General features: G+C 46.8%; 59 protein-coding genes (1 of these 59 running past the window's edge). 22 read left to right on the top strand and 37 right to left on the bottom strand.

What is annotated here, in order from left to right; translation table 11 throughout:
* The first annotated feature begins 11 nt into the window (after window positions 1-11).
* The 4 genes from KIO97_RS18080 to KIO97_RS18065 are packed head-to-tail and all read left to right on the top strand — an operon-like array spanning window position 12 to window position 2455.
* Window positions 12-362: an ArsC family reductase gene (locus tag KIO97_RS18080; RefSeq protein WP_005433033.1), complete on the top strand. Its 351-nt coding sequence runs from the start codon at window positions 12-14 to the stop codon at window positions 360-362.
* A gap of 18 nt (window positions 363-380) precedes the next feature.
* Window positions 381-1517: a succinyl-diaminopimelate desuccinylase gene (gene dapE / locus KIO97_RS18075; RefSeq protein ID WP_285383584.1), complete on the top strand. Its 1137-nt coding sequence runs from the start codon at window positions 381-383 to the stop codon at window positions 1515-1517.
* A gap of 39 nt (window positions 1518-1556) precedes the next feature.
* On the top strand, window positions 1557-2255 hold the full coding sequence (locus tag KIO97_RS18070; RefSeq protein WP_285383583.1) for a M15 family metallopeptidase: 699 nt from the start codon (window positions 1557-1559) through the stop codon (window positions 2253-2255).
* Window positions 2252-2455 (top strand): DUF2897 family protein, encoded by a 204-nt coding sequence (locus KIO97_RS18065; RefSeq protein ID WP_005433031.1) that lies wholly within the window; start codon window positions 2252-2254, stop codon window positions 2453-2455. The genes KIO97_RS18070 and KIO97_RS18065 overlap by 4 nt, the downstream gene beginning before the upstream one ends.
* Window positions 2456-2597: 142 nt before the next feature.
* On the opposite strand, the gene bamC is transcribed toward KIO97_RS18065, so the two are convergent.
* Window positions 2598-3617, bottom strand: coding sequence for an outer membrane protein assembly factor BamC (gene bamC / locus KIO97_RS18060; RefSeq protein WP_081233436.1), 1020 nt, complete (start codon window positions 3615-3617; stop codon window positions 2598-2600).
* Window positions 3618-3683: 66 nt separating this feature from the next.
* On the bottom strand, window positions 3684-4562 hold the full coding sequence (gene dapA / locus KIO97_RS18055) for a 4-hydroxy-tetrahydrodipicolinate synthase (RefSeq protein WP_005433063.1): 879 nt from the start codon (window positions 4560-4562) through the stop codon (window positions 3684-3686).
* Between the two features lie 409 nt (window positions 4563-4971).
* Here dapA and KIO97_RS18050 point away from each other — a divergent pair, with 409 nt between their 5' ends.
* Together KIO97_RS18050 and bcp are read left to right on the top strand one after the other, a co-directional pair.
* Entirely contained in the window at window positions 4972-5514 is a 543-nt protein-coding gene (locus KIO97_RS18050) for a glycine cleavage system protein R (protein ID WP_005433038.1), read from the top strand.
* Between the two features lie 15 nt (window positions 5515-5529).
* Entirely contained in the window at window positions 5530-6000 is a 471-nt protein-coding gene (bcp, locus tag KIO97_RS18045; RefSeq protein ID WP_005433058.1) for a thioredoxin-dependent thiol peroxidase, read from the top strand.
* A gap of 65 nt (window positions 6001-6065) precedes the next feature.
* Here the strand turns inward: bcp and KIO97_RS18040 are convergent, their stop codons facing one another.
* Both KIO97_RS18040 and KIO97_RS18035 read right to left on the bottom strand, forming a co-directional pair.
* Complete coding sequence (locus tag KIO97_RS18040; protein WP_045369541.1) at window positions 6066-7136, bottom strand: AI-2E family transporter; 1071 nt, start codon at window positions 7134-7136, stop codon at window positions 6066-6068.
* 1 nt (window position 7137) lies between these two features.
* Window positions 7138-7374 (bottom strand): sulfurtransferase TusA family protein, encoded by a 237-nt coding sequence (locus KIO97_RS18035; protein ID WP_005433029.1) that lies wholly within the window; start codon window positions 7372-7374, stop codon window positions 7138-7140.
* Between the two features lie 269 nt (window positions 7375-7643).
* Between KIO97_RS18035 and KIO97_RS18030 the strand changes: the two genes are divergently transcribed.
* The 4 genes from KIO97_RS18030 to KIO97_RS18015 are packed head-to-tail and all read left to right on the top strand — an operon-like array spanning window position 7644 to window position 10499.
* Window positions 7644-9098: a M48 family metallopeptidase gene (locus tag KIO97_RS18030; RefSeq protein WP_005433075.1), complete on the top strand. Its 1455-nt coding sequence runs from the start codon at window positions 7644-7646 to the stop codon at window positions 9096-9098.
* A gap of 16 nt (window positions 9099-9114) precedes the next feature.
* Entirely contained in the window at window positions 9115-9465 is a 351-nt protein-coding gene (arsC, locus tag KIO97_RS18025; RefSeq protein ID WP_005533970.1) for an arsenate reductase (glutaredoxin), read from the top strand.
* On the top strand, window positions 9466-10038 hold the full coding sequence (wrbA, locus tag KIO97_RS18020; RefSeq protein WP_050905832.1) for an NAD(P)H:quinone oxidoreductase: 573 nt from the start codon (window positions 9466-9468) through the stop codon (window positions 10036-10038). It begins immediately after the preceding gene.
* Between the two features lie 20 nt (window positions 10039-10058).
* Window positions 10059-10499, top strand: a complete 441-nt coding sequence (locus tag KIO97_RS18015; RefSeq protein ID WP_005432995.1) for a DUF2069 domain-containing protein — start codon at window positions 10059-10061, stop codon at window positions 10497-10499.
* Window positions 10500-10658: 159 nt separating this feature from the next.
* Here the strand turns inward: KIO97_RS18015 and KIO97_RS18010 are convergent, their stop codons facing one another.
* Window positions 10659-11939, bottom strand: coding sequence for a DUF2066 domain-containing protein (locus tag KIO97_RS18010; protein ID WP_285383582.1), 1281 nt, complete (start codon window positions 11937-11939; stop codon window positions 10659-10661).
* A gap of 236 nt (window positions 11940-12175) precedes the next feature.
* Here KIO97_RS18010 and KIO97_RS18005 point away from each other — a divergent pair, with 236 nt between their 5' ends.
* A complete protein-coding gene (locus tag KIO97_RS18005; protein WP_285383581.1) occupies window positions 12176-13429 on the top strand; it encodes a uracil-xanthine permease family protein in 1254 nt (417 codons plus the stop codon).
* 134 nt (window positions 13430-13563) lie between these two features.
* On the opposite strand, the gene upp is transcribed toward KIO97_RS18005, so the two are convergent.
* Entirely contained in the window at window positions 13564-14190 is a 627-nt protein-coding gene (upp, locus tag KIO97_RS18000) for a uracil phosphoribosyltransferase (protein WP_005533963.1), read from the bottom strand.
* Window positions 14191-14369: 179 nt separating this feature from the next.
* Here upp and purM point away from each other — a divergent pair, with 179 nt between their 5' ends.
* Window positions 14370-15410 carry a phosphoribosylformylglycinamidine cyclo-ligase gene (gene purM / locus KIO97_RS17995; protein ID WP_285383580.1) on the top strand — a complete coding sequence of 347 codons (1041 nt, stop codon included), beginning with the start codon at window positions 14370-14372 and terminating at the stop codon, window positions 15408-15410.
* Between the two features lie 143 nt (window positions 15411-15553).
* Complete coding sequence (gene purN / locus KIO97_RS17990; RefSeq protein WP_171373413.1) at window positions 15554-16192, top strand: phosphoribosylglycinamide formyltransferase; 639 nt, start codon at window positions 15554-15556, stop codon at window positions 16190-16192.
* An 87-nt stretch (window positions 16193-16279) separates the two neighbouring features.
* Here the strand turns inward: purN and KIO97_RS17985 are convergent, their stop codons facing one another.
* A complete protein-coding gene (locus tag KIO97_RS17985) occupies window positions 16280-17125 on the bottom strand; it encodes a class II glutamine amidotransferase (protein ID WP_285383579.1) in 846 nt (281 codons plus the stop codon).
* Between the two features lie 61 nt (window positions 17126-17186).
* Window positions 17187-17762: a D-sedoheptulose 7-phosphate isomerase gene (gene lpcA / locus KIO97_RS17980; RefSeq protein WP_005436835.1), complete on the bottom strand. Its 576-nt coding sequence runs from the start codon at window positions 17760-17762 to the stop codon at window positions 17187-17189.
* A gap of 358 nt (window positions 17763-18120) precedes the next feature.
* Between lpcA and fadE the strand changes: the two genes are divergently transcribed.
* Window positions 18121-20565 carry an acyl-CoA dehydrogenase FadE gene (gene fadE / locus KIO97_RS17975; protein ID WP_105066636.1) on the top strand — a complete coding sequence of 815 codons (2445 nt, stop codon included), beginning with the start codon at window positions 18121-18123 and terminating at the stop codon, window positions 20563-20565.
* A gap of 105 nt (window positions 20566-20670) precedes the next feature.
* On the opposite strand, the gene KIO97_RS17970 is transcribed toward fadE, so the two are convergent.
* From KIO97_RS17970 to dnaQ, 5 genes are all read right to left on the bottom strand, one after another.
* Window positions 20671-20934: a hypothetical protein gene (locus KIO97_RS17970; protein ID WP_012128674.1), complete on the bottom strand. Its 264-nt coding sequence runs from the start codon at window positions 20932-20934 to the stop codon at window positions 20671-20673.
* A gap of 260 nt (window positions 20935-21194) precedes the next feature.
* A complete protein-coding gene (locus KIO97_RS17965; RefSeq protein WP_285383578.1) occupies window positions 21195-21605 on the bottom strand; it encodes a GNAT family N-acetyltransferase in 411 nt (136 codons plus the stop codon).
* 81 nt (window positions 21606-21686) lie between these two features.
* The gene (locus tag KIO97_RS17960; protein ID WP_012128676.1) at window positions 21687-22079 is read right to left on the bottom strand and encodes a DUF1353 domain-containing protein; all 393 of its coding nucleotides are present in this window, start codon (window positions 22077-22079) and stop codon (window positions 21687-21689) included.
* 214 nt (window positions 22080-22293) lie between these two features.
* Complete coding sequence (locus KIO97_RS17955; protein ID WP_005433189.1) at window positions 22294-23544, bottom strand: TIGR03503 family protein; 1251 nt, start codon at window positions 23542-23544, stop codon at window positions 22294-22296.
* A 15-nt stretch (window positions 23545-23559) separates the two neighbouring features.
* A complete protein-coding gene (gene dnaQ / locus KIO97_RS17950) occupies window positions 23560-24276 on the bottom strand; it encodes a DNA polymerase III subunit epsilon (protein ID WP_005433192.1) in 717 nt (238 codons plus the stop codon).
* A 58-nt stretch (window positions 24277-24334) separates the two neighbouring features.
* Here dnaQ and rnhA point away from each other — a divergent pair, with 58 nt between their 5' ends.
* Window positions 24335-24799, top strand: coding sequence for a ribonuclease HI (gene rnhA, locus KIO97_RS17945; RefSeq protein ID WP_285383577.1), 465 nt, complete (start codon window positions 24335-24337; stop codon window positions 24797-24799).
* Here rnhA and KIO97_RS17940 read toward each other — a convergent pair.
* A complete protein-coding gene (locus KIO97_RS17940) occupies window positions 24796-25551 on the bottom strand; it encodes a class I SAM-dependent methyltransferase (RefSeq protein ID WP_012128679.1) in 756 nt (251 codons plus the stop codon). The genes rnhA and KIO97_RS17940 overlap by 4 nt on opposite strands.
* Window positions 25552-25590: 39 nt before the next feature.
* Between KIO97_RS17940 and gloB the strand changes: the two genes are divergently transcribed.
* The 3 genes from gloB (at window position 25591) to KIO97_RS17925 (ending at window position 28871) form a co-directional block, all read left to right on the top strand.
* On the top strand, window positions 25591-26349 hold the full coding sequence (gene gloB, locus KIO97_RS17935; RefSeq protein ID WP_012128680.1) for a hydroxyacylglutathione hydrolase: 759 nt from the start codon (window positions 25591-25593) through the stop codon (window positions 26347-26349).
* Window positions 26350-26601: 252 nt separating this feature from the next.
* A complete protein-coding gene (locus KIO97_RS17930; protein WP_045453771.1) occupies window positions 26602-28188 on the top strand; it encodes a LysM peptidoglycan-binding domain-containing protein in 1587 nt (528 codons plus the stop codon).
* A complete protein-coding gene (locus KIO97_RS17925; protein ID WP_005430220.1) occupies window positions 28185-28871 on the top strand; it encodes a YIP1 family protein in 687 nt (228 codons plus the stop codon). The genes KIO97_RS17930 and KIO97_RS17925 overlap by 4 nt, the downstream gene beginning before the upstream one ends.
* Before the next feature lie 27 nt (window positions 28872-28898).
* Here KIO97_RS17925 and KIO97_RS17920 read toward each other — a convergent pair whose 3' ends face one another.
* The 21 genes from KIO97_RS17920 to rpsB all read right to left on the bottom strand — a co-directional run bounded on the left by KIO97_RS17920 (window position 28899) and on the right by rpsB (window position 51808).
* Window positions 28899-29747, bottom strand: a complete 849-nt coding sequence (locus KIO97_RS17920) for an endonuclease/exonuclease/phosphatase family protein (protein ID WP_012128684.1) — start codon at window positions 29745-29747, stop codon at window positions 28899-28901.
* Window positions 29748-29859: 112 nt separating this feature from the next.
* Window positions 29860-30198 (bottom strand): nitrogen regulatory protein P-II, encoded by a 339-nt coding sequence (gene glnB / locus KIO97_RS17915; protein WP_005380372.1) that lies wholly within the window; start codon window positions 30196-30198, stop codon window positions 29860-29862.
* Window positions 30199-30425: 227 nt separating this feature from the next.
* Window positions 30426-30740 carry a cytochrome c gene (locus tag KIO97_RS17910; RefSeq protein ID WP_285383576.1) on the bottom strand — a complete coding sequence of 105 codons (315 nt, stop codon included), beginning with the start codon at window positions 30738-30740 and terminating at the stop codon, window positions 30426-30428.
* 64 nt (window positions 30741-30804) lie between these two features.
* The gene (gene tilS, locus KIO97_RS17905) at window positions 30805-32151 is read right to left on the bottom strand and encodes a tRNA lysidine(34) synthetase TilS (protein WP_285383575.1); all 1347 of its coding nucleotides are present in this window, start codon (window positions 32149-32151) and stop codon (window positions 30805-30807) included.
* A 103-nt stretch (window positions 32152-32254) separates the two neighbouring features.
* Entirely contained in the window at window positions 32255-33214 is a 960-nt protein-coding gene (gene accA / locus KIO97_RS17900) for an acetyl-CoA carboxylase carboxyl transferase subunit alpha (RefSeq protein WP_010650042.1), read from the bottom strand.
* A 47-nt stretch (window positions 33215-33261) separates the two neighbouring features.
* Window positions 33262-36741 (bottom strand): DNA polymerase III subunit alpha, encoded by a 3480-nt coding sequence (gene dnaE, locus KIO97_RS17895; protein ID WP_081233443.1) that lies wholly within the window; start codon window positions 36739-36741, stop codon window positions 33262-33264.
* A 92-nt stretch (window positions 36742-36833) separates the two neighbouring features.
* Window positions 36834-37472, bottom strand: coding sequence for a ribonuclease HII (gene rnhB / locus KIO97_RS17890; protein ID WP_285383574.1), 639 nt, complete (start codon window positions 37470-37472; stop codon window positions 36834-36836).
* 9 nt (window positions 37473-37481) lie between these two features.
* Window positions 37482-38621 (bottom strand): lipid-A-disaccharide synthase, encoded by a 1140-nt coding sequence (lpxB, locus tag KIO97_RS17885; RefSeq protein WP_285383573.1) that lies wholly within the window; start codon window positions 38619-38621, stop codon window positions 37482-37484.
* Window positions 38622-38805: 184 nt separating this feature from the next.
* Window positions 38806-39594, bottom strand: a complete 789-nt coding sequence (lpxA, locus tag KIO97_RS17880; RefSeq protein WP_005430231.1) for an acyl-ACP--UDP-N-acetylglucosamine O-acyltransferase — start codon at window positions 39592-39594, stop codon at window positions 38806-38808.
* A gap of 1 nt (window position 39595) precedes the next feature.
* Window positions 39596-40048 (bottom strand): 3-hydroxyacyl-ACP dehydratase FabZ, encoded by a 453-nt coding sequence (fabZ, locus tag KIO97_RS17875; RefSeq protein WP_005430234.1) that lies wholly within the window; start codon window positions 40046-40048, stop codon window positions 39596-39598.
* Window positions 40049-40221: 173 nt separating this feature from the next.
* Window positions 40222-41253, bottom strand: coding sequence for a UDP-3-O-(3-hydroxymyristoyl)glucosamine N-acyltransferase (gene lpxD / locus KIO97_RS17870; RefSeq protein WP_005430236.1), 1032 nt, complete (start codon window positions 41251-41253; stop codon window positions 40222-40224).
* A 6-nt stretch (window positions 41254-41259) separates the two neighbouring features.
* A complete protein-coding gene (locus KIO97_RS17865; RefSeq protein WP_005430239.1) occupies window positions 41260-41769 on the bottom strand; it encodes an OmpH family outer membrane protein in 510 nt (169 codons plus the stop codon).
* Between the two features lie 13 nt (window positions 41770-41782).
* Complete coding sequence (gene bamA / locus KIO97_RS17860) at window positions 41783-44197, bottom strand: outer membrane protein assembly factor BamA (RefSeq protein ID WP_038891873.1); 2415 nt, start codon at window positions 44195-44197, stop codon at window positions 41783-41785.
* Between the two features lie 44 nt (window positions 44198-44241).
* On the bottom strand, window positions 44242-45600 hold the full coding sequence (gene rseP / locus KIO97_RS17855) for a sigma E protease regulator RseP (RefSeq protein ID WP_045369581.1): 1359 nt from the start codon (window positions 45598-45600) through the stop codon (window positions 44242-44244).
* A complete protein-coding gene (gene ispC, locus KIO97_RS17850; protein WP_005430242.1) occupies window positions 45600-46805 on the bottom strand; it encodes a 1-deoxy-D-xylulose-5-phosphate reductoisomerase in 1206 nt (401 codons plus the stop codon). The genes rseP and ispC overlap by 1 nt, the downstream gene beginning before the upstream one ends.
* A gap of 51 nt (window positions 46806-46856) precedes the next feature.
* Entirely contained in the window at window positions 46857-47699 is an 843-nt protein-coding gene (locus KIO97_RS17845; protein ID WP_285383572.1) for a phosphatidate cytidylyltransferase, read from the bottom strand.
* 12 nt (window positions 47700-47711) lie between these two features.
* Window positions 47712-48467 carry an isoprenyl transferase gene (locus KIO97_RS17840; protein ID WP_005529363.1) on the bottom strand — a complete coding sequence of 252 codons (756 nt, stop codon included), beginning with the start codon at window positions 48465-48467 and terminating at the stop codon, window positions 47712-47714.
* A gap of 96 nt (window positions 48468-48563) precedes the next feature.
* Window positions 48564-49121, bottom strand: coding sequence for a ribosome recycling factor (gene frr / locus KIO97_RS17835; protein WP_005436779.1), 558 nt, complete (start codon window positions 49119-49121; stop codon window positions 48564-48566).
* A gap of 95 nt (window positions 49122-49216) precedes the next feature.
* Window positions 49217-49948 (bottom strand): UMP kinase, encoded by a 732-nt coding sequence (gene pyrH / locus KIO97_RS17830; RefSeq protein ID WP_038891875.1) that lies wholly within the window; start codon window positions 49946-49948, stop codon window positions 49217-49219.
* Between the two features lie 154 nt (window positions 49949-50102).
* Complete coding sequence (gene tsf / locus KIO97_RS17825; protein WP_005436775.1) at window positions 50103-50948, bottom strand: translation elongation factor Ts; 846 nt, start codon at window positions 50946-50948, stop codon at window positions 50103-50105.
* A gap of 131 nt (window positions 50949-51079) precedes the next feature.
* Window positions 51080-51808, bottom strand: coding sequence for a 30S ribosomal protein S2 (gene rpsB, locus KIO97_RS17820; protein WP_045395160.1), 729 nt, complete (start codon window positions 51806-51808; stop codon window positions 51080-51082).
* Between the two features lie 396 nt (window positions 51809-52204).
* Here rpsB and map point away from each other — a divergent pair, with 396 nt between their 5' ends.
* The 3 genes from map (at window position 52205) to KIO97_RS17805 (ending at window position 56344) form a co-directional block, all read left to right on the top strand.
* Window positions 52205-53083 (top strand): type I methionyl aminopeptidase, encoded by an 879-nt coding sequence (gene map / locus KIO97_RS17815; protein WP_005431715.1) that lies wholly within the window; start codon window positions 52205-52207, stop codon window positions 53081-53083.
* 100 nt (window positions 53084-53183) lie between these two features.
* Entirely contained in the window at window positions 53184-55808 is a 2625-nt protein-coding gene (gene glnD / locus KIO97_RS17810) for a bifunctional uridylyltransferase/uridylyl-removing protein GlnD (protein WP_005529367.1), read from the top strand.
* Between the two features lie 152 nt (window positions 55809-55960).
* A complete protein-coding gene (locus tag KIO97_RS17805) occupies window positions 55961-56344 on the top strand; it encodes a DUF3461 family protein (protein WP_005431713.1) in 384 nt (127 codons plus the stop codon).
* Window positions 56345-56439: 95 nt separating this feature from the next.
* On the opposite strand, the gene truC is transcribed toward KIO97_RS17805, so the two are convergent.
* Both truC and KIO97_RS17795 read right to left on the bottom strand, forming a co-directional pair.
* Entirely contained in the window at window positions 56440-57207 is a 768-nt protein-coding gene (gene truC, locus KIO97_RS17800; protein WP_050904959.1) for a tRNA pseudouridine(65) synthase TruC, read from the bottom strand.
* Window positions 57208-57212: 5 nt separating this feature from the next.
* On the bottom strand, window positions 57213-57527 hold the full coding sequence (locus tag KIO97_RS17795) for a YqcC family protein (protein ID WP_162092970.1): 315 nt from the start codon (window positions 57525-57527) through the stop codon (window positions 57213-57215).
* Between the two features lie 76 nt (window positions 57528-57603).
* Here KIO97_RS17795 and KIO97_RS17790 point away from each other — a divergent pair, with 76 nt between their 5' ends.
* A protein-coding gene (locus KIO97_RS17790; protein WP_285383571.1) for a DUF3549 family protein crosses the window boundary here: on the top strand, window positions 57604-57671 show its 5' portion. It continues 970 nt past the right edge of the window; only the first 68 of its 1038 coding nucleotides appear in the window; the start codon lies at window positions 57604-57606; its stop codon lies off the right edge, out of view.

The raw sequence follows: 57671 nt of genomic DNA, 5'->3' as shown, positions 1-57671 counted from the left end.
AAGGAAATAATATGACGATCACCATGTTCGGCATCCCAAACTGCGACACGATTAAAAAAGCCAAGAAATGGCTAGAAGCGGAAAACGTTGCTTTTGATTTTCACGACTACCGCAAACAAGGTATCGATGCGGCAATGGTGACTGAATTTTGTAACGCACTAGGTTGGGAGCAGGTTCTGAACAAGCGTGGCACGACTTTCCGTCAGCTGACTCAAGAACAAAAAGACGCCCTTAACGAAGAAAACGCAATCGCGCTGTTAGTAGAAAACCCAGCGATGATTAAGCGCCCTATCTTGAAAGTTGAAGACCAACTTCATATTGGTTTCAAAGCAGACCAATACGCGACCATTTTTAACTCTTAATTAAAGGAACACTCAAGGATGACAGACAGTCCAGCACTGGCACTCGCTAAAGACCTGATCAGCCGCCAGTCCGTAACGCCTGAAGATGCAGGCTGTCAGGATGTAATGATCGAGCGATTAAAAGCGCTTGGTTTTGAAATCGAAGTGATGGTGTTTGAGGACACCACTAACTTCTGGGCTCGCCGTGGTACAGAAGCACCATTGTTTGCTTTTGCCGGTCACACCGATGTCGTACCAGCAGGCAAGCTAGAACAATGGGACACCCACCCATTTGAGCCGACTATTATCGATGGTTACCTTCACGGTCGTGGCGCCGCAGACATGAAGGGCTCGCTAGCGTGTATGGTCGTGGCGGTTGAGCGCTTTATTGCAGAAAACCCAGACCACAAAGGCTCGATCGGCTTTTTGATTACTTCAGACGAAGAAGGCCCTTTCATCAACGGTACGGTTCGCGTGGTTGAAACGCTAATGGATCGCGGCGAGAACATCGATATGTGTATCGTTGGCGAACCTTCAAGTACTGAAGTGGTTGGTGATGTCGTGAAGAATGGCCGCCGTGGCTCAATCACTGGCGATCTAACCGTGAAAGGCACTCAAGGCCACGTCGCTTACCCTCACCTAGCGAACAACCCAGTTCATCAGTCGCTTATGGCAATCCATGAATTAGCGACCACTGAGTGGGACCAAGGTAACGACTACTTCCCTCCGACTAGCTTCCAGATCCCGAATGTTTCGGCAGGTACTGGCGCGTCTAACGTGATTCCGGGTGAGTTTAACGTTCAATTTAACCTTCGTTTCAGTACTGAATTGAGCAATGAAGTGATTGTTCAACGCATCACTGAGACTCTGGATAAACACGAGCTAGACTACGATCTAAAGTGGACATTCAATGGCGACCCGTTCCTAACCGATACAGGTGCGCTACTTGATGCCGTCGTTGCGGCGGTTGATGAGGTGAACAGCACTAAGCCTGCACTTCTGACCACAGGTGGTACGTCTGATGGCCGCTTTATCGCACGCATGGGCGGCCAAGTGGTTGAGCTTGGTCCAGTGAACGCAACGATCCATAAAGTGAACGAGTGTGTGAAAGTCGATGACCTAGAGAAATTGACCGACATGTACGAGAACACGCTAAAGCACTTATTGGCAAAATAGCGCCTGCGAGTACAGCAAGTAGTATTTAACGAGAACACCATGACACCAGAGCAACTTACCGGAATCACCGATTCGCATCTTCAATCCACGTTAGTGGGTCAAAAGGCGTTTATGCTTCATCCAGAAGTCGTCGATGATTTGTTGAAGATGATTGAAGCCGCAATCGAAGCTGGCTTTAAGATGGAAATCGCCAGCGGCTTTCGCGATTTTCATCGCCAAAAAGCCATCTGGAACGGTAAGTTTGCTGGTGACTTAACGATCTTAGATTCCCACTCCCAACCTTTAGACAAAGCGAAGCTCAGTGATGAAGAAAAGCTGATGGCGATCCTGCGCTGGTCAGCCCTACCCGGCGGTAGCCGACATCATTGGGGTTGTGATTTTGATGTCTATGCGCGTAACTTGTTACCGCCAAGCACGCAATTACAATTGGAGCCGTGGGAATACTTAGAAGGTCATCAGCTGGCGTTCTACCAATGGTTGGAAGCCAACCTAGATAGCTTTGGTTTTTTCTTCCCTTACCGACAAGATTTGGGTGGCGTGGCGATTGAACCTTGGCACATCAGTCATAAATCGGTTGGGCAACAATGCTTAACTCATCTGACGCCCGAAGTGCTGAGAAATCAGTTAATTGAGCAAAATCAGATCGACAGCATTGCAGGGATCGACGTCATATTGAATAATTTGGATAAGGTCGTTACCAAATTCATTCACAATATCACGCCGCCGGAGGCTCTATGATCGAATTACTAACCAACCCTTGGGTCATTATCATCATAGTGCTCAGCATCGTGGTAGGTAATATCGCTGCTCTCAAGTACACCGCCAAAATGAAGTTCGGTCAGATGGATAAAGGTCGCAAGAACGATTTAGACAAACTGAACGAACTGGATAAAGAGCGCTACGATGAAAACGGAGAGAAGAAAGACGAATCTCGTTAACCTCTCTGTGAATTCAAGACAAGCTTGATACCACTTCAGGCGCTCTACCCCGTCGAGCATTCTCGTTGAAACAAACAGCAAAAAGGGACCATTGAGGTCCCTTTTGTTTGTCTGTATCTAACTACTTAGCTATAGAGAGTAATTAATCTTTCACAACAGCAGCAAGTACTGGCGCCAGTGACTTCAAGAACTCTTCTTCTACTGGCTTACCAGCAGAGTCAGTAATGTTGATAGAAGTACGGTTACCCAAGTCACCAAGTAGGAAGGTGTACTTACCAGGAGCTAGGTCGACTGGCTTCACGCCGATGTCATTCCAGAACGCGTCATCTGGTGATGCGTACTTCGCAGTCACAGTGCCTTGAGATTGGCTGCGTTCTTCAATCTTGAAGCCCATCTTAGGTAGCGTATCTGGTAGACGGTTCCAAACCACATTGTACTGAGCACGAGCAATGATCACTGGCAGACCGCTGCGGTCTTTACCCATCGTAATTGGGATGTGTTTCACGAGCTCTTGCGCTTTACGCTGGGCTTCTTCGCGGACATGTTGGTCGTAACGAGCCGTCACCAAGTTAGTCATAAACACGTTGTAACGCTCACGGTTAGTACGTGTTACTTCTTTCACTTGGTTGCCTTCACGCCAATCAATCAAGCTTACTTTAAAGCCATGGCGACCGTTCATCTCACCACGAGTAATTTCGTAGCGGCTACCGATTTCCATGTCTTCATCAGGTGAGTTCCAAGTGACCCAACCAGTCTCGATACGATTGTCCGTTTGGTTTTCTACCGGGATCTTGTTCTCTGAAACCATCTCTTGAACGGTTTGCCAAACTTTATCCAGTTCATCCTTGCGAAGCAGCCATAGTGTTACTTCACCGTCGTTGCTGCGGTCTAGGCGAGCACCAGGGATCAATTCCAATACTTGCTGAGGCGGACGAATATCAACTTCTTTACCGATACCACCCGCATAGTTTCCTTGAGGAATACGGTAGTTAGGGTAAAACTGAGGTTGAGCACCTGCCGGTACACTCCACTCTTCCAGAGCTGGTGTGTTCAAATACTCGAAGTCGTCCTTTGCTTGACGACGCTGGTTGGCACCACCTGAACAGGCAGTCAATACGAATACAGCTAGTGAACTTAACACTAACTGGCTTGAAAGCTTCATTTATACTCCTAAAACACTGAGGGCCTACTTGCCCCCAGCATGAACTTCAATCCTAGCAACTCAATCTTAATAAATACCGGCGTCTGTTAGCGCCTGTTCCACGACTGGCTGCGATTTTTCAGAAAGTGGGGTCAAAGGAAGACGCAATTCACCCTCTTCAATCAAACCAAGCTTATGTGCTGCCCATTTTACTGGGATTGGGCTTGATTCCACGAATAGGTTTTTATGCAGAGTCATCAAACGTTCGTTGATCGCTTCTGCTTCGTCGAATTTACCTTCACTTGCCAAATGGAACATGTCTGCCATGTCTTTCGCTGCGATATTGTTCGTTACCGAGATAACGCCGTGACCGCCAAGTTTAACAAATTCTAGGCCAGTCGCATCATCACCACTTAGTAAGATAAAATCTTCGCCACAAAGTTCACGGTGAAGTGCAATTCGGCTCAAATCGCCTGTCGCGTCTTTCAGTGCCACGATATTATCAAGCTTTGACAAGCGTGCCACTGTCTCAGGAGACATATCTACTGCAGTACGACCCGGTACATTGTACAAAATTAGAGGTACGTCACTCGCTTCTGCGATTGCTTTGTAGTGTAGGAACAAACCTTCTTGAGTTGGTTTGTTGTAGTAAGGTGTTACGCTCAGGAAGCCAGAGATACCAGAATCAGCCAATAATTTGCTGAATGTAACTGCTTCGTGGGTCGCATTTGCACCCGTACCAGCAATCACTGGGATACGACCATTTGCAAACTCAACGGTTTTATTTACGACCTTTACATGCTCTTCAATGGTTAGAGTCGCTGACTCACCTGTGGTGCCAACTGCGACAATACCGTCTGTACCTGCTTCAACATGGTACTCAACAAGCTTTTGTAAACTATCAAAGTCTACTTCACCATCTGCTTTTAGTGGTGTAATCAGCGCTACGATACTTCCTGAAAACATGTTTATCTCCCTCATTTTACTCTTTCTGCATGGTACTGTAATGCGATTGACAAACACAAGAGCGTAAACTCGCTTACAAAGTACAAATGAATGAATAATTATCAGTTGTTAGAGGTCTCGCAACTAAAATGTGAATTTTGTTCTCAATCCTAGCCATTCTGATAATTGTGTTTAATGGCGATACGCCGTGAGCAAGCTGAGCTCGCCACTTTAAATTAGGCGCGGAATATACTCTCTCGTCATGAGGCTCAAGTCAGCGTTGAGTGAATTAATAGAACGCCTCGCAAGCAAACTGTTCACTTAATCAACAAAGCGTTTTAACAAGTTTAAAAAAAGAACTGACTCGACATTTCTGTGCTGTATCTGTGCTACCATCTCTCTATTGAAAGAAAGGACAAGAAGCTCATTTATGAAGCAACATCTGGTACTTACAGCGGTTGGAAAGGATCGTCCGGGCATATGTAACCAAGTGGTTAAGCTCGTCACACAAGCTGGCTGTAACATTGTCGATAGCCGTATCGCTATCTTTGGTAACGAATTTACGCTTATCATGCTGCTTACTGGGAACGCCAGTAATGTCACTCGCGTCGAGACGCAATTGCCACTTCTTGGGCAAGAACACGACCTCATTACCATCATGAAACGCACGTCAGCACATGAGTTGCTCGACAACAGCTACACGATGGAAGTGTTCATTGAATCTGAAGATCGCATCGGCCTAACTGAAAAGTTCACACAGTTCTTCGCCGATAAACAGATTGGCCTACATTCTCTTAGTGCGCAAACCATCAGTAAATCAAAAATCCAATTGGATGCGGATCAGTTCCACATCGCGATCACCGCTTCAGTGAGCGCTGACTGCAATCTGATGCAACTACAAGAAGATTTCGATGAACTTTGTAACACGCTCAACGTACAAGGTTCTCTGAATTTCATTAAAAATAATCTATAAGTAAAGGACATAACCATGAATACGCTGACAGCAGGCTCGCCAGCGCCAGCCTTCTCTTTGCTCGACCAAGATGGCAACACCGTTTCTCTTGGTGACTTTAAAGGCAAGAAAGTTCTGTTTTACTTCTACCCGAAAGCAATGACGCCGGGTTGTACCACTCAGGCAAAAGGTCTGCGTGATGTAAAAGCAGAGCTAGACGCACACAACGTTGTGGTATTGGGCGTAAGCATCGACCCAGTAAAACGCCTAGGTAAATTCATCGAACGTGATGAGCTGAACTTCACACTACTTTCTGACGAAGACCATGCGGTTGCTGACCAGTTCGGCGTATGGGGCGAGAAAAAGTTCATGGGCAAGGTGTACGATGGTCTTCACCGTATCAGCTTCCTGATCAACGAGGAAGGCGTGATTGAACACGTGTTCAACAAGTTCAAAACCAAAGACCACCATGAAGTGGTTGTGAACTATTTAAAAGAAAACGCGTAAGCTTTAGTTTTCATCCGCATATCAAAAAGCCCAGCAATCGCTGGGCTTTTTATTGGAATTCATTTCTATTCTTGTATCGGCTCGTTTTCTTCGGTGCTTGGCAAGGCGTTCCATACCGCTTTCACTAGCGTTGCCAATGGAATCGCAAAGAACACGCCCCAGAAGCCCCACAATCCACCAAATACCAGCACAGCAACGATAATAGCAACAGGGTGAAGGTTTACCGCTTCTGAGAACAATACAGGTACTAATACGTTGCCATCCAATGCCTGAATAATGCCGTAAGCAACCAATAGCCAATAGAACTGTGGTGTAAGGCCCCATTGGAACAAACCGACAATCGCAACAGGCACAGTCACCGCAGCAGCTCCGATGTATGGGATCAGTACTGACAAACCCACCGCAACAGCAAGTAATGCAGAGTAGCGCAGGTCTAGAATCGCAAACGTAACGTAGCTCACACCACCTACGATAAGGATTTCTAAGACTTTACCGCGAATGTAGTTAGAGATTTGCTCGTTCATCTCATGCCACACTTTGTTCGCTAGCTTACGGTTTTTCGGCAGAATGCCACTCGCCATGCTCATCATCTCTTCTTTGTCTTTCAACAAGAAGAACACCAACAGCGGAACAAGGATCAGGTAAACCGCCAACGTAGCCAAACTAACCAAAGAAGCCAACGAGCCCTTCACAACACTCTCACCCAAGCCAATCGCTTGGTTCTTCGCATTAGTCACGACGGTTTCGACAATTTGTAAGTTTGCTAACTCAGGGTAGCGCTGTGGCAAAGTTGCAATAAACTTTTGCAGCCCCGCATACATGTTCGGGATGTCGTTGATTAAGTTTCCGACCTGAGTCCAAATGGTCGGTACTAAACCAAATACGGCAATCAGCATCAAACCAATAAAGATGAGAATGACGGTAATCACAGAGAAGGTACGAGGAATCCCCAAACGGCACATTTGTGTCACTGGCCATTCAAGTAGGTATGCAAGAACGATCGCCACCAACAATGGCGCAATCAAATGCCCGAAGAAGTAAATAGTGATAAAACCGAACAGCAAGATCGCCACTAGGCTCACTGCATGTGGGTCAGAAAAGCGTCGCTTATACCAACGACTTACCATTTCAAGCATCTTATGAAGGTTCCTTATTGAATACTGTCAAAGTGAAGTGTTCTGGCGAAGCTTGGCAATCCACCGTATAACCTTGGTGACGCAAATACTTCACGATGTCGTGTTTAGAGCTTTTGTCCACCACTTGAATGACAAGCTGATGATATTGCGGTGTTTCTCCCTGAAACACATCTGCAGCGTGACGCTTAGCAAGTAACAGCGCCATAGGGCAGCGTTGCTCACGCAAATCGAGTAACATGGATTCCATTGTATTGCTCTGCACTTGTGATAGGGTTGTATTGTAACGGCTTTTTGAGCTGGTGCTAGTGATTTAAGCGTAGACGACAATGACTTCTAAATTAACAATTTAAAGTTATGTGTATGACAATTTACGAAACCAATTCGTTTATCTTCGGTCTTATTGCTAGCATATTCATCCGACACGGATGACCATAAAGCCTGTGCTGACGTTGAAAGGAATTCATCTCTCAAGCACAGACTCGGTATTTTGGAGAATCTTTAAACCGTATGTTAAAACGCACTCGCTCGCTAGTTTGTTTATGCCTTGCTGCTGCATTGAGTACACCTGCGCCGATTTACGCCAATAGTCTCGACCTCCCTGATATTGGTACGGCAGCTGGGGGCACGCTAACAATCGATCAAGAGTTGATTTACGGCGACGCCTACATGCGTATGCTTCGATCAAGCAGCCCTATTGTTAGCGACCCTGTCATCAATGAATACATTGACACCCTCGGTCACCGTTTGGTCGCGAATGCGAATGACGTAAAAACTCCGTTTCATTTTTTCATGATTCGAGATCGCAACATCAACGCATTCGCCTTCTTTGGCGGTTATGTTGCTCTGCACTCGGGTCTGTTTTTACATGCTCGTACCGAAAGTGAACTGGCCTCTGTTGTCGCGCACGAAATCGCGCACGTCACACAGCGCCACCTCGCACGAAGCATGGAAGAGCAAGCACGTCGTTCTCCGGCAACGATGGCTGCATTAGCTGGCGCGCTGTTACTTGCCATTGCCGCCCCAGAAGCAGGCATGGCAGCCGTAACGGCAGCAACCGCGGGCAACATGCAAAGCCAAATCAACTACACCCGCTCAAACGAAAAAGAAGCCGACCGTTTTGGTATCGCGACACTGGCAAAAGCAGGCTTTGACGCACAAGCAATGCCACGTTTTTTTGGTCGCCTAGCGGATGAATATCGCTACGCCAGCAAGCCACCACCAATGCTGCTGACTCACCCATTACCAGAAGACCGTATTACCGATAGCCGAGCACGTGCCCGAGCTTATCCGCCAATGCGCATCATGCCTTCGATTGACTACCATTTGACGCGAGCTCGGATCGTTGCGCGTTACGCAGGTATCGATGGACAAGCTGCGATGGGATGGTTTAAGCGTACTCAGAAAAAAGCCTCACCAGAAATCATGCCATCGTTTGATTACGGGCGTGCGCTGGTTCACTTAGATAACAAACGCCTGAGCGAAGCAGAACCGCTGCTGAAAAAGCTGCTACAACAAGACCCTGGCAACCCATTCTACTTAGACGCAATGACAGATTTGTACATTGCGCAGAAAAAGCCACAAAAAGCGGTCGATATGCTGAGCAGCGCACTAAAACGTAATCCGCAAAACAACGTCTTAACCATCAACTATGCCAACGCATTACTTGAGGCGAAGAAAGACGAAGAAGCAGTACGTATTCTGCAGCGCTACACTCACGATAACCCGGAGGATACCAATGGTTGGCACCTGCTTTCAAAAGGCAACCACGCTCTGGGCAACAATGATGAAGAACTCGCCGCACGTGCCGAAATTTTGGCATTGCGAGCAAACTGGAACAAAGCGATCCAGTATTATAGTGAAGCAAGTAAAATTGCTGAGTTGGGCAGCTTGAAACAAGCTCGATATGATGCTCGTATCGACCAACTGATGATCCAAAGAGATCGATTCATGGCATTACAATAACGAAATGGAGAAAACCATGTCAGTCGTGATTTATCACAACCCTCGTTGCTCGAAGAGCCGTCAAACTCTAGAACTGCTTGAGCAAAATGGTGTAACACCGGAAGTGGTTAAATACCTAGATACACCGCTTAATGTTGAACAACTGAAAGCACTTTACGCTCAACTTGGTTTTTCTTCAGTACGCGAAATGATGCGTACCAAAGAAGACATTTACAAAGAGCTAGCACTTGGTGACACCTCAGTGACTGATGAGCAGCTTTTCGACGCAATGGCGCAAAACCCTAAACTGTTCGAGCGCCCTGTTGTGGTTGCAAACGGTAAAGCGAAGATCGGTCGTCCACCAGAGCAAGTGTTGGAAATTCTGTAAATGGATTGCCAGATCCTCATTTTGTATTTCAGCCGTCATGGCTCAACAAAACAGCTGGCAAGACAGATAGCAAGAGGGGTCGAATCGACTCCTCATTGCGAAGCGATTTTGCGTACAGTTGAAGAATTGTCACCTCACTCACATACCCCTTCTGATCCACTTGTTACTCTAGATGAATTGAAGAAGTGCGATGGTCTCGCGTTTGGCAGCCCAGTATGGTTTGGCAACATGGCAGCGCCGCTCAAGCACTTTTGGGATCAAACCACACCTTTGTGGGTGAATGGCGACCTTATCGATAAACCAGCCTGTGTGTTTACCTCATCGTCTTCAATGCACGGTGGTCAAGAGACGACGCTGCAGAGCATGATGACCCCACTTCTGCATCACGGCATGATGGTGTTGGGTATTCCTTACTCAGAGCCCGAACTGCACACCACAAAGTCTGGTGGTACGCCTTACGGGGCAAGCAGTGTAGGACACGAACCAAGCCTTACCGCAGAAGAGATTCGTCTCGCACAACAATTAGGAAAACGACTGGCAACCGCAGCGCAAAAGCTCAAAGGAAGTCAGTAAGCTCAAGGATAAGTAAATCGATGTCTGACATTATTGACCAACCACCTCTCAGCACACGCACCCAAACCTATCGCTATATGGCGCTATTTGGCAATTTGGCGTTATTGGCTTGGGTCGCGATTTGGCAATTAGCCCTTTCCCCTCACCCGCATCTAAGCAGCACTACGCTGGCGATTGCGTGGTGTATCCCTCTATTATTGCCGCTTCCGGGTATCCTTGCGGGCAAGCCTTACACGCACGCGTGGGCAAACTTCGTCTTAATGCTTTACTTCTTGCACGCCCTAACGATTCTGTATGTTGATGGCGGTGAGCGGTGGTTAGCCGTTGTGGAGTTAGCGCTTACCTCACTTGGCTTCGTCGGCAACATATTGTTTGCACGAGCACGAGGTAAAGAATTAGGTTTGAAGCTAAAACGCTTGTCTCAAGTTGAGAAAGAAGAGAAAGCTAAATTCAATAAGTGATAAGGAATAAGTAATAAGCTCAGAAACATCCAGCTTCAGTGTCTGCATGATATTCGTCAATGTAATGTTGGAAATGTAGCTACCTTATTTAGGACGGTACATACATAAAAAGAGTCGCACTAGGCGACTCTTTTTTGTTCGTTTTTTATTGAACACGAGTTAAGTCAGATGATCTTCAACCACGTCTGTTTCTAGCACTGGCGCGATTTCTGACTCTTCCTCTACTGGCTCAGCTTGAGTACGCACAGGCGCCTTCCACTTATAGATCAAGTCGTATTGCACTGGTGCTGGCTGAGCGATCAAAGGCTGCTCTGGCTGAGCCTGCTCGTTCGCGGCATCGAGTTCAACCACATTCGCCGTTTGACCTTCTTCTGACTCTGCTGGCAATTGTGCTGGTTGAGCAGGTTCTACCGGAAGCTGCACTGGTGTTGCTGGTTCCATACCCACCATCGGATCTTCAGTCACTTCTAACGGACGAATCGAAGACGCTTCTTGCTCAAACGCCTGCTGTGAGGCCAATAGATGAATCGTTAGCGTCACTTGGTTGCCTTGAATACGCTTGATTTCCGTACCCGCTACCGAGTTAAGCTTGGTTAGCGAATTCTCTAGCTCAAAGAAATCCATTGCTGATTCAACGTTCAGTACTTTCACATCTAAGGCTTTAGACGATTTGCTTGAAACCACCACCGCACTCTTCTTCGCGTAGTAATCAGCAATACCGCCCATCATCGCAGGAATCGCATTCGCACCTGATGCAGAACCACTGCGTGGAGACTGCTTTGATTCAGACAATTGTGCTGGTGATTGGTCGTACAGAGTCCAGCGAAGCTTATCGCCTTGAACGCGTACGATCAGTACCGCATCGACCGGGTAACGTTGGCTCGCTTGGCTAATTGGATCAACGAAATCACCCCAAAGGTCAGACACGTTCACACCCGTAACATCATCAAAATCACCCACAGGCATAGTGACCGGTAAACCACGCGCTTGTGCGGCTTCACGCAACGCAGCTGCACTTGCTGAATCTGAGTGCTCCCACGTAATCGTGCGATCGTAGCCCTGCTCTTCTACCATCCACACCAAAATGTTGGCACGGTTTGGTGACCACAATGGCAGCTGAGCTTGAGTCAGCAGTGAACGGATTTGGCCGCTGTTAAACAGCATCTTCAAGCTGTTTTGACCATCAATTTGGCCGTAACCAAGTTGAGAAATATAGCGAGAACTTGAACCCACTGCTTTCTTAATTACTGGGTTGCTAAGGGAAGATTGGCTACCTGTCGCACGCACAATCACATCTTGCATACCTTGTTGACGAGCGAGTTCTTCGCCGTCTTTTTGCTCACCGTCGATCGCCACTTCGGCACGATAGATATCCACCTGAGTTAATGCATAAACTGGCAGAGACAACCAACCTATCAATAAGAGAGCTAAATAGCGCATAGTTTTCATAATCCTCTGAACAAGAACACGCATGATAAGCAACTATCAAAACTTGAGCAAGAAGAGTACTGAGTGAATTGTCGGTATTCTGACCAAGTTAAAACCCACTATGAGAACAAACTATTCCTTTCAATTATCAATCCATCCAAAAATTTGATCTAAGTAACATTGCAATCGATTGCCGTAGTGATAATATTCCGCGAATTTGTCTGCGTATCTCTGAATAGGAAATAATTATGAAAAATGCGTTACAAGGCGCTCAGATGCTCTTTGTCGCTTTTGGTGCTCTCGTGCTGGTACCACTACTGACTGGCCTTGACCCAAACGTTGCGCTATTTGGTGCTGGTGTGGGTACCCTTCTTTTCCAACTGATTACTAAACGTTCTGTCCCAATCTTCCTTGCCTCTTCTTTTGCGTTTATTGCTCCTATTATGTTCGGTATCCAAACTTGGGGTATCGGTGCAACCATGGGTGGCTTAATGGCTGCAGGTTTGGTTTATGTGGCTCTGGGCGCAATGATCAAAGTGCGCGGTGTTGGCTTCATCCATAAGATTCTGCCACCCGTTGTGGTTGGCCCAGTTATCATGGTAATTGGCCTTGGTCTGGCACCTACGGCAGTAAACATGGCAGTAGGTAAAACTGGTGACGGCGCAGTGCAACTTATCAATGGCGATGCAGCAGTTATCATCTCAGCAGTATCACTGCTAACAACGATTGCACTGAGCGTGTTTGCGAAAGGTTTCCTAAAGCTGGTTCCTATCGTTGGCGGTATCTTGGCAGGTTACTCTGTTTCTCTATTCTACGGCGTAGTGGATTTCACTCCGGTAGCGCAAGCGGCTTGGCTAGCCATGCCAAACTTCACCACACCAGAGTTCAACATCAATGCGATCTTATTCATGATCCCAGTTGCTATCGCTCCAGCAGTAGAGCACGTGGGTGACATGCTAGCGATTTCAAACGTAACGGGTAAAAACTACCTGAAGAAACCGGGTCTGCACCGCACCATCGCAGGTGACGGGGTAGCAACAATTGCGGCTTCTATGGTTGGCGCGCCACCAAACACCACTTACAGCGAGGTAACCGGTGCGGTAATGCTAACGAAAGCATTCAACCCAGTGATCATGACATGGGCAGCTATTACAGCAATCGTCCTTGCTCTAGTCGGCAAGCTTGGCGCGATTCTTCAAACAATTCCAGTTCCAGTAATGGGCGGCATCATGATTCTACTGTTTGGCTCTATCGCAACCGTTGGTCTAAACACACTGATTAAGAACAACGTTGACCTGCACAAATCACGTAACCTAGTGATCGTAGCGGTAACGCTAGTATTTGGTATCGGCGGTATGGCTTTCGGCATTGGCGAGTTCAGCCTACAAGGTGTAAGCCTATGTGGTATCGTTGCAATCATTCTTAATCTAGTGCTACCACACGACCTTGGTGAAAACCACGTGGTAGATAATGCACAGATGGAAGAAGACAACGCGAAGTAAGTATGGTGCGGCTTGATTGATTTAAGTCGCCCTTCCTGATCTCGCATCTCGTAGCTAACTTTCAAATAGCAGAGACAAAAAAGGCTTGGTTTTCACCAAGCCTTTATTTTTGAATTCAGTAAAAACAATAATGCTTATTGAGTACCGAAGATCTTGTCACCTGCATCACCAAGACCAGGAACAATGTAACCTTTGTCGTTTAGCTTCTCATCGATTGCCGCTGTGTATAGCTCAACATCTGGGTGCGCTTTTTCTAGTGCTTCGATACCTTCAGGAGCCGCTACAAGAACAAGAATCTTGATAGCCTGACAACCTTTCTCCTTTAGAAGATCGATTGTTGCGATCATAGAACCACCCGTTGCAAGCATTGGGTCAACAACTAGAGCAATACGCTCATCGATGTTAGAAGCAAGCTTGTTGAAGTATGGTACTGGCTCAAGTGTTTCTTCATCACGGTAGATACCTACAACACTGATACGTGCGCTTGGCATGTGCTCAAGAACGCCATCCATCATACCTAGACCTGCACGCAGGATTGGCACTACTGTTACTTTCTTACCCTTGATTTGGTCAACTTCTACAGGACCATTCCAACCTTCAATGGTTACTTTCTCTGTTTCAAAGTCTGCAGTCGCTTCGTAAGTAAGTAGGCTACCGACTTCTGTCGCTAACTCACGAAAACGCTTCGTGCTGATGTCACCTTCTCGCATTAGACCGATTTTGTGTTTCACTAGAGGGTGTTTAACTTCAACAACTTTCATTTCCATCTCCGGCTTTATTGGCAATATTTAAACAAACCTTCAGATTATACATGATTTTTGCAGGGATATCAGGATAGATCACTAAAGAAAAAAACCGACGCAAACGTTTGCTATCTGTATTTAACCACTGGTAGAATAGCGCCGTTTTCATATCCAACTTAAAAACCGAGGACTTCCCTGTGAGTGGTAACAACTCTTCTCTTAGCTATAAAGACGCTGGTGTAGATATTGATGCAGGCAACGCGCTTGTAGATCGTATTAAAGGTGCGGTTAAGCGTACTCGTCGCCCTGAAGTGATGGGTGGTATCGGCGGTTTTGGCGCATTGTGTGAATTGCCGACAAAATACAAACAACCTGTACTGGTTTCTGGTACTGATGGTGTAGGTACAAAACTTCGCCTAGCGCTGGATATGAACAAGCACGACACTATCGGCGTTGACCTAGTGGCAATGTGTGTAAACGACCTAATCGTTCAAGGTGCTGAGCCTCTATTCTTCCTAGACTACTACGCAACAGGCAAACTAGACGTAGACACAGCGGCAGACGTGGTTTCTGGTATCGCTGATGGCTGTGTTCAAGCAGGCTGTGCACTTATCGGTGGCGAAACAGCTGAAATGCCGGGCATGTACGAAGGCGAAGACTACGACGTTGCTGGCTTCTGTGTTGGCGTAGTAGAAAAAGAAGACGTGATTGACGGCACGAAGGTAGCAGCAGGCGACGCACTAATCGCTGTTGGCTCAAGCGGTCCACACTCAAACGGTTACTCTCTTATCCGTAAGATCCTAGAGGTTTCTGGCGCAGATAAAAAAGAAGAGCTAGCAGGTCGCACTATCGGTGAGCACCTACTAGAACCAACGAAGATTTACATCAAATCAGCACTTAAGATGATTGAGAAGCACGACATCCACGCGATTTCTCACATTACAGGTGGTGGCTTCTGGGAAAACATCCCACGCGTACTGCCTGAAGGCACTAAAGCCGTGATCGACGGTAACAGCTGGGAATGGCCAATCATCTTCAAATGGCTACAAGAGAAAGGCAACGTTGAAACGCACGAAATGTACCGTACGTTCAACTGTGGTGTTGGTCTAATCGTAGCACTACCTAAAGACCAAGCTGAAGCGGCGGTTGCACTTCTTAAAGAAGAAGGCGAAAACGCATGGGTGATTGGTGAAATCGCTCAAGCAGAAGCCAATGAAGAGCAAGTTGAAATCCAATAACTTGCGAATCAAGCTCAAAAAATAAAAAGAATGAGGACGCGATGTCCTCATTCTGCTATCTGGAACATCGAAAACCATTCTAATAGTAGGTAATTTAGCGGATACGCACTTCAAACCTACAATAGCAAGGCAGTCTCAACATCATGAAAAACATAGTGGTCCTCATTTCGGGTAACGGCAGTAACCTTCAAGCCATCTTGGAAGCTTGCGAAGACAGTATGCCAAATGCACAAGTCGCGGCGGTGTTCTCCAACAAAGCTGATGCTTATGGTTTAGAGCGTGCAAAACAGTTTGATGTGAATGGGCATTTTGTCGATCCAAAAGCATTCGAATCACGTGAAGACTTTGATGCTGAACTGATGAAACAAATCGATGAATACCAACCGGACGTGATTGTGCTTGCAGGTTATATGCGTATTCTCAGTGGCGCGTTTGTTTCCCACTATTTGGGTAAGATGATCAACATCCACCCTTCTCTTCTACCTAAATACCCAGGGTTACACACCCACCAGCGCGCGATTGATGCGGGCGATAAAGAGCACGGCACTAGCGTACACTTTGTCACAGAAGAGTTAGACGGCGGTCCTGTGGTACTGCAAGCCAAAGTACCAGTATTTGAAGACGACGATGCCGATGCACTCGCTGCACGCGTTCAGACTCAAGAACACAAGATCTACCCAATGGTCACTAAATGGCTAGCAGATGAAAGGCTAACGATGAGAGATGGTAAAGCGTATCTTGATGGTTTTGAGCTTGGTGAACACGGCTACGCCGACGAGTAATTCTCAATTCCAAACGACAAAGACAAAAAAGGCAGCCATCACAGGCTGCCTTTTGTTTTATTCGAATGCTCTACTGCGAGAAAACCATCACTCCAACGGTTCTGTCGGTGCTTGGTTACCTGGCTTCGGCGCGGCAAACGGCACATCCGCTAACGCTTCAGCGTTATTCAGCACCAATTCACCAACATGGAACAAACCGTACTCGCCCGGCTTCATGCGATGCCATGTCTCATTACCCGTTAATGGCTGAGTCGCAATCACAGAAACCACATCGTTTGGCGTCGTCTCTTCTTGGAAGTTAATCTCAACATCTTCATCCAACAGAGCCGCCTTGCCAAATGGTGCACGACGCGTGATCCAGTACAAATGGTTGGTACAGTAAGCCATCACAAACTCACCGTCGCTAAGTAGCATGTTAAACACGCCCTTCTCTTTCAGCTTATCGCAACATTCAGCGACATAGATAAAGACCGCTTCCATATCTTGAGGAGGTTCAGGGTACTTATCTTCCATCTGTTTTAGCAGCCAGCAAAATGCCATTTCACTGTCCGTTTGCCCAACCGGACGATGACGTCCTGTGTGCAAATCCTGATAATCAGTCAGTTGACCATTGTGTGCAAACGTCCAGTAACGTCCCCAAAGCTCTCGCGTAAACGGATGGGTATTCTCGAGATTCACACCACCTCGGTTAGCTTGACGAATATGGCTCACTACAGCACGACTTTTGATCGGGTAGTTTTGCACCAATTCAGCAATCTGAGAGTCACAACTTGGGTTGGGATCTTTGAAAGTACGGAACCCCTTTCCTTCATAGAAAGTGATCCCCCAACCATCACGATGCGGGCCAGTGCGACCACCGCGCTGCATCAATCCTGTAAAGCTGAAACAAATATCTGTTGGAACATTTGCGCTCATGCCGAGCAATTCACACATGGTTTAACGAACTCCTTACCTTAAAACACAACTAAGCCAGCATTTGGCTTAGTTGTAAATCTTATTCCATCTCTTTTTCGATCAACTGAATAATGATGTGAATGATCTTAATGTGCACTTCTTGAATGCGGTCTGCGTAGCCAAAGTGTGGTACGCGGATCTCGATATCAGCAAGACCAGCCATCTTACCGCCATCTTTGCCCGTTAACGCGATCGTCTTCATGCCTTTCGCTTGTGCCGCTTCAATCGCTTTTAGGATGTTGCCTGAGTTGCCAGAAGTCGACAAACCAAACAGAACGTCACCTTTGCGGCCTACTGCTTCTACGTAACGAGAGAATACGAAATCGTAACCAAAGTCGTTACTCACACAAGAAAGGTGGCTTGGATCTGAAATAGCGATACCAGCGTAACCTGGGCGGTTTTCACGGTAACGGCCTGTTAGCTCTTCTGCAAAGTGCATAGAGTCACAGTGAGAACCACCGTTACCGCACGACAACACTTTACCATCTTGCTTGAATGAGTCAGCAATCATTTTCGCTGCCGCTTCGATTTGCGCGATGTTGTGGTCATCACTTAAAAACTTATTCAGAACTTCAGCAGCTTCGTTTAATTCACTTCTAATCAGATCTTGGTACATAAGACGTTCTCTTTATTATCTCGGCCACAGCAGTGAGGTTGAGCCTCTCGCTTGGCAAATTGTTCTGATGTGAAATTCACACCGGACAGTTCATTACTCTGAGTTTACCCACAAACGAGAATTAGTGTCGATAGCGAAGCAACAGATTTGGATTTATCACGGTAATAAACTTGTTAACTTGCTTACGAAATCATCACCCAACTCTCAACTTTAGAATTTTAACTCTACTTAGATCACTTTTTGCTCAATCTCAGAATTTACATTTATTTAATATTTTGATTACACTTACAGTACTGGTTAGACCTCTTACCAAAATACAGACGTACAACATAATTAAAGTCTGAAAAGGAAAAAACATATGGACATCTTGCTCTCAATCGTAGCGATGACAGTTGTATTAGGCATTACGCTTTACCACAGAATGTCACTCGTGAAATCCGTCAGCCTGCTAACAGCTGCCATGCTAGCACTGACAATCGCAGGCTCAGTTGGTTTTATTGGCTGGGCACTTTACGTTCTTGCCGTTGCAGTGTTTGCGGTTTCTGGCATTCGCCAATCCCTCATTAGCCGCAAAGCACTGGTGATGTTTAAGAAAGTCCTACCTGCTATGTCTCAAACCGAGAAAGAAGCACTGGACGCAGGTACAGTGTGGTGGGAAGCCGAGCTATTCAAAGGCAAACCTGAATGGCAAAAACTTCACGCAATTAAAGCGCCTAAGCTGAGCAAAGAAGAGCAAGCCTTCCTAGATGGCCCAGTAAACGAAGTGTGTGCCATGGTGAGTGATTTCCAAGTAACACACGAATTGGCCGATCTACCACCAGAAGTATGGCAATACCTGAAAGACAACAAATTCTTCGCCATGATCATCAAGAAGAAATACGGTGGCCTAGAATTCTCAGCGTACGCGCAATCTTTAGTACTGCAAAAACTGACTGGTGTTTCTGGCGTACTGTCGTCAACCGTTGGTGTACCTAACTCATTAGGCCCAGGTGAGCTACTGCAACACTACGGTACTGAAGAACAAAAAGATTACTACCTACCTCGCCTAGCAGAAGGTAAAGAGATCCCATGTTTCGCACTGACTAGCCCAGAAGCAGGTTCCGATGCGGGTTCTATCCCAGATTACGGCGTGGTATGTAAAGGCGAATGGCAAGGTGAAGAAGTCCTTGGTATGCGTCTAACTTGGAACAAGCGTTACATCACTCTAGCACCTGTCGCAACGGTACTTGGTCTTGCATTCAAACTGCGCGACCCAGAAGGCCTGCTTGGTGATCAAGAAGATCTTGGTATCACTTGTGCTCTGATCCCAACTGACCTTAAAGGCGTTGAGATTGGTAACCGTCACTTCCCGCTTAACGTACCATTCCAAAACGGTCCAACTCGCGGTAAAGACATCTTCGTACCGATGGACTTCATCATCGGTGGTGAAAAAATGGCAGGCCAAGGCTGGCGTATGCTGGTTGAGTGTCTATCGGTTGGTCGTGGTATCACGCTACCTTCAAACTCAACAGGCGGCATCAAAACAGCGGCTATGGCAACAGGCGCTTACTCACGCATTCGTCGTCAGTTCAAACAGCCTATCGGTCACATGGAAGGCGTGGAAGAGCCATTAGCGCGCCTAGGTGGTAACGCCTACGTGATGGATGCAGCGAGCAACTTAACCGTAGCGGGTATCGACCTAGGTGAAAAACCTTCAGTTATCTCAGCTATCGTGAAGTACCACTGTACGCATCGCGGTCAACAAAGCATCATCGACGCGATGGACATTGTAGGTGGTAAAGGTATCTGTATGGGTCCTTCTAACTTCCTAGCGCGTGGTTACCAAGGCGCACCAATCGCGGTAACCGTAGAAGGTGCGAACATTCTAACTCGTTCAATGATCATCTTCGGTCAGGGCGCGATTCGTTGTCACCCTTACGTTCTCGAAGAGATGAACGCAGCATATTCTGACGCGGGCGATGCGGTTGAAAAATTCGATAAAGCTCTAGCGGGTCACGTGAGCTTCACCATGAGTAACCTAGTGCGCAGTATTTGGTTTGGTCTAAGTGACGGTCTAGGTTCTTCATCACCAACCAAAGACGCGACCAAGCGTTACTACCAACAATTGAACCGCTACAGTGCAAACCTTGCTCTGTTATCGGATATCTCAATGGCGGTCCTGGGTGGTTCGTTGAAACGTAAAGAGCGTTTGTCAGCACGTCTTGGCGACATTCTAAGCCAACTATACCTTGGCTCTGCTACGCTAAAACGCTTCGAGCAAGATGGTCGTCCTGTTGAAGATTTGCCACTAGTACACTGGGGCTTGCAAGACAGCTTGAAGCAAACTGAAGCGGCAATTGATGAGTTCCTAGCGAACTTCCCGAACAAAGTGATTGGTCGTGCACTGCGCGTGTTAATCATGCCATTCGGTCGTGTACGCAAAGCGCCAAGTGATAAGCTAGACAGCAAAGTCGCTCGTATTCTACAAACGCCAAGTGCAACACGTTCACGTATTGGTCGAGGTCAGTACCTAGAGCCAACAGAACACAACGCAGCAGGTAAGATTGAGCTGGCACTGTCTGTGATTCTTCAAGCTGAGCCTGTGTTTGACAAGGTATGTAAAGCGCAAGGTAAACGCCGTCCATTCCTACGTCTGGATATGATTGCTCAAGAGGGTCTAGAGCAAGGCGTGATTACTCAAGAAGAAGCCGCTCTATTAAGAGAAGCAGAGCAGCACCGCCTAGACACCATCAACGTAGACGATTTTGAGCCAGAGCTATTGGCCGCAAAGCCGCTTTACCCTCAGATGGAAAACGTCGCTTGAGTGAATGATCGCTTAAACGATAAGTAGGAAAGCAAAACGGGAGCCGAGGCTCCCGTTTTTTATTGAATCTCTGCTAAGCACAACACGGTGTTAGCAAAGAAGCGTTTATTGTTCGTTATTGTCTTCAACGATAAACGACTGTTCAATTCTGCGCAGTTCTTCCTGCTCTTTCAGCTTAAGTTCTTCTTGAAGTGTCGCTTTGCGTTCGTTCAATGCTTTCTTCTCTGACTTGGTCAGGAACTTCACCGCTTTTTTGTTCGCCAATGCGTACGCAACGACATCTTCACCTTTTTCACGACGTTCATTCACACGTTGCGAGAAACGTTCGTTGTCACGTGCTTTACGTTCAGCTGAAGTTAATTTACTCATTTTTGTGCCTTTAATAAGAATACAGCAGCCCAATTGCTGCCCTCAGGTAAACAAATGAGAAGTCATTCATATAGCTGATGGCGTGAGTCTAGCATAGATATGTAAAGGAACAGCGAAGTGATTGTGTGTGCGTACTAGAACCTACTGCCGAGTACTCTGTAGAGGGTGAAGAAACAAACGCCCCAGCGCGCTAACAATAGATTCTTAGTCTCGCTGGAGCTCGCTAGAATGACGGTTTATTTTTAAGCATCGCGCGGCTTCTATTCGTGTGGCTTAAACTTCTTTGTCATACCCTGACTTTTTGGTGCCACTAAGCGGTATCCAAGTTTTTCATAGAAGACTGGCTCATCCGCAATCATAGAAACATAAGAACCTTCTAGCGCTGCTGACGACAGGTAGCCATCTATGTATTCCATCACTTTCCTTCCTAAGCCTTTTCCTTGATAGCTAGGATCGACCGCGACATCCACAATTTCAAAGTTACATGCGCCATCACCAACCACTCTACCCATCGCGATCAACAATTCGTCGTCTCGGATAGATACACCATAAAGCGAGTTTGGCAACCCAATCTCTGCGGCTTTTAAAGATTTTGGGGATAAGCCTGCTTTTACACGCATCTCACAATATTCTTGTGGGCTTGGGACATGTTCTTCGTATCTTAATGTCATTATGTACTACTCCTTTCGAAACACTCGAAGCATACAAAACAACACTGTATAAATGAACAGTTAATTTATAAAAAATACGTGTCAGGCAGATAAAAGATCCGGCTTAGAAAAACATCCGCCAAATACTTTAACTCCGTAATAGATGTATGTCGCTCTAAAATTCGACATGCCATGTTCAAGGCATATTTGACGAAGAAGCCTATCCGCTTGTTCTCGACTGCTTTGCGGCAATACTTCCTCCCTCATGAGCTGATACAACGCATCATGCACCAGAGAAGCCTTAAGGATGTTTTTAGTATCAATCGCTGGACCACTCGCCCCATCCCATGAATAGCCTTTCTTAATCGTCAGCAAACCTTGCTCAGATAGACTCAGAAACGGACTATCGAAAGGCTGCGCGAGGGTGATACCGGTTTCAATCTTTTCTTCGGAATGAAGGTTGTATTTGTATGCCTGACGTTTTTTGTACTTCATCAGAGACCTCCTAGTCACCTAGCCTCTTTGAGATATAGAGCTTAAAGCTTTCACACACTCAAATCGGCTTTAACCCACTTAGTGAATATCACGAATGATTTTGCAAATCGAACCGATATTAATAACCTTCACCAAGAGTGTCACAAAATTAGATGTGCCATAAAAAAGTAAAACGGAGCCAAGCGGCTCCGTTTTCAATTTAAATTCTTGCGCCCTACTTCTTAGGCACTTCCAACTGCATCTCTGGCATGGCTTGGCGTTTGGCTTTGAGCTTGCTCCAGATGATCCAGAATAGAATCACCAGAATCAGTGCGATGACGTTGCCGATTGCGATGATGATCATGCTGCGCTTACGTTCGGCTTCGCGCTCGGCGATGATGCGTTTTTCCATTTCGATGCGGTGTTGCTCGGCGATCTCTGCTTCTTTCGCTAAGCGTGCAGCTTCTAGATCCACTTCATCAACGACGCTGAATGACTGCTCTTTGATTGGGAAGACTAATGAGCGCTTGGTTGCTAGGTCTGTGGCAAAGACTTCACCATGCCATGAGTACTTACCTAACTCTGGATCGTTATCCATCTTAAGCGTGGTTTTGGTACCGTCAGCAGACACTTGACCTTGGCTGTAACTAATAAAGCCATCTGGTGCTTCTTGCTCGACGTTCACGGCAATGGATCCCGGCGTGATCATGCCTTGCTCACCACTAACCACCAGCTGGTGTGGTTGGTCTGCATGACGTGATTGAATAAAGGTGCGCGTGATTGGCGATGGGTAAACCAGTACCACTTGCTCTTGTGCTCGAAGGAATACGCCGTTGCCAGAGGTAATGCGCGCGCGGTATTTGCCCGGCTCAACGTCAATCGGCAATTGAACAGTGAAGACGCCATCCCCTGCTTTTTCATCCAAACCACGGCCATCATCGGCAAACTCACCAATCACCATAGGCACTGGGCGAGCTTCTTTGATCAGTTCGTCCTCATTCTCCACAAACTTAGTGAAGGTGACTCGCAAATTGACGCGGTCTAGGAAGTCACGCAGTACAAGCGGCTTATCGTCTGAGGTCAGACGCGCGGTGAACTTGAGTGCTTCGTTGTGGTAAAGGCGATTCGGGAACACATCGGTGCTAAGTTTGAGGTGTGAGATCAGACGGATGTTGTTTTTCGGGGTCACTTTACCTACGGCTTGCCAAGGGCCCGCCATAGGCTTGTCTACAGAGATAATGTCGAGGGAAGGTTCTTGATACCAACGCACGTTGTCGTAAGTACCCCATGCGTAATATTTTTTACCATCAGGGCGGACAAGGACGACAGGTTGAGAACTTTGTTCACGATAAACCAGAAAGGTGATTTGCTCGATGGTCGGGTCGACACGAAAGCGGTTATCTAACAAAGACATGGCGGACTCGCTCGCGGAAAACGCGAAACAACTCCAGAACGCTAAAATAGCGACTGACAAAGCCCTCAACATAGTCTCTCCTATTTACTACCAAATACTGTCGTTCACCAGTTCGAGTCTTTTCTGGTGTGCTTCTACTTCATCGGCAGTTGCACGCAAAACCTTTAGCGCTTTTCTTCCTTCAACACGACGAATGCCTTCGGCTTCGCCATCTTTTTTATTGGCATTAAATTCTAGACTTGTTTGACCACCCGTCATTAGGAGGTAAACGTCGGCTAGAATCTCCGCATCGAGCAATGCCCCGTGGAGAGTACGGTGTGAGTTATCAATACCGTAACGTTCACACAATACGTCGAGGTTGTTTCGCTTGCCCGGGAAGATTTTCTTCGCCATGGCAAGGGTATCGGTCACCTTACAGTAATCATCCGTCTTACCGATGCTTGGATTGAGCATTTCAAACTCGTAATCCATGAAGCCGGTATCGAAGGGCGCGTTGTGGGCAACCAGCTCGGCGCCTTTAATGAAGTCTAGAAACTCTTGGTGTACGGCAGAGTATTCTGGCTTATCGACCAAGAATTCATCCGTAATACCGTGGACTCCAATCGCGTCTGGTTGGATTTCACGGTCAGGCTTTAAGTAAACGTGAAAGTGACGACCAGTCAGCTTACGGTTAATGATCTCCACGGCACCAATTTCGATGATGCGGTGACCCATATAGTGCGGGCCGCCTTCTAGGTTCATACCCGTGGTTTCGGTATCGAGAACGACAATACGATTATGTTCAGAATTGCTGCTGGTATTCATAAGGTTATGTGTGTCAGACTATGCTTTATTAAATGTTTCGGCTAATAGTACCAAAAATATGACCAAACACGTTGAGATTTTCACTGACGGATCTTGTTTAGGCAATCCGGGCCCGGGTGGTTACGGCATTGTGCTGCGTTACAAGCAAACGGAAAAGACCCTAGCGAAAGGCTACACGCTGACGACCAATAACCGCATGGAAATGTTGGCTGCAGTGGTGGCATTGCAAACGCTAAAAGAGCCATGCCAAGTGACGTTAACAACGGATAGCCAGTACGTGCGCCAAGGCATTACGCAATGGATTCATAACTGGAAAAAACGTGGCTGGAAAACGGCAGATAAGAAGCCAGTGAAAAATGCCGATTTATGGCAAGCATTGGATAAAGAAACCGCTCGCCATAAAGTAGATTGGCATTGGGTTAAGGGCCACGCAGGCCATCGTGAGAATGAAATCTGTGATGAGCTAGCGCGCACAGCCGCTGAGAACCCAACCGAAGACGATACGGGTTACCAAGCATCTTAGTTTTTACTGCTTGAGACCTTTTTCACTGCACTGCCCTCTCTGTTCATCACACCCAGTGGTGTTAACTTTCTCTTCAAGCGCCAATGTGGCTTGATAGGTTTGAGAGGGTACGTTCGTTTACGAGCCACGATATAGTACAAACTCCCTGCCGGTGATGCCCAATCACCCAAACTGTTCTCTAACCACGTCCACATGGTTTTGTAGCGCGTCATCGGAAATAACGCGTAACGATCACAATGAATCACTTGATAGTTGAGTACGCCCAGCCAATCTTTGATGCGGTTGGCGGTGAACATGCGCCCACTCCAAGGCAAATTGTTTCTACGCCAAGGTAATAAACTTGCTAAGCCAGTGAAACTAATCGGGTTAAAGCCCGTAATAATAAGATAGCCATCATCCATCATGACGCGATCAACTTCGCGCAGCAGTCGATGGGGATCACTTGCATAGTCAAGCTGATGAGCAAGCACGACAACATCAAAGCTTTTTTCTAAAAAGGGTAATTCGTAACCATCTGCGATGACATTATGCAACGGGTTCTGGATATCTACGTTGACTTGGTGTTGAATGTTACAACTACAGCTGGTTAGCTCACAGCTCAAGCCGCCCAATTTCAGCATGTGGTAACCGAACAACTTCGGACACCATTCATCGAGTCGGGTTTGGATTGACTCAAGTACCCACGGCCCATTGTTCATCTCTGACCAAGTCGACGGGTGCTGTAAAGTTTTGTTGCTGAGTGCTGGTTTCATTAACCACCTGACTATTAAAAGGGTGACGGAGAACGAATCGTGTTAGAGATCAAAAGCATACCCGCATTTAATGATAATTACATCTGGCTGATACAAAATAGCGACAAGCGATGTGCCGTGGTCGATCCGGGCGATGCTAAGCCAGTGTTAGAATATTTGCAGGCTAACGAGTTAACTTTAGAAGCGATCTTAATTACACACCACCACAACGATCACATTGGCGGCGTTTCAGATTTAGTTCGTGCTTTTCCTCATGTTTCTGTCGTAGGTCCGAAAGCAGAACCTATCCCAACATTAACCAATGCCATGGAAGAAGGCGACAAACTTGAGCTTTTCGGTGAAATTTTCATGGTGCTCGGTTTACCAGGTCATACACTGGGCCACATTGGCTATGTAGGTGACGGTAAATTGTTCTGTGGCGACGTACTGTTCTCGGCTGGCTGCGGCCGTATTTTTGAAGGCACACCAGAGCAGATGTTCGAGTCACTGAGCAAAATCATGAAGCTGCCTGAAGAGACGGAGGTGTTCTGTGCACATGAATACACCGCAAGTAACGTAGCCTTTGCCCTAGCGGTTGAGCCAGACAATGAGCACTTGCGCCAGTACCGTGACGATGTAAACCGCCTGCGCGGATTAAACATTCCAACCATTCCTACCACACTACGCAAAGAAAAGTTAATCAACCCGTTCTTGCGCGCAACCAACGCAGAAGTGATTCAATCTGTCACGAACCGTATTGAAAATAGCGATCCGTGCTCGGTTTTTACAGCTCTACGTGAGTGGAAGAACGAATTTTAACCAATTTCTGCTTGTAAACTTGCACGACGCAAGTATTATCGTGAGCTGATTTTCATAGAAGCGCCTCTGGCGCTTCTATTGCGTTTGGGGCTGATATAAATCTGTTTGAATTTCACCCAAACGCATAAAGTAGCGGCAAACCCGCCTCTACCCTTAGTTAGTGTTACAAGATGTCTATTATCTTGCGACTGCCACGCACACTGTTGCGCGACAGGCAGGAGAAGATAAACAGGCCCTAGATAGGCTGAATCCATGCGTTTAAAGTACAGTTGGGCGTTGGCGTTACTACTTTCTGGCTGTCAATTGACACAGTCAGATTCAACAAACACTCCAACACCAGAAACCAATAAGTCCGAGCAAGCGGTAAAACAAGACGCGGCTCAAGCGGACTCCAAGAAAAAGCAATCGATAGCAAAGAAACCTGCTAAAGAGACGCCGAAAGCCCTTTCTCCTCAGGAACAAGAAGATGTATGGCGTCGTATCGGCATGCAACTTGAAATGGACATCCCAGACAACAAGAAAGTGGCTTACTACCGTACATGGTATCTAAAGCACCCTAATCACCTGCGCACCGTTTCTGAGCGTGCACAACCGTTTTTGTACATGATTACAAAACGCATTGAAGAACGTGGTCTTCCAATGGAGTTAGCGCTTCTACCTATCGTAGAGAGCTCATTTGACCCATTCGCATACTCACACGGCAGTGCGGCAGGTCTTTGGCAGTTCGTTCCTGGCACCGGCAAGATGATGGGCCTAGAGCAAAACTACTGGTACGACGGTCGTCGTGATGTGTACGCAGCGACAGATGCAGCACTTGATTACCTAGAGCAACAAAGCAAGCGCTTTGACGGCAACTGGGATCAAGCGATTGCCGCTTACAACAGTGGTGGCGGTCGTGTATCAAGCGCGATTCGTAAGAACAAAAAGCTAGGTAAACCAACAGACTTCTTCTCTTTGGACCTTCCAAAAGAGACCAGCAGTTACGTTCCTAAGCTACTTGCGCTTGCAGACATCATTGCGAACCAAGACAAATACGGCATCGACATTCCACCAATCCCGAACAAACCGGTTCTGGTTCAGGTTGATCCAAAAGAACAATTGGACCTAGCGATTGCTGCTGATTACGCAGGCATTGGTGTTAAAGAGCTGCAAGGTTACAACCCGGCTTACAACCAATGGTCTACAGCACCTGACGGCCCGCACCAGCTTCTTATTCCTATCGAGAAAAAGGATCAGTTCCTTGCTCAGGTGAAAAAGAACCGTGGTAAAGGCATGAAGGTCGCACGCTACAAAGTGAAGTCTGGTGACTCGCTCAGCGTATTGGCTCAGAAGTACGGTACGACAACCAAAGTTATCCAACGTGCTAACGGCCTAACCAACAACAACATTCGCGTTGGTCAGTACCTAATGATCCCAACGTCAACTAAAGACGATGCTAAGTACGCACTCACTGCGGAAAATCGCCTAAACAAAACGCAATCTAAATCTCGCGGTCAATTCAAACTGACTCACGTTGTCCAATCTGGCGAGAGTTTGTGGTCTATTGCAAAAGAGAACAAGGTTTCTCATAAGTCTCTGGCGAAATGGAACGGCATGGGACCAAAAGACACCTTGCGCATTGGCCAAAAGCTGGTGATTTGGAAGAACTCAGACAAGGGCGCCGTCATTCGCACCGTTTTCTATAACGTGCGTTCTGGCGATACCATCAGTGGCATTGCGAGCAAGTTTAAGGTGAAGAGCAACGACATCGTGAAATGGAATTCTCTTCAAAAGCAGAAGTACCTGAAACCAGGTCAGAAGCTTAAGTTGTATGTTGACGTAACTAAGGTAAGTGTATGAACCCATCGAGTAACCCGCTTGTAATGTTGTTGGATATTTTCCGTTCTCCAACATCGTGCTTCCTAGCGCTGTATCAGCGTGGAGGCTGGGGGTGGCAACCGTTCATCTTTTTGATGCTCAGCCCATTCCTATTCTGGGGTGCCTATTTCTCGAATGTGGATTTCACTTGGCTAAGTGAACAATTAACGGCTCAATTCCAACAGGTCGATCCTAAGCAGATTGAACTGTTGGAACCAAACACGCTGATGGCAAGTGCGATCATTAATGACGTGTTCAACCGCTTTGCGACTCTGCTGCTTTTGGCGTTGTGGTTCTTCCTAGCGACTAAAGCAAGCAAACAACAATACGGCTATTGGAAATGGTTTGCAGCGGCTTCTGCAATCCTGTTCCCTGCGGTTTTAGGCGACATCGCAAGCTATGCGAGCCTGTTACTGAAACACGGTCAGGTAATGACATACGCGGCGGATTTAAACAGCCTAAATGGTTTGTTGAAACTGCCTTTAACCAACGAGTGGTCGCACTTTGCTAGCTCACTACCGCTACTGCTGCCTTGGTACATTGTATTGGGCTATGGTGTGGTTCTGACTTGGACAGAGTTTGAACGCGGACAGGCTCTTGTGATTTCGAGCCTGCCTTGGATTGCGTTCTACGTAATTTGGGCGTTGTACATCGTTATTGCTTGAGCCATCTAAGCGAACTCATAAGAGCCCTTACTGGTCGTTAAGCGTAAACGACACCAATAATGGATTATGATCGGAAGCGTCGCTCTGCGGCGCTTTCGCGTTTTTGAGGGTCAGACCTCGATAAAAAACGTGATCGAGTGGCAAGCCGGTAATGAACTGAGTGCGGTTGTCTTGGCTAAACGTCACTTCCTGCAAATTGGCTTTTTGCAGTGCTTTCTTCATCGCCGTTAAGCGTTCTTCGCTCCAGCTATTAAAATCTCCTGCAAACAGAATCGGGCCTTTATGCTCCTTCAGCACCTTCTCTAATACAGACAACTGTGACGTGTATTCCTCGGTGCCCACGGTAAAGTTGATTGCATGAATGTTCACCACCGCTAAGGTTTCACCGTTACTGAGCTGATACTTACTGTACAGCGCGGATTTAGGCAAACGCAGCCACGGTTCTTTAGACGTATACGCGCAAGCTCGAATGGGTTCTTTCTGCGCAATGCTGATCACCCCCGCCCCACTGCCAAGCGCTTTGAACGCACTGACTTGGTTACTGACCCAGTGCCCATCCACCAGCCAGTTTTTGAATTCATCGGTTAAGCTTGCTTCTTGTAGTAAAAGCAGTTGTTTATTGGCAGAGAATGCATCGAGAGCTTGCTGCCAGTTGTCTCGGTTTTGTTTGTAGATGTTCCACACCAAAACATTTAACTCACCATCCTTGTCGAGCACCTGTGGCTGTTTAAACTCCATACAGCGAATATCTTGAGTAATGTTCGTTCCTGTTTGAGTAATGATTTGTGGTTGCTCTGGCACCGTGAAGATCACCTGAAAGCTGACAAATCCGGCGATAATAAGAAAAACTAACGCAAAAGCTAAACGCTGATACATAGGCCTACCTAACGACAAAAATGGCACGCATAAAATGCGCATAATAAAAAAGGAGCCATTTGCGGCTCCCTTTTAGCTTACTCAAATTTTCACCACATAATGAAGTGAAATCTTAAATCGCGTCTTCGTCTTCTTCACCAGTACGGATACGTACTACGCGCTCGATATCCGTAACAAAGATCTTACCGTCACCAATCTTACCGGTTTGTGCCGTTTCAATGATGGTTTCAACACACTTGTCTGCAACGTCTTCCGTCACTACGATTTCTAGCTTCACTTTAGGCAGGAAATCCACCATGTACTCTGCACCACGGTACAATTCTGTGTGACCTTTCTGACGACCGAAGCCTTTCACTTCAGAGACTGTCATCCCTGTAATGCCTACTTCAGCCAACGCTTCTCGAACATCATCCAATTTGAATGGCTTGATAATCGCTTCAATCTTTTTCATGTTCATCCCTTAAGCTTCAATCGTTTGCGCATATTATCGGTTAGCACCTCACAACATTCAATCCTTGTTATCATCAAGCACCTGAAAATCCTGACACTGGTGGAATTTATTTGCGGATGAATGTAACAAAGTCGCGAAGTCAGCAATCCCAAGTGCACCAAACGAAAAAGCCAGAGCGTTTGGCTCTGGCTTGATTTGAATCTTTATCTGGCTTGTACCCGGGCTTATTACTTCAAGCTTGCGTAGTACGCTGCCAAGTTTGCGATATCTTCGTCAGACAACAGATTTGCTTGTGCTTGCATCACTGGCGCTAGACCGCCCGTGCGTTGGCCCGCTTTGTAAGCCTTGATTGAACTCGCGATGTATTGCTCGTTTTGCCCTTTCAGGTTTGGGTAACCAGGAATCACCGCGATACCATCCGCGCCATGACAAGCAGCACATACGCCTGCTTTTGCTTGCCCTGCTGCAACATCACCTGCCGCCAGAGCTTGCCCACTTAACATGGTTAGCGCCACCATTGCGCCCATGATTGCTTTCTTCATTGCTTCACCTAATCGATTCTTATTTAAGGATTTTTATATTTTATAATCGACATTGTGGCATGAATTACAACGACTTGCGCCAGATAAGTTCACAATCTTGACCACTGAAGGCTTGATCAACAAACAAATTGCCGACCGCCACCACCTGATCTTGGTACATCAGAATCGGTATTTGGCGACGCAGCCAACTCGGCACATTGTATTCTTGAAACAACTTTTTCAGCTTACGACTGTGATTACGCGTAGTTGGGTGCGCAGAGAGCCCTTCTGGATTAAACGTCACTCGTAATAGCTCTGGATGAGGCGGCATAGCAATGGTGGCTTGCTCTGAGTTGGTACTCAAGGTGAGCTCTCCCAACTGCTCGGGCAACAGCAAAGCCGTATCGGTTTGAATAGCACTTTGCCACGTCGTGACATCAACCGTTTCGGTTACCCAATACAGGCGATTCTGAAAACGGCGAACTTCACCCTGCTTGAGCTGAAGCTTTGGATTGGCATCTTGCTGCGCCAGCGCGACCTCATTCCAAATCAAATTGAGCTGCACTTGCGTTGGCATATTGGCATTTAGCTTAGCCAACCACATACGAACCAATCGCGCACGAGCCAGTTCACTGTGCGTCACTAATTCTTCAATACTCAGACTCAAATCACTTTGTAGAGCACGTTCAAACACTGCGCTAAGCAACTCGTCCAGCAACTCTTCTTGCTGCGCGCACAAACTCGCACTCCGCTGCACCGCTTGATGGATGCTCGGCCAACGTTCAGAAAGTTCTGGTACGATACGGTGGCGGAGGAAATTGCGATCGTAACGTATGTCTTGGTTGCTTTCGTCTTCTACCCAATCCAGTTTTTGCTCTCTCGCTTCCGCTTCGATTTGCTCTCGCTTAACGGCCAGTAATGGACGAACTAATGTGCCACCAGCAAACGGCATGCTTTCTGCCATTGAAGATAGACCTTTCGGGCCGCTGCCGCGCTTCAACGCTAACAAGAAGGTTTCCACCTGGTCATCGGCATGTTGACCTGTCAGCAATAAATCACCGGACTGGATGTGCTTCGCCAACGCCTGATAACGCGCTTCTCGAGCCAACAGCTCGATACTTTCGCCGCTGTTAGTGTCTAGACTCACACGCTCAACAGAATAGGTAATTCCCGCTTGCTCAGCCCACACTAAACATTTATCCGCCCATTCGTCCGCGTTGGAGCTTAAACCATGATGCACGTATACGGCGTGACACTTGAATGAGTGAGAATCTGTTGATTGATTGTCTACCGAATACGCTTGCTGATAACGACTAAGCAGTTCGAGTAATAAACGCGAATCTACCCCACCACTAAACGCTAAAACAATCTTAGTGTTTGGTTGATGATAGCGTTCGAGAACTTGAACAAATTGCGAGTAAAGCGATTCCATAAATCATCCGATAGAAACAAAAAAGGGTTGGACGCATGCCCAACCCTTTCTATTTTATCTGTTATCTTGCGAGAATTCAGCTAGTGCCTAGCGGCAGCTGTAATTAGCAGTAACCGTAGTTCATTAGACGCTGGTAACGACGCTCTAGTAGCGTTTCGTGGTCTAGTTGCTCAAGGTCTTCTAGCTGGCGAAGCAGGTTTGCTTTCATGTTTGCAGCCATTTGAGCGTGGTCGCGGTGCGCACCACCTAGTGGCTCTTCGATGATTTCATCGATAAGCTCAAGCTCTTTCAGACGTGGAGCGGTTAGACCCATCGCGTCTGCTGCTTGTGGTGCTTTGTCTGAATCACGCCATAGGATTGAAGCACAACCTTCTGGAGAGATTACTGAGTACGTTGAGTACTGAAGCATGTTCACGTAGTCACCTACACCGATTGCAAGTGCACCGCCTGAACCGCCTTCACCAACAACGTTACAGATGACTGGCACTTTAAGACCAGACATCACTTTAAGGTTAGTCGCGATAGCTTCAGATTGGCCACGCTCTTCCGCGCCAACACCTGGATATGCACCTGCCGTGTCGATGAAAGTGATGATAGGCATGTTGAAACGCTCTGCCATTTCCATCAAACGTAGCGCTTTACGGTAACCTTCTGGTTTAGGCATACCAAAGTTACGTTTTACTTTTTCTTTGGTCTCACGACCTTTTTGGTGACCAATGATCATCACTGGGCGACCTTCAAGACGTGCGATACCACCAACGATCGCTTTGTCGTCAGCAAACGCGCGGTCACCCGCTAGTTCGTCAAATTCATCAAAAGCGTGCTTGATGTAATCTAGTGTGTACGGACGTAAAGGGTGACGAGCCAGTTGAGCTGTTTCCCATGCACCTAGATTGCTGAAGGTTTTCTTCTTAAGTTCTAGGCTCTTTTTCTCAAGCTGTTCGATTTCTTTATCAAGGTCAACCGCAGAATCACCGCCGTGACGAGATACGTCGCGTAGCGCTTCAATTTTTGCTTCTAGTTCTGCAATTGGCTTTTCAAATTCAAGAAAGTTTAGGCTCATCTATGAATCCTTTTTGACTCAGCGTCTTACGTATTGCGCTGAATTTTTTAGTTAAATTCGAGTTCTACTTGGCCTTTACCAAGTAACTGTTTTAAATCGTCTAGTAATGTATCTGTTGGCGTTACTCGCCATTCGGTGCCCAATGTTAACCGCGCTCTGGCGTCGGCACGCTGGTAGTATACATTGACAGGTACGGTTCCGGCTTTGTGCGGTTCTAAAATACGCGTAAATTGTTCAAAGAATTTATCGTTGATCTGGTTAGCATCAATAGATACCGACAAACCACGTGCGTATTTTTCACGTGCAGTACCCAGATCCATAACTTCACGCGCCGACATTTTAAGGCCACCGTTGAAGTCATCAAAGCTGACCTGTCCAGAAACCACCAGAATTTTATCTTTTTCGAGAAGTTCTGCATACCTATCAAGCGCATCCGAGAACAACATCACCTCCATTCGACCACTTCGATCGTCCAGAGTCATGATGCCGATTCGTGTACCGCGCTTGGTTGTCATCACCCGAGCCGCAATAACCAGACCCGCCACTGTCACGGATTGATCACGACGAGTTGGGGTTGCGTCTTTTAGTCGACAACTAACGTACTTATTTAGTTCCTTTATGTATGCGTTAACTGGGTGGCCGGTCAAATATAAACCGAGCGTCTCACGTTCACCCTCTAACCATACTTTCTCTGGCCATGCAGGCACTTGAGTATATTTGTGTTCCACCTCTTCTGGCGCATCAGTCAAAACACCGAACATATCGGTTTGACCAAAGGCTTCCGCTTGGTGGTGTTGGCTTGCTGCTTTCACCGCATCGTTGAGCGATGCCATCAATGCCGCACGGTGTGGACCGAGCCTGTCGAGTGCGCCCGCGTAAATCAGTTTTTCGATAACACGCTTGTTGACCTTTTTCAGGTCAATTCGCGCACAGAAGTCAAATAGGTCAATGAAGTGACCACCTTTGTTGCGCGCTTCTAAGATCGCATCGATTGGACCTTCACCCACACCTTTAATCGCGCCGATGCCGTAAACAATCGCGCCATTCTCATCGACGTTAAAGCGGTACAAGCCGGCATTGATGTCTGGCGGAAGCACGGTGAGCTTCATGCGGAAACATTCGTCAACTAGGCCAACCACTTTCTCAGTGTTATCCATATCGGCGGTCATTACCGCTGCCATGAATTCTGCCGGATAGTGCATCTTCAGCCATAGCGTTTGGTACGAAACCAGTGCGTAGGCTGCCGAGTGAGATTTGTTAAAGCCGTAACCCGCGAACTTCTCTACCAAGTCGAAGATCTTCATCGCCAACTCGCCATCGACGCCGTTGGCAATTGCCCCCTCTTCGAAGGTAGCACGCTGTTTCGCCATCTCTTCCGGTTTTTTCTTACCCATCGCACGACGAAGCATGTCCGCACCACCAAGGGTGTAGCCAGACAGTACCTGTGCGATCTGCATTACCTGTTCTTGATACAGGATGATGCCGTAAGTCGGATCCAGAATCTCTTTAAGCGATTCGTGTTGCCACTTTTCATCAGGATAAGAGATCGCCTCACGACCGTGCTTACGGTCGATAAAGTTATCTACCATGCCCGACTGCAACGGACCCGGACGGAACAGTGCCACCAATGCGATGATGTCTTCAAAACAGTCCGGTTGCAGACGTTTAATCAGCTCTTTCATACCGCGCGATTCAAGCTGGAATACCGCAGTGGTTTCTGAGTTTTGCAGCAAACGGAATGACGCCGCATCATCCAGTGGAATCGATTCGATGCGAACAGGATCTTTGCCTTCGCGTTCTAGACGCGGGTTAATCAGACCCAACGCCCAGTCGATGATGGTTAGGGTACGCAGACCCAAGAAGTCAAACTTAACCAGACCGGCCGTTTCAACGTCGTTCTTATCGAACTGAGTAACTGGGAAGTGACCTTCCGAGTCAGCATAAATCGGCGCGAAGTCTGTAATGGTGGTTGGTGAGATTACAACACCACCCGCGTGCTTACCGGCATTACGTGTACAACCTTCAAGGAGGCGACACATGTCGATCAGTTCTTTAACTTCTTCGTCAGCATCATACAACTCTGGCAGTGCTGGCTCAGCTTTGAACGCTTTTTCCAGCGTCATGCCCGGATCAGGCGGAACCAGTTTTGAAATACGATCAACGAAGCCAAACGGGTGGCCAAGTACACGGCCTACATCGCGGATTACCGCTTTCGCCGCCATGGTACCGAAGGTGATGATCTGAGATACCGCATCACGGCCATACATTTCCGCTACGTGATCAATTACTTGGTCACGCTTATCCATACAGAAGTCGACGTCGAAATCGGGCATGGATACACGTTCTGGGTTCAAGAAACGTTCGAATAGAAGGTCGTATTCCAATGGATCAAGGTCGGTGATCTTCAGTGCGTATGCCACCAAAGAACCAGCACCCGAACCACGACCCGGACCTACCGGAATCGCGTTGTCTTTCGACCACTGGATGAACTCCATTACGATCAAGAAGTAACCGGGGAAGCCCATTTGGTTGATTACGTCGAGTTCGATTTGCAGACGATCATCGTATTCAGGACGACGCTGCTTGCGCTCTTCCTCATCTGGAAACAGGAACTCTAGACGCTCTTCCAGACCTTCGCGAGACTTCATGACCAAGAAGTCGGTCTCTTCCATACCTTCAGTTGGGAAGGCTGGTAGGAAGTATTCACCCAAACGTACTGTCACGTTACAACGCTTGGCAATTTCAACACTGTTTTCTAACGCTTCCGGAATGTCGGCAAACAGCTCGCACATTTCCTCTTCAGTACGCAGGTATTGTTCTGGGCTGTAGTTCTTTGGACGACGCGGATCTTCTAGGGTGTAACCATCGTGGATTGCAACGCGGATTTCATGGGCGTCAAATAAGTCTTCACTGATGAAAACAACTTCGTTGGTTGCAACGACTGGCAATTCAAGCTCTTCTGCCAATTCAATCGCAAAGTGCAGGTAAGTTTCTTCATCCGGACGACCAGTACGAACCAATTCTAGATAGAAGCGATCTGGGAAATATTGGTTGTAGAACTCGACACAACTGTCGACAACTTTACGGTTGCCTTTTAGCAATGCTTTACCGATTTCACCGTTTTTCGCGCCTGATAGAACGATCAAACCTTCTGATAGTTCAGCCAACCAAGCTTTGTCGAGCACCGGTTGGTGTTGTACGTGACCACGAAGGTAAGCTTTTGAGATCAGCAACGTGAGGTTTTTATAACCTTCGTTGTTTGCCGCAAGTAACGTTAATTGCGTCAGCTCCTCGCCAAACTCATCCGATTGCATTTTGAAGTCTGCACCGATGATTGGCTTCACACCACTGCCGTGCGCAGTGCCGTAGTACTTCACCAAACCACACAGGTTAGTGAAATCGGTCAATGCCATTGCAGGCATGCCGAGTTCGGCGACTTTCTTAACGAGCGGTGGAACTTTGTTGATACCATCCACCATAGAGAAATCACTGTGAACTCTTAGGTGAATGAACTTGGGATCTGACATTAACAGGTACCGTAAAACTATATCTTATTTGAGATTCTAACCTAAAGCGGGCGTGGTTTATAACACCGATACGCCCATTCTATTACTTTGCTTTATTCTTCGATGCCAAGCGCTTTCTTCACGGGCTTGAAGCTCTTACGGTGTTCACTGATCACACCGTGTTGCTCAATCGCTTCGAAGTGCGCTTTGGTTGGGTAACCTTTGTGCTTAGCAAAGCCAAACTGTGGGTATTGTTTATCCAACTCTTCCATTTCTTGGTCGCGAACCACTTTGGCAATGATCGACGCCGCGCTGATTTCCGCCACGCGCAAGTCGCCTTTCACCACCGCTTGAGAATCCATTGGCAACTGCGGACAACGATTACCATCGATAAGCGCAAGGTCTGGCTGTACTTTTAAACCCGCAATCGCACGTTGCATGGCAACCATGGTCGCTTGCAGGATGTTGAGCTCATCAATCTCTTCAGGAGAACAGCGGCCTACCGCCCATGCCAATGCTTTCTCTTTGATTTCTGGCAGCAGTGCAAGGCGTTTTTTCTCACTCAGTTTTTTCGAATCGTTTAAGCCTTCAATTGGGTTATTTGGATCCAAAATAACCGCTGCGGTAACAACATCACCCACCAAAGGACCACGCCCTACCTCATCAACACCCGCAACCAACTGGTAGCCTTGCGGGTATTCAAACGGTGGTAGTTCAACTTTTGCTTTGGTCATTTTTGGTTTTACAGCCATGGTCAATCTCTATTTTTCAATCAGTTTTAGAACCGCGTTTGCGGCTTGTTGATCCGCATCTTTGCGAATCCAATGATGCATTTCAGTGAACTTATCCAACATTTCTCGGTTATCGCTCTCTAGTAAGCGAGACACTTCGTCGAATAAGTTGTCTGGCGTGCAATCATCTTGCAGATATTCTTTAACCAGCTCGGTATCAGCCAGAATGTTTGGCAGCGAAACATATTTCGTTTTCAGCAGGCGCTTAGCAAGGAAAGCCGTCACCGCGTTGACGCGGTAACCGACCACCATTGGGCGTTTGAGCAACATACACTCTAACGCCACGGTGCCAGACGCTAACATCACGGCATCTGAAGCGGTAATCACGTTACGCGCCGTGTCGTCCACCAGCTTGAACTCCAACTCTGGCGCATGCTCTTTCCACGCTTGCTCGAATTGTTCGCGACGTTTCTGGTTTACTAGAGCTACGACGAAGCCAAGATCGGGGAATTTCTGGTGCAATTTCTTACACGTTTCGATAAATGGCTGAGAGAGCATTTTCAACTCGCTGCCACGGCTACCCGGAAGTACCGCTAACCATTGCTTATCTTGCTCTAAACCGAGTAGCTCACGTGCAGGCGCTTTGTCTGATAGCAGTGGAATGGCATCAGCCAATGTGTGACCAATGAATTCACAAGGCACGTTGAATTTATCGTAGAACGCTTTTTCAAACGGTAAGAATGCCAGTACTAGGTTAGTCGCTGCTTCAATTTTAAAGATGCGCTTTTGACGCCACGCCCAAACCGACGGGCTTACGTAATGCACGGTTTTGATGCCAGCATTTTTCAGGTCTAGCTCAACACGTAAGTTAAAATCTGGTGCATCGATACCAACAAAGACATCCGGCGGGTTATCAGTGAAGTATTTCACGAGCTCAGCTTTGACTTTCAGCAGTCTTGGCAAGCGGCCCAGCACTTCAACCAAGCCCATTACGGCGAGCTCTTCCATGTCGAACAGAGACTCGCAGCCTTGCGCGATCATTTTAGGGCCACCAATACCAACAAACTCTGCGTCTGGGTATTGCTGTTTTACCGCTTTGATAAAGCCTTCACCTAGCGTGTCGCCAGACAGTTCTCCGGCAATGATGCCGATACGTAATGGTCTTTCCATATCTACTTCGCTATTTTTCCTGTGCGCTATGGGTAACGATTTAAGCTAAACGATTTAAACTATGTATCCACATAAATCGCGGTAGCTGCACAATCTCCAGCGTACAAACCGTTATCCATAAAACACAAAAAGACCGCAGCCCAATTTGGGCGCGATCTTTTCAATTTAACCGCTCATTCGTTAATTAACGAATAATGCCACGTTCCGTTGTTTCCAGAATATCTGAGAAACGTTTCACTGCTGGCCACTCTTGTGCCATTTCAGCTAGGATTGGTTTCACTTCTTCCAGAGTCTTACCTGAACGGTAGATTTCTTTGTACGCTTTTTGCAGCGCACGAATTTCTGGTTTTTCGAAACCGTTACGCTTCAAGCCAACCAAGTTCAAACCAAATGGTGTTGCGTGGTTACCTTGAGCCAATACGTAAGCTGGTACGTCTTGAACAACCGCAGAACAGCCGCCAACGTAAGCATAAGCACCAACCGTACAGAATGGATGAATCGCAGAAAGCGCCATCACACCTGCGTGATCATCTACCGTTACGTGACCACCAAGGATCGCATTGTTGCCAATGTGAGTATGGTTACCAACGACTACGTCATGTGCGATGTGTGCGTTTACACAAAGCAGGTTGTCGTCACCAATCACTGTTGTTGCTTTGTCTTGAACCGTACCACGGTGAACCTGAACCGCTTCACGAATCACATTACGGTCACCGATAACCACAGTTGTATCTTCGCCACCGTACTTCTTGTCTTGGTTTTCTTCACCAATCACAGCATGTGGGAAAATGCGGTTATCTTTACCAATTTTGGTGTGGCCTTTGATCACTACGTGAGACATCACTTCTGTGCCTTCACCAATCTCCACCGTAGAGGTGATGTAAGTGAAAGGACCAACGGTCACGTTAGCGCCAATTTTCGCGCCTTCTTCTACCACCGCAGCTGGGTGGATTTTAGCGGTTTCATGAATCATATTAAAACTCTCGACGAGCACACTTCAGCTCAGCTGAACATACCACTTCGCCGTCAACTTTTGCCACACCGCTGAATGCAGCAATGCCACGACGCTCTTTCAGAAATTCTACTTCAATAATCATTTGATCGCCTGGTACTACTGGTTTACGGAACTTTGCACCGTCAACACTTGCGAAGTAGTACAGTTCGTTTTCCGTCGGTGCACCAAATGATTTAAATGCAAGTAGGCCTGTCGCCTGAGCCATCGCTTCCAGGATCAATACGCCTGGGAATACTGGTAGCTGTGGAAAGTGACCTGTGAACTGAGGTTCGTTAACCGACACATTTTTAATTGCGTGAAGGTACTTCTCTTCTTGGAAGTCAATCACACGGTCGATCAATAAGAATGGGTAGCGATGAGGTAGTAGCTCTTGAATTTCAGAGATGTTCATCGTTTTCTTTTCAGTAGTCAAAGTCGTCTTCCTATATCAATTCTCAACAACCAAGATGGCAAGGCAGCGGCAAATGCCACTTATGCAGTAATCGCCTGCAAAGTGTATACCAGCTTGGTGATAAATCTACTTATAGCGCGTCATTATAGAAGAAAAAGACCCGCATTTCGCGAGTCTTTGTTCAGAATGTGGAACTAAGATTCTTCTTTCGTTTCCAGCTGTTTCTCAACAGCTTTCAGACGTTTGTTCATCTCGTCAATGCGGTGAACTCGAGTCGCCGTCTTGCGCCACTCTCGGTTGGTTTGCAGTGGAATGCCTGATGAGTACAGACCTTTCTCTTCGATACTGCGCATAACCATGCCCATACCGGTGATAGCTACGCCATCTGCAATCGTGATGTGGCCATTCAGAACCGACGCGCCGCCGATCTGACAGTACTTACCAATTTTCGTACTGCCCGCAACAATAGTACCACCTGGCATCACGGTACCATATCCGATCTGCACGTTATGAGCGATTTGAAGTTGGTTATCAAGAATTACGTTGTCTTCAATGATGGTATCTTCAAGTGCACCACGGTCAATCGTCGTACACGCACCAATCTCAACGCGGTTACCGATACGCACTGAACCCAACTGAGGGATTTTGATCCACTCACCTTTGTCATTTGCGTATCCGAAACCATCAGAGCCAATGACTGTGCCAGATTGCACTAGACAGTCATCGCCCATTGATACTTCATGATAGATAGTCACATTAGCCCAAAGCTTGGTGTTGTTACCTAGCTTTGCGTTTTTACCGATAAAGCAACCTGCGCCAATACTTACGTTGTCGCCCAGCTCTACACCCGTTTCAATCACTGCGTTTGCACCGATAGTTACGTTAGTACCCATCTTCACGTCTGCTGCGATAACGGCACTTGGTGCGATCTCGTCAGCTGGCTTCGGAGTGGTGTCCATTGCTTGTACTACTCGAGCAAAAGCAATGTAAGGGTCAGCCACAACCAATGCGTTACCCACACATTGATCTTTGTGATCGGCTTTCACCATCACAACTGTCGCTTTGCACTCAGAAAGGTGTTTTGCGTATTTTGGGTTAGACAAGAAGGTCACATCACCTTCTTGTGCTTTATCCATTGGAGCTACGCGGCTTACAACGAGAGACTCGTCACCAAATAGCTCACCCCCGGTAATTGTCGCCAACTCGGCTAATGTCAATGTCTTCATAACTTCTTATTTTAGAGCTTTAATTACGTCTTCAGAGATGTTGTATTCTGGCTTACCGTACTGAAGAGAAGAAATGTCGATTACCATGTCGTAACCTTTCTTCGTTGCTACTTTCTTCACTGCGTCTTGGATAGTCTTGAATAGCTTCGCTTTCTCTTCAGCTTCGCGACGTGCACTTGCTTTCTCTAGAGCTTGTGCTTTCACTTTGTATTCGCTGTCTAGTTTAGCGATGTCGATACGTAGTTTTTCAACTTCGTCTTGACCTAGAAGCTCGCCATCACGCTGTAGCTTTTCAATTTTAGTCTTAGCACGTGCTTGGATAGATTTCAGCTCGTCTGCTTTGCTCTTAAAGTCTTTCTGCATTTTTTGTAGAACTACTTCGCGTTGAGGAAGCGCTTGGAAAACTTGAGCAGTATTTACATAAGCAATTTTCTGAGCAGCTTCAGCCGCGTTAGCAAACATTGAAGAGCTAAGTACTAGAAGGCCTAGGCCAGCTGCTTTGATCATTTTATTCAAAATATTTTCCTCTTTAGAAGGTTCTACCGATAGTGAACGTGAAGAACTCTTCATCGTCGCCATCATATTTCTTAATTGGTTTCGCTAGCGAGAATACTAGAGGCCCCATTGGAGACATCCATTGCAACGCCGCACCGTAAGATGAGCGGTAGTTGGTTGGATCTGAGTAATCGTAGTAGTAACGGTCGCCGTATTCCGCACCTGAGCTGCGGTAGTCGAACTCTGTATCCCAAACACTTGCCATATCAAAGAAGATACTGGTACGGATTTGGTTACGAACTTCGTCCGAAGCAAATGGTGTTGGAACAATTAACTCAAGGCTTGCAAGTGCAACAGCGTTACCACCAACAGCATCATCTGTTGCTGTATCTGCACCGTTGTTCGAGCCAGAGTAATCACGATAAACCGCTTTCGGACCTACTGTGTTCGAGCCGAAACCACGTAGTGTTGTAAAACCACCCGCGTAGTAGTTTTCGTAGAATGGGAACAAGTTATCGTTGCCATCCGTTTGACCATAACCGTTACCATAACCTAGACGACCACGGAACAAGAGTGTGAACTCGTGTTTCTTAGTCAATGGCACGTATTGACGAACATCATACTGCATCTTGAAGTATTGAACGTCAGAGCCAGGTACGGTCATCTTATAGAATGCACGTTGGTGGTTACCCGCTGTTGGGAAGTAGCCACGGTTTAGGTTGTTACGTGTCCATGAGATGTTGAAGTCAAAGTCATTTGTGTTCAACGCGCCGCTAGAATCAATGTTGTCTTCTTGCGCTTGTAGGAACTGTTCTACCTGTAGGTAAGGTGACAAGTTACCGATCTTGTTGTGAGTGTAACCAACACCAAACTCAAAGCGGTTCAGTTCGTCGAATGGGAAACCCCATGTCAAACTTGCGCCGTAACTTTGGTTGGTATAGTCAACGATACCCGCTTCAGATGCTTCAAACTCGTCGTAGAAGATCTTACCACCCAAACTTACACCATCTAGGTTCCAGTAAGGGTCACGGTAGTCCAAGCTCACGTTTTTCTGGTAGTCGTTCATCATCGCGTTAATGCCAACGCGGTTACCACTACCAATAAAGTTGTCTTGTTGTAGGCCAACCTGGAAGCTCACGCCCGATTCAGTACCATAGCCGACACCAAAGTTCACGCTGCCTGAGTTTGCCTCTTTCACAGAGTAAACTAGGTCTACTTGGTCATCGCTGCCAGGAACACGTACCGTTTGTACTTCTACGTTCTCGAAGTAACCAAGACGGTTTAGACGCGTTTTACCGGTTTCGATTGATTTCGAGTTTAGCCAGCTGCCTTCCATCTGACGCATTTCACGACGTAGTACTTCGTCTTTGGTCGAGTTGTTACCCGTAAAGCGAATATCACGTACGTAAATACGGTTACCCGGCTCAACGTTTACAACAAGCGATACTTGTTTGTTTTCATCGTCGAACTCAGGGATGGTATTTACTTGTGGGTAAGCGTAACCAGATTCACCAAGCACACGCTTGATGCCTTCTTCCATCGAAGTAACACGAGAGCCGTTATACGTCTCGTTGTCTTCGAAAGGAACTAGCTTTTCGAACGTTGCTTCTTCACCGATCAAATTACCGCGGAATTTCACGTCTTTAACGGTGTACACGTCGCCTTCTTCAAGACCAAGGGTAATGTATACGCCTTTTTTGTCAGGAGAAATCGCCACTTGTGTCGAATCAACGTTAAATTTCAGGTAACCACGGTCTAGGTAGTAAGACTTCAGCGCTTCGATATCACCAGCAAGCACTTGCTTCTGATATTTTTCGTCCGCTAGGAAGTTCCACCAAGGCACGTCAACGTTCAGGTTGAAACGAGAAAGAAGGTCTTCATCAGAAAAGACTTCATTGCCGATAAAGTTGATTTGCTGAATTTTCGCCGATACACCTTCGGTGAAGACAAATTTCAAGTCAGAACGGTTACGAGGCAATGGAGTAACAACCGCTTTTACGGTCGCGTTGTATTTACCAACACTGTAGTAAAAGTCTTCCAAACCTTTTTCGATGTTGCTCAGCGTTGTGCGGTCAAGCGCTTCACCTTCACGAACGCCAGAAGCATTCAGGTTTTCTTGTAGCTGCTCGTCCTTGATTGCTTTGTTGCCTGAGAAAGAGATGCTGGCAATAGTTGGACGCTCTTTTACTTGAACAACCAGAACATCACCATTACGCAGTACTTTCACATCTTCGAAGTTACCCGATGCGTACAATGCGCGAATGATCTCTGCAACATCGCCTTGGTCAACGGTATCACCGACACGTACAGGCATTTTCAGCAACGCTGCACCCAGTGCCACACGCTGCAATCCATCGATTTCAATATCTTGAACTACAAAGTTCTCTGCTCCGTTTGCAGATACACTGGTCGCCAGTAAACTTGCAAACAGAATTCGCTTAATCGCCATACTTGTTCTAATTATTCCTTGCTACTGCTTTTGTCTCTGAACTATCACAGACGAGTAAAATCATTAAATAGCGCTAACGCCATGAGCGAGAAGATAATCGCACCACCAATTCGATAGCCCATTTCCTGTACTTTCTCAGGCACTGGGCGTCGGATGACTGCTTCGATTGCGAAAAACAGTAGATGCCCACCATCCAACATTGGTAAAGGAACGAGGTTAATAATACCTAGGTTAACACTAATTAGTGCCAGAAAACCTAAAAAGTAGACCAGACCGTAGTCTGCGGTCGCCCCTGCTCCTTTGGCAATAGATATTGGTCCGCTCAAATTGTTCAGACCAACGTCACCTACAATCAGTTTCTTAAGCATACTGATTGTAAGTCCAATAACTTGACCAGTCTTGTCAATCGCTTTGCCAATAGACTCGAATACACCAAACTGTAGTTCGAAGCGATAACTTTCTGGCCATTCTGCGACTTCGGGTGCGATACCCGCGAAGCCAACGGTTTCTTTGTTAGCTAGCTCACGACTACCTGGAATCAAGGTAAATGACTGCTCATCACCTTGACGCAACACGATCACATCAATTGGTGTTTCTGGGTTAGAACGAATGGCTTGAACCACGTCATCCCATTTAGAAATCTTTTCACCTTCAATCTCGATGATTTTGTCACCAGCTTGTAGGCCTGCTTTCTCAGCGGCACCACCTTCACTCACCTGCGCTAGCTCCGTGTAGATCTCAGGAGTGTACGGTTTGAAGCCTAGTGACTGCATCGCAGATTGTGTTTCAGGATCAAATTTCCAATCACGGATATCAAGTGTCTTCGTGACTTCTGAGCCAACTTCATTTGCTGAAGATAGCGTCACTGTCATCGAATCATCACCGATATGAGAAACTAATCCCATGTTGACTGATTCCCAGTCCGGAGTTTTGATACCTGAGATGGATTTTAGTTCCATCCCTGATTCAATTCCTGCTTCTGCAATGATTGAATTGGGCGTAACTTCACCAATTACCGGCTTCACTGCTGGCACACCAATCAAAAAGACCAGCCAGTACGCCACAATGGCGAAGAGAAAATTGAAAATCGGACCCGCCGCCACAATCGATGTGCGCTTCCAAAGTGGCTTTTGGTCAAACGCCAAATGCTTTTCGTGCTCAGGTACTTCATCAACACGGCTGTCCACCATCTTGACGTAGCCGCCCAGCGGAATCATCGAAATGCTGTACTCAGTTCCGTCTTTGCCTACTTTACTCCAAATAGACTTACCGAAACCGATAGAAAACTTTTCAACTTTTACACCGCAACGACGCGCAACCCAAAAGTGACCATACTCGTGCACGGCCACCAAGATGCCCAGTGCAACGATAAAAGAAACCAAATTCCACAAAATACCAGTCATTAGCTACGCTCGCGTAAAAATTCTAAGGCGATAGTTCGTGACATTCTATCTAGCTCTATCAAGCTTTCCAAGCTATTCACATTCTCACTTTTATGGCTTGCAGTGATTTTGTTCAAAACTGATTCATTGATGCGAGCGATATCAGTGAAACCTAAGCGGTTATTTAAGAAAGCATCCACTGCGACTTCGTTCGCTGCATTCAGAGCGGTCGTAGCATGTTGGCCTTCGTAACACGCATCAATCGCCAACTTCAAACATGGGTAGCGTGCAAAATCGGGTTGAAGGAACGTCAACTCGCCCACTTGAGTAAAATCGAGTGGTTTCACACCAGCATCCACACGAGATGGGTAAGACATAGTCAACGCAATCGGAGTTGCCATATCGGGTTCACCCATTTGTGCTAAGACGGAACCGTCTCGGTATTGCACCATTGAGTGAATCACCGACTGAGGGTGAATAATCACCTTCAACTGCTCGCGAGCCGCATTAAACAGCCATTTCGCTTCAATGTACTCAAGACCTTTGTTCATCATGGTTGCTGAATCAACCGAGATCTTAGGACCCATTGACCAGTTCGGGTGAGCAATCGCTTGTGCTGGGGTTACTTTCTCTAGCTCTGCGATGTCGGTATAACGGAATGGACCGCCAGAACCAGTTAGCAGAATTGATGAAATACCATGCTCTTCTAAGTTACAACGACCTAGGCTGGTTTGAACTTGCTGAGGTAAACACTGGAAGATAGCGTTGTGCTCGCTGTCTACAGGAAGTAGCTCTGCGCCATGTTCTTCTACTGCGTCAATGAACAGTTGACCGGACATCACCAGTGCTTCTTTGTTTGCCAATAGCACACGCTTGCCGGCTTTCACTGCCGCCATCGTTGGTAGCAAACCAGCCGCACCAACGATAGCCGCCATCACGCTGTCGACTTCTTCTAAGGCAGACACATGACAAAGCGCATCAACACCACCTAGCACCTCAGTGCTTGGCGAGACAGAAGCCAGTTCTGATTGCAGAGCCAATGCCGCCGCTTTATCCGCCATCACAGCGTATTTTGGTTGCCATTTACGGCAGAGCGCGACCATCTTTTCAACGTTAGTGCTTGCCGCTAATGCGACGATAGAAAACAGCTCAGGGTTTTGTTCAACCACTTTAAGTGTGCTTGCACCGATTGAGCCTGTTGCACCAAGAATCGTTAACTTTTGCATGATGTAAGACCGTTAGAAAAATTCAGGAGCGACGAAGCCGCTCCCGATAAATTAGAATACGTAGTAAAGAAGAGCAAATACTGGGAAGGCAGCGGTCAGGCTGTCGATACGATCAAGAATACCGCCGTGCCCTGGAATAATATTGCTGCTGTCTTTGATGCCTGAAACACGTTTGAACATGCTTTCTACTAGGTCACCAAGTACGGAAATCACAACCGTAATCAATGTAATGATCACCATGTGAACTGGGCTGGTGAATTGGATATCAAACCAACCTGCGAACAACCAACCAACAATCAATGCTGCGATGATGCCGCCAATCAAACCTTCGATAGTCTTGTTTGGACTCACATGCGGTGCCATTTTACGTTTACCCATGCTTTTACCAGCAAAGTAAGCGCCACTGTCTGCAGCCCATACCAAGAAGCAAACATACAGCACAAGTTTTGCGCCGTGGTATGGATCTACTGAAATATCGGAAGCTCTAAGAATGATCACGCTCCAAAGGAAAGGGATCAAAGTCAGAAAACCAAACAAATGACGAAGCGCTTTGCTGCCTTGCCATAGGTTGGTGGTTTTAGGGTAAGTAATGGCCATTGTGCTGGCGATAATCCACCAAACAAAACCGAGCGCTAAAACTGTGTAATGCGGTGCTGCCAGTTGATTAAGGCTTACTGCATCAGGCGAAATGAATAGAAAACTGAGTCCGGTTACGACAACGGCTGGTACGAGGGCAGCGATGCGTGATTTGCTTTCTGTAAACTGGGTCCACTCCCAAAAACCTAATAGCGTAATCGCCGTCAAAGCGGTGATGAAGCCGATTAGGGGTAATTTAAAAATACCTAAAATTACAAGGGGAGCTAAAATTAGTGCTGTTATTATTCTCTGTTTCAAACTAACTAGTCCTTATTGAGCAGCCATCAATGCCTTTACTTGCTCGCCAGTACAACCAAAGCGACGCTCTCGGTTAATAAACCAAGTTACAGCTTCTACTAAGCTGTCTTCGCCAAACTCTGGCCAGTACTCCGGAGTAAAGTACATTTCAGCATACGCCATTTGCCACAGCATGAAGTTACTAATGCGACACTCTCCACTTGTACGGATCAAAAGATCCACTTCTGGAAGGTCTGCCATTGTTAGATGCTGGGTAATCAGCTGCTCATTGATATCCTCTACACGGATCTCACCGTTACGCGCTTTCAACGCCAACGTTTTTGCCGCCTCTGTGATATCCCATTTGCCGCCATAGTTAGCCGCAATGTTAATCACCATACCCGTGTTGTTTGCCGTCAGTGCTTCTGCTTCCGCAATTTTACCTTGCAGTCGCTCACTAAAGCGGCTGGTATCACCAATGACACGCAGGCGTAAGTTGTTTTTATGCAGCTTTTTCACTTCGCTAGAAAGTACCGAAATGAACAGCTCCATCAACAGACCCACTTCTTCCTCAGGACGACGCCAGTTTTCACTACTAAAAGCGAACAACGTCATGGCTTTAATACCGAGTTTAGAAGCTGCAGCAACGGTCTTGCGAACGGCGTTAACGCCTTTTTTATGACCGAATACGCGAGGTTTTCCTTTGGACTTAGCCCAACGGCCATTACCGTCCATAATGATGGCAATATGCTTAGGGAGGGAATCAGAGAAGGCTTGAGAATTTTGCATAGGGAGTTAATTGAGTTCCATCAGTTGGATAGACTAACACAAAAAAACGCTGCACTGTGAGCACAGCGTTTTCCAACAGTGATGTGGGTGGGAGTATTAAACTTCCATCAACTCTTTTTCTTTAGCAGCAAGAACTTCGTCGATCTTCTTAACTGCTACGTCAGTCAGTTTTTGAATTTCGTCTTGTGCTTTACGATCTTCGTCTTCAGAGATTTCTTTATCTTTTAGAAGACCTTTTAGGTCGCTGTTTGCGTCACGACGGATGTTACGAACAGCAACACGTGCGCCTTCAGCTTCACCACGAACAATCTTAACTAGGTCTTTACGACGCTCTTCTGTTAGCGGTGGAAGTGGAACGCGGATGATTGTGCCAGCAGACATTGGGTTTAGGCCAAGGTCAGACATCATGATCGCTTTTTCAACTTTTTGAGTTAGTTCTTTGTCGAAAACTGTGATTGCTAGAGTACGAGCGTCTTCTGCAACAACGTTTGCTACTTGGTTAAGAGGAGTAGGAGCACCGTAGTACTCTACAGAGATACCAGATAGTAGGCTTGGGTGCGCGCGGCCAGTACGAACTTTAGAAAGGTTGTTCTTTAGCGCTTCAACGCTTTTGTCCATGCGCTCTTGCGCGTCTTTATTGATTTCGTTAATCACGGTTTCACCTTAAAAATGTCATCTTTCCTGAAGAAAGCCTAAAAGGGTTGAGCAAAGCGAAACACCATCCAACCTAGCGTGGATGGCGTTTAGGATTATGCGTCAGCGTTGATCAGCGTGCCTTCAGCTTCACCCATAACCACGCGACGTAGTGCGCCTGGTTTGTTCATGTTAAATACACGGATTGGCATTTTGTGGTCACGAGCAAGTGTGAACGCAGCCAAGTCCATTACTTTCAGTTCTTTATCCAGAACTTCATTGTAAGATAGCTTATCATACAGCTCTGCGTCTGGGTTTGCTACTGGGTCAGCAGTAAATACGCCATCAACTTTCGTTGCTTTTAGCACTACGTCAGCTTCGATTTCGATACCGCGTAGACACGCTGCTGAATCTGTAGTGAAGAATGGGTTACCAGTACCTGCAGAGAAGATTACTACACGGCCTTGGCGAAGTTCGCGGATAGCGTCTGCCCAATTGTAGTCGTCACACACGCCTTTTAGAGGAATTGCAGACATTACACGAGCGTTAACGTAAGCACGGTGAAGTGCATCACGCATTGCTAGACCGTTCATTACTGTTGCAAGCATACCCATGTGGTCGCCTACTACACGGTTCATACCCGCTTCCGCAAGACCAGCACCACGGAACAGGTTACCACCGCCGATTACCACACCAACTTGAACACCCAGTTCAACCAGCTCTTTCACTTCTTGAGCCATACGGTCAAGAACCGCTGGGTCAATACCAAAACCTTCTTCGCCTTGAAGAGCTTCACCACTCAGTTTTAATAGAATACGTTGATACGCTGGTTTAGGGTTCGTAGTCATGGAGTTTACCTTCCAAAAGAGAGTTGTCGATTAACAGTCATGAATAGACACAAGGTGACTTATAGCTATTCATCACGGCTAAGTTTTTGCCGCTCTTTTCGTAAAAAGACCGCAGCCTTGGCTACGGTCTAATATTTACACAAGTCTCTAAGGATTAACCTTTTTGAGCTAGTGCTACTTCTTCTGCGAAGCTCATTTCAGCTGCTTTCTCGATACCTTCACCTACTTCTAGGCGAACGAATGTAGCAACAGAAGCACCTTTCTCTTTTAGCATTTCGCCAACAGATTTCTTAGGTTCCATGATGAAAGCTTGACCAGTTAGAGAGATTTCGCCAGTGAATTTCTTCATGCGGCCGATAACCATCTTCTCAGCGATCTCTTGTGGCTTGCCTTCGTTCATAGCGATTTCAACTTGAACTTCTTTCTCTTTAGCAACTACGTCAGCTGGTACGTCTTCTGGGTTAACGAACTCAGGCTTAGAAGCAGCAACGTGCATTGCAACGTGCTTAAGAGTTTCTGCGTCGCCTTCACCAGCAACAACAACACCGATTTTCTCACCGTGACGGTAAGAAGCGATTGCAGTACCTTCAACGTAAGCAACGCGACGGATGTTGATGTTCTCGCCGATTTTAGCAACTAGAGCTACGCGCTCTTCTTCGAACTTAGCAACTAGCTCTTCAGCAGTAGCTTTAGTCGCTAGAGCGTCAAGTGCTACTTTGTCTGCGAATGCAGTGAAGTTACCGTCTTTAGCAACGAAGTCAGTTTGGCAGTTAACTTCAAGAAGAACAGCAACGCCGTTTTCTTCTTTGATGATGATTGCGCCTTCAGCTGCAACGTTACCAGCTTTTTTAGCTGCTTTCGCTGCGCCTGATTTACGCATGTTTTCAATTGCTAGTTCGATGTCAGCGTTTGCTTCTACAAGCGCTTTCTTACATTCCATCATGCCAGCGCCAGTGCGCTCGCGAAGTTCTTTAACTAGAGCAGCAGTTACAGTTGCCATTCTCTATTCCTCGTTTGATTCGAAATAAGGTAAAAAACAGGGGCCTACATTGTCGGCCCCCATTGCTAACTATAACTCAGTCTGTGCTACAACAAGGTTTCACATAGACTAAGTGTGACACAGAGCCGTTATTATTCAGCTTCTACGAAACCGTCTTTTTCAGCAACTGCTGCAACGTCTTTGTTGCGACCTTCAGACACTGCAGATGCTGCAGCGTTTAGGTATAGTTGAACTGCGCGGATCGCGTCGTCGTTACCTGGGATGATGTAGTCAACGCCGTCTGGGTTAGAGTTAGTATCTACCACAGCGTATACTGGAATACCTAGGTTGTTAGCTTCTTTAATTGCAATGTGCTCGTGATCAGCGTCGATTACGAATAGAGCGTCTGGTAGGCCGCCCATATCTTTGATACCACCAAGAGATTTCTCTAGCTTCTCCATTTCACGAGTACGCATTAGAGCTTCTTTCTTAGTTAGTTTTTCGAAAGTACCGTCTTGTGCTTGTGCTTCGAAATCTTTTAGACGCTTGATTGACTGACGAACTGTTTTGTAGTTCGTTAGCATGCCGCCCAACCAACGGTTGTTCACGTAGAACTGGTTGCTTGCGATTGCAGCTTCTTTAACAGCTTCAGATGCAGCGCGCTTAGTACCTACGAATAGAACTTTACCTTTCTTCTCGCCAACTTTAGCTAGTTCAGCTAGAGCTTCGTTGAACATTGGTACAGTTTTTTCTAGGTTGATGATGTGAACGCGGTTACGAGCACCAAAGATGAATGGCTTCATTTTTGGGTTCCAGTAACGAGTTTGGTGACCGAAGTGTACACCAGCTTTCAGCATATCGCGCATTGATACAGTTGCCATTTTAAAATCCTCTATGGGGTTAGGCCTCCACATCCCCCATAATTCCGACCAAGCTTCTGCTCAGCACCCCGGAACATGTGACGGAATGTGTGTGATTTAAAGATAAAAGTTAATCGGAAGAAGCCTGCTTCGCCACTTCTCTAACGAAAAGTAAAGAGAACAGTCCTCGATTCCGGCGCGCTTTATACCATATTTTAGCCCAACATGGCTAGTAAAAATTGTTTCTTACAATTCTAATTTACCTATCACACTCCCCCCTACTCTCTCTTAAATTCCATGACTAGACTACAAGTAAGAATGACTCATATTCTTAACTGGCTTGGGTTAACTGCAAGATGTCTGATAGAATGCGCGCATTCGCACGTTTGCGTGCTTACGAATAAATAGAGAAAGCCAATGTCAATCAAGATTAAAACTGCTGAAGAAATCGAACGCATGCGTATTGCGGGCAAGCTAGCCGCAGATACTCTAGAAATGATCGAACCCCATATTAAAGCGGGTGTGACGACAGACGAATTAAACCAAATCTGTCACGATTACGCTCTAGAGCGAGGCGCTTACTCTGCACCGCTTGATTACCATGGATTCCCTAAATCAATCTGTACGTCAATCAACCACATCGTTTGCCACGGTATTCCTGCGGCGCAAGACGAAAAAGGTGCAAACGGCCAAATGAAGCCAGCTGTACTTAAAGATGGCGACATCATCAACGTTGATATCACGGTTATCGTTCCTAACGATGAAAACGCAGATCTAAGCGTTCGTCCACAAGGCTACCACGGTGACACTTCTAAGATGTTCCTAGTTGGTGATGTATCACCTGCAAACAAACGTCTGTGCATGGTGGCTCAAGAGTCTCTGTACATCGGTATGCGTCAAGTGAAGCCTGGAGCAACGGTTGGTGACATCGGTACCGCTATCGAGAAGTACATCAAAGAAAACAATAAGAACAACCCTCGTAACAAGTTCTCTATTGTGAAAGACTTCTGTGGTCACGGTATCGGCGATGAGTTCCACGAAGAGCCACAAGTGGTTCACTACAAGAACAAAGACCGCCGCGTACTGAAAGAAGGCATGTGCTTTACTATCGAGCCAATGATCAACGCAGGTAAGTTCGGTTGTACTGTTGACGCTCAAGACGATTGGACGGTTTACACTGGCGACGGTAAAAACTCAGCACAGTGGGAACACACTATCGTGGTAACCAAAGAAGGTTGTGAAGTACTAACGCTTCGTAGCGACGATACCATTCCACGAATGATGAAAAACGTTTAATCGCCCATCACTTTCCATATCCCCGCCCATGCGGGGATATTTTTTATCTGCAGCAAATTTGTTAGATTGCTAATAGTTTTAGCTTGCACGGATAGCAAATATGACCCTTCAGTCTCCTCTTACGTTTACCGATGAACAGATCAACATCGGCGAACTTAAGCAAGAACTCGAAAAATTCAGTTCATACCAAAAAGAAGAATTTCTTCAACATCACCCAGTGACGAACCTCGTTTTGTCACGTGCGGAGTACATGGATTTACTCCTCAATCGTTTATGGCAACACTTTGGATTCAAAGACATCCATAATATTTCATTAGTTGCCGTAGGTGGTTACGGGCGTGGTGAGTTACACCCACTGTCTGATATCGACATTTTGATTCTGTCGAATAACAAACTGCCAAACGCGCTAGAAGCCAAAATCAGTGAGTTCATTACCCTGTTGTGGGATTTACGCCTCGAAGTGGGCCACGCTGTGCGTACTGTGGATGAATGTGCAGAAATAGGCCGAGCAGATTTAACCGTTGCAACAAACCTACAAGAAGCGCGTTTGTTGTGTGGCAGTGAAGACACTTTCCAAGCTTTGAAGAAAGTGGTGCTATCCGACTCTTTCTGGCCGAGCGAAACCTTCTACCGCGCGAAGATTCAAGAGCAGCGTGAACGCCACGCGCGCTACCATGACACCACTTACAACCTCGAACCCGACATCAAGTCCACGCCGGGTGGCTTGCGTGATATTCACACTTTAAGCTGGGTGGCACGTCGTCACTTTGGCGCAACCTCGTTACTAGAAATGAGCCGCTATGGCTTCCTGACCGATGCGGAATACCGAGAGTTGGTTGAATGTCAGGATTTCCTATGGCGTGTACGTTTTGCCCTGCATATCGAGCTGCGTCGTTATGACAACCGACTGACCTTCGCTCATCAGGCACAAGTCGCGGAGCACCTTGGCTACGTTGGAGAAGGTAACCGAGGCGTCGAGATGATGATGAAGGAGTTCTACCGTACCCTTCGTCGTGTGGCAGAGTTGAATAAGATGCTACTCAAGCTGTTCGATCAAGCGATCATCAATGGTGGCGCTTCCGAAGACGCAGAAATCATCGATGAAGATTTCCAACGTCGTGGCGCACTGATCGAAGCACGCAAACCAGCACTATTCCAAGCACGCCCAGAAACGATTTTAGATATGTTCCTGCATATCGCCAACGATTCAAGCATTGAAGGCGTCAGCCCACCGACTTTGCGTCAGTTACGTACCGCACGTCGTCGTTTGAACAAGTTCTTGCACACCATTCCAGAAGCACGTGAAAAGTTTATGGCGCTGTGTCGTCATCCAAATGCGCTGCATAAAGCGTTCAGCCTAATGCACAAACTTGGTGTACTCGCAGCGTATCTACCGCAGTGGAGCCAGATTGTCGGTCAGATGCAATTCGACCTTTTCCATGTGTATACCGTAGATGAGCACAGTATTCGCCTGCTCAAACACATCAATACTTTCAGCTACGCAGAGAACCACAGCAAACATCCAATTTGCTGCGAAGTTTATCCTCGAATCCAGAAAAAAGAACTACTGATTCTGGCGGCGATTTTCCACGACATCGGTAAAGGCCGCGGCGGTGACCATTCGGTGATTGGCGAAGGCGAAGCGTATGACTTTTGTATCGAACACGGCTTGTCTAAGCCAGAAGCGAAACTGGTTAGCTGGCTAGTAAGGCACCATCTGTTGATGTCTGTGACGGCACAACGTCGTGATATTTACGATCCAGACGTGATTACCGAGTTCGCTAAGCAAGTTCGTGATGAAGAATACCTTGAGTACCTTGTGTGTCTGACCGTTGCAGATATCTGCGCGACCAACCCAGAGCTTTGGAACAGCTGGAAACGTACCCTGCTCGCCGAATTATTTTATTCAACCCAACGTGCGCTTCGTCGTGGCTTAGAGAACCCAGTGGATGTACGCGAACGTATTCGCCACAACCAACAAATGGCCTCTGCCCTGCTGCGCAAAGAGGGCTTCTCTGCGCGCGAAATTGAAGTTCTGTGGCAGCGCTTTAAAGCCGATTACTTTTTGCGTCACACCCATAAGCAAATCGCTTGGCACTGCGAGAACCTACTGCGCATGGAAGACACGAGCAAACCTCTGGTGCTTATCAGCAAAAAAGCCACGCGTGGTGGTACTGAAGTGTTCGTCTATAGCCCAGACCAACCGGCATTGTTTGCTACCGTCGTAGCGGAGCTTGACCGCCGCAACTTCAACGTACACGACGCGCAAATCATGACAAGCAAAGATGGCTATGTGCTCGATACTTTTATGGTACTGGATCAACACGGTAAAGCGATTGAAGAGGGCCGCCATAGTGCCGTGACTAAGCACATTACCCACGTATTGGAAGACGGTCGTCCGACAAAAATTAAAACGCGTCGTACACCAAATAAGCTCCAGCACTTTAATGTAAAAACCAAAGTTGACTTCCTGCCTACTAAGAGCAAAAAGCGTACTTTGATGGAGTTTGTCGCTCTCGATACGCCGGGACTGTTGGCAAAAGTTGGACGTACCTTCGCAGACTTGGGCATTAACCTCCATGCAGCAAAAATCACCACCATCGGTGAGCGTGCAGAAGACTTGTTTATCCTAACCAGTGAAGCAGGCGGCAGGCTGAGTGAAGAGCAGCAAACAGAACTGCGTGAGAAGCTGATAGAGAAATTGTCTGACTCAGTTTCAGCCTAAGTAAAAACATAAGTTTCATCAACAACTAAGGTGGGCAAGAGTGATAGCGATCTTGCCCACAAGTTGAGCAATTTGATGAAATATCAGCTATCTAGCTCATAAATGGGCTGCTACAGTTGTATTGACTCCAATTCAATACACAGAGGTAGCCTATGTATCCCCACCTCACTGGTTTGGGCATCCACGATCCAAAACAGATTGAACGTTATTCCCTGCGCCAAGAAGCACACAAAGACGTCCTAAAGATCTACTTCCACAAGCAGAAAGGCGAATTTTTTGCTAAGAGTGTAAAGTTCAAATACCCTCGCCAAGTCAAAAGCGTGCTGGTAGACAGCGGCAGTCACAAATACAAAGAAGTCACGGAGATCAACCGCAACCTCACGCTGGTTATCGATGAACTGAATAAGATCACCAAGCCAGCGAAAACGACTGAAGTGGATGTAAAAGAGAAAATTCTCTCTGATCTTCGCCATCTGGAAAAAGTCGTTTCTAGCAAGATCGCAGAGATCGAGGCAGATCTGGAAAAACTAAAATAGTCCGTTTCATTCCTCAATAATTAAAAAAGGGGTTGGCATACATACCAACCCCTTTCTCGTCTTATCTTTCGCCGACACAGCTCAATCCAAGCGCATTATTTTACCAACGATTCATCCCACTCAAATCGAGTAAACAACTGCTGCCAAGTCTCATCGATATTGGCTTTCATCACGATTTCTTCATCCGTAAATGGATGTACAAAACGTAGCTCTGACGCATGCAACAACAGTCGGTGAGAGTCGAATTCCGTGCGATACAACTTGTTGTGCTTACCATCACCATGTGTTGTATCACCAACAATAGGATGACGCAGGTGAGCCATGTGACGACGCAACTGGTGCTTACGTCCTGTCTTCGGCTTCATTTCCATCAAACAGTAGCGCGTGGTTGGGAACTTACCTGTTGAATAAGGTACTTCCACTTTTGCTAGCGGTTTGTATGCCGTTACTGCTTCTTGTGCTTCTTTCTCTTGCGAAGCAAACTTATCGGCAATTTTATCGAGTTCAACTTTCAGAGCGTAATCCAATACGCCTTCTTCCTCGATCCAGCCACGAACGATCGCGTGATAGGTCTTCTCCATCTTGTGCTCTGCAAACATTGGCATGACTTGCGATGCCACTTCACTGGATAAAGCAAACACAAGCACACCCGAAGTAGGGCGATCTAAACGGTGCAATGGGAAAACATGCTGACCAATTTGATCGCGTAGCGTTTGCATCACGAATTGAGTCTCATGCTTATCCAACCAACTGCGATGGACTAACATACCTGCAGGTTTGTTCACCGCAACAAAGTACTCGTCCTGATAAACGATCTCTAATACAACGGGTTCAACAGATGGTGATGTTTCTTGTTCTGACATTGAGGTTACTTACATAGTTCGTCGATGGTTCGGATAGTCACTAATAGCTCGGCATAATGCAGCTCTTGCTTCCACGCTTCTGCGAAATACGGCTCAATAGAAAAGCCACGTGGCAAAGGTTGGTTACTTTCCACCAACGCACGCATACGTGCAATAAAAATCCACTGTAGCCACTCATGAGGATGCAGCGTATCAATCGCGAAAGGTTCCGTGCTCTGAAGCGCTTCTGCCGAGGGCATGGTTTGTTGCCACAGCTCATGGTGCTGCAATTGCGCTTCAAGTTGTTGAAGTAAGTCGACCAATTGGATGTTTGTTGCCATTAATTCTGTCTCGAACCTTGAATTAGCCGAGAATGATACCATTTCTTGTGAAAAGAACATTAGGATGTCGTATTTAATGGAAAACATTCAAACCCTCACTCAGCTGTTAAACAACAGTCAGTGTGAGTATCAAATCTTCGACCT

Source organism: Vibrio sp. B181a, assembly GCF_030248375.1.
Classification (GTDB): domain Bacteria; phylum Pseudomonadota; class Gammaproteobacteria; order Enterobacterales; family Vibrionaceae; genus Vibrio; species Vibrio campbellii.
The sequence above is the reverse complement of the archived record's forward strand: the minus strand, read 5'-3'. Positions and strand labels throughout refer to the sequence as shown.

Excerpts from the sequence above, each read along its gene's own strand:
- KIO97_RS18080 (WP_005433033.1), top strand. The coding sequence starts at position 12 with ATGACGATCACCATGTTCGGCATCCCAAACTGCGACACGATTAAAAAA.
- dapE (WP_285383584.1), top strand. The coding sequence starts at position 381 with ATGACAGACAGTCCAGCACTGGCACTCGCTAAAGACCTGATCAGCCGC.
- KIO97_RS18070 (WP_285383583.1), top strand. The coding sequence starts at position 1,557 with ATGACACCAGAGCAACTTACCGGAATCACCGATTCGCATCTTCAATCC.
- KIO97_RS18065 (WP_005433031.1), top strand. The coding sequence starts at position 2,252 with ATGATCGAATTACTAACCAACCCTTGGGTCATTATCATCATAGTGCTC.
- bamC (WP_081233436.1), bottom strand. The coding sequence starts at position 3,617 with ATGAAGCTTTCAAGCCAGTTAGTGTTAAGTTCACTAGCTGTATTCGTA.
- dapA (WP_005433063.1), bottom strand. The coding sequence starts at position 4,562 with ATGTTTTCAGGAAGTATCGTAGCGCTGATTACACCACTAAAAGCAGAT.
- KIO97_RS18050 (WP_005433038.1), top strand. The coding sequence starts at position 4,972 with ATGAAGCAACATCTGGTACTTACAGCGGTTGGAAAGGATCGTCCGGGC.
- bcp (WP_005433058.1), top strand. The coding sequence starts at position 5,530 with ATGAATACGCTGACAGCAGGCTCGCCAGCGCCAGCCTTCTCTTTGCTC.
- KIO97_RS18040 (WP_045369541.1), bottom strand. The coding sequence starts at position 7,136 with ATGCTTGAAATGGTAAGTCGTTGGTATAAGCGACGCTTTTCTGACCCA.
- KIO97_RS18035 (WP_005433029.1), bottom strand. The coding sequence starts at position 7,374 with ATGTTACTCGATTTGCGTGAGCAACGCTGCCCTATGGCGCTGTTACTT.
- KIO97_RS18030 (WP_005433075.1), top strand. The coding sequence starts at position 7,644 with ATGTTAAAACGCACTCGCTCGCTAGTTTGTTTATGCCTTGCTGCTGCA.
- arsC (WP_005533970.1), top strand. The coding sequence starts at position 9,115 with ATGTCAGTCGTGATTTATCACAACCCTCGTTGCTCGAAGAGCCGTCAA.
- wrbA (WP_050905832.1), top strand. The coding sequence starts at position 9,466 with ATGGATTGCCAGATCCTCATTTTGTATTTCAGCCGTCATGGCTCAACA.
- KIO97_RS18015 (WP_005432995.1), top strand. The coding sequence starts at position 10,059 with ATGTCTGACATTATTGACCAACCACCTCTCAGCACACGCACCCAAACC.
- KIO97_RS18010 (WP_285383582.1), bottom strand. The coding sequence starts at position 11,939 with ATGCGCTATTTAGCTCTCTTATTGATAGGTTGGTTGTCTCTGCCAGTT.
- KIO97_RS18005 (WP_285383581.1), top strand. The coding sequence starts at position 12,176 with ATGAAAAATGCGTTACAAGGCGCTCAGATGCTCTTTGTCGCTTTTGGT.
- upp (WP_005533963.1), bottom strand. The coding sequence starts at position 14,190 with ATGAAAGTTGTTGAAGTTAAACACCCTCTAGTGAAACACAAAATCGGT.
- purN (WP_171373413.1), top strand. The coding sequence starts at position 15,554 with ATGAAAAACATAGTGGTCCTCATTTCGGGTAACGGCAGTAACCTTCAA.
- KIO97_RS17985 (WP_285383579.1), bottom strand. The coding sequence starts at position 17,125 with ATGTGTGAATTGCTCGGCATGAGCGCAAATGTTCCAACAGATATTTGT.
- lpcA (WP_005436835.1), bottom strand. The coding sequence starts at position 17,762 with ATGTACCAAGATCTGATTAGAAGTGAATTAAACGAAGCTGCTGAAGTT.
- fadE (WP_105066636.1), top strand. The coding sequence starts at position 18,121 with ATGGACATCTTGCTCTCAATCGTAGCGATGACAGTTGTATTAGGCATT.
- KIO97_RS17970 (WP_012128674.1), bottom strand. The coding sequence starts at position 20,934 with ATGAGTAAATTAACTTCAGCTGAACGTAAAGCACGTGACAACGAACGT.
- KIO97_RS17965 (WP_285383578.1), bottom strand. The coding sequence starts at position 21,605 with ATGACATTAAGATACGAAGAACATGTCCCAAGCCCACAAGAATATTGT.
- KIO97_RS17960 (WP_012128676.1), bottom strand. The coding sequence starts at position 22,079 with ATGAAGTACAAAAAACGTCAGGCATACAAATACAACCTTCATTCCGAA.
- KIO97_RS17955 (WP_005433189.1), bottom strand. The coding sequence starts at position 23,544 with ATGTTGAGGGCTTTGTCAGTCGCTATTTTAGCGTTCTGGAGTTGTTTC.
- dnaQ (WP_005433192.1), bottom strand. The coding sequence starts at position 24,276 with ATGAATACCAGCAGCAATTCTGAACATAATCGTATTGTCGTTCTCGAT.
- rnhA (WP_285383577.1), top strand. The coding sequence starts at position 24,335 with ATGACCAAACACGTTGAGATTTTCACTGACGGATCTTGTTTAGGCAAT.
- KIO97_RS17940 (WP_012128679.1), bottom strand. The coding sequence starts at position 25,551 with ATGAAACCAGCACTCAGCAACAAAACTTTACAGCACCCGTCGACTTGG.
- KIO97_RS17930 (WP_045453771.1), top strand. The coding sequence starts at position 26,602 with ATGCGTTTAAAGTACAGTTGGGCGTTGGCGTTACTACTTTCTGGCTGT.
- KIO97_RS17925 (WP_005430220.1), top strand. The coding sequence starts at position 28,185 with ATGAACCCATCGAGTAACCCGCTTGTAATGTTGTTGGATATTTTCCGT.
- KIO97_RS17920 (WP_012128684.1), bottom strand. The coding sequence starts at position 29,747 with ATGTATCAGCGTTTAGCTTTTGCGTTAGTTTTTCTTATTATCGCCGGA.
- glnB (WP_005380372.1), bottom strand. The coding sequence starts at position 30,198 with ATGAAAAAGATTGAAGCGATTATCAAGCCATTCAAATTGGATGATGTT.
- KIO97_RS17910 (WP_285383576.1), bottom strand. The coding sequence starts at position 30,740 with ATGAAGAAAGCAATCATGGGCGCAATGGTGGCGCTAACCATGTTAAGT.
- tilS (WP_285383575.1), bottom strand. The coding sequence starts at position 32,151 with ATGGAATCGCTTTACTCGCAATTTGTTCAAGTTCTCGAACGCTATCAT.
- accA (WP_010650042.1), bottom strand. The coding sequence starts at position 33,214 with ATGAGCCTAAACTTTCTTGAATTTGAAAAGCCAATTGCAGAACTAGAA.
- dnaE (WP_081233443.1), bottom strand. The coding sequence starts at position 36,741 with ATGTCAGATCCCAAGTTCATTCACCTAAGAGTTCACAGTGATTTCTCT.
- rnhB (WP_285383574.1), bottom strand. The coding sequence starts at position 37,472 with ATGGCTGTAAAACCAAAAATGACCAAAGCAAAAGTTGAACTACCACCG.
- lpxB (WP_285383573.1), bottom strand. The coding sequence starts at position 38,621 with ATGGAAAGACCATTACGTATCGGCATCATTGCCGGAGAACTGTCTGGC.
- lpxA (WP_005430231.1), bottom strand. The coding sequence starts at position 39,594 with ATGATTCATGAAACCGCTAAAATCCACCCAGCTGCGGTGGTAGAAGAA.
- lpxD (WP_005430236.1), bottom strand. The coding sequence starts at position 41,253 with ATGAAGACATTGACATTAGCCGAGTTGGCGACAATTACCGGGGGTGAG.
- bamA (WP_038891873.1), bottom strand. The coding sequence starts at position 44,197 with ATGGCGATTAAGCGAATTCTGTTTGCAAGTTTACTGGCGACCAGTGTA.
- rseP (WP_045369581.1), bottom strand. The coding sequence starts at position 45,600 with ATGACTGGTATTTTGTGGAATTTGGTTTCTTTTATCGTTGCACTGGGC.
- ispC (WP_005430242.1), bottom strand. The coding sequence starts at position 46,805 with ATGCAAAAGTTAACGATTCTTGGTGCAACAGGCTCAATCGGTGCAAGC.
- KIO97_RS17840 (WP_005529363.1), bottom strand. The coding sequence starts at position 48,467 with ATGCAAAATTCTCAAGCCTTCTCTGATTCCCTCCCTAAGCATATTGCC.
- pyrH (WP_038891875.1), bottom strand. The coding sequence starts at position 49,948 with ATGACTACGAACCCTAAACCAGCGTATCAACGTATTCTATTAAAACTG.
- tsf (WP_005436775.1), bottom strand. The coding sequence starts at position 50,948 with ATGGCAACTGTAACTGCTGCTCTAGTTAAAGAACTTCGCGAGCGCACT.
- rpsB (WP_045395160.1), bottom strand. The coding sequence starts at position 51,808 with ATGGCAACTGTATCAATGCGCGATATGCTGAAAGCTGGTGTACACTTC.
- map (WP_005431715.1), top strand. The coding sequence starts at position 52,205 with ATGTCAATCAAGATTAAAACTGCTGAAGAAATCGAACGCATGCGTATT.
- glnD (WP_005529367.1), top strand. The coding sequence starts at position 53,184 with ATGACCCTTCAGTCTCCTCTTACGTTTACCGATGAACAGATCAACATC.
- KIO97_RS17805 (WP_005431713.1), top strand. The coding sequence starts at position 55,961 with ATGTATCCCCACCTCACTGGTTTGGGCATCCACGATCCAAAACAGATT.
- truC (WP_050904959.1), bottom strand. The coding sequence starts at position 57,207 with ATGTCAGAACAAGAAACATCACCATCTGTTGAACCCGTTGTATTAGAG.
- KIO97_RS17795 (WP_162092970.1), bottom strand. The coding sequence starts at position 57,527 with ATGGCAACAAACATCCAATTGGTCGACTTACTTCAACAACTTGAAGCG.